Below are 46,918 nucleotides of genomic sequence, written 5' to 3' on the forward strand. Positions count from 1 at the left end.
GCCTAAGGTCGATTTCGTGGGGGAGGGGGGGGGGCGAGATCTAGGCACTCAGGAGAGCACGCTATGGGGATCTGCAGAGAGGGTATCGTTGACGCGATCGGGCAAACCCCGTTGATCCGGCTCAGAGGCTTGAGCGAGGAGAGTGGCTGCGAGATCCTCGGCAAGGCCGAGTGGATGAACCCAGGAGGCTCGGTCAAGGATCGGGCAGCGTGGTCGATGATCCGCCAAGCCGAGCAGAGTGGAGCGCTGTACCCTGGGGGAGCGGTTGTCGAAGGGAGTGCGGGCAACACCGGGATCGGCCTGATGCACGTCTGCGCGGCACGCGGCTACCGCTGCGTGATTGTTATTCCCGAGACGCAGACGCAAGAGAAGATCGACTTGTTGCGCGTGCTCGGTGCCGAGGTCTATACAGTGCCTGCGGCCCCTTACAGCGACCCGCAAAACTTTCAAAAAGTGGCCGCACGCATGGCGGCGGAGATGGACAACGCGATCTGGGTCAACCAGTTCGATAACACCGCCAACCGCGATGCCCACTATGAGACGACGGGGCCGGAGATCTGGCAGCAGACCGAGGGGCGCATCGACGCCTTTGTCAGCGCCGTCGGCACCGGCGGGACGTTGGCCGGGGTCTCGCGCGCTCTCAAGGAACGCAACCCCTCTATTCAAATCGTCTTGGCCGATCCGGTCGGCAGTGCCCTCTATAACTTTGTCCACCACGGTGAGCCCTCTCCGACCGAGGGTCGGTCGATTACTGAGGGGATTGGAAGCAGCCGAGTCACTGCGAATCTGGCGGGCAGCGAGATCGATGATGCGCTCTGTGTGCCCGATTGCGAGACGGTGCCGATGGTCCATCGCCTGCTGCGCGAAGAGGGGCTTTTCGTCGGCAGCTCGACCGGCGTCAACGTGAGTGCGGCGCTGACTCTAGCCCGCCGTCTCGGACCAGGCCATACGATCGTAACGATGCTCTGTGACGGCGGGGCGCGCTACGCTTCCCGGCTCTTTAACCAGGAGTGGCTAGCAGAGAGAGGGCTAGGGCCGGTTTGAGCGGGTACCGCAGCCGGTCGCTTGAAGACCGCGGGCGCAGGATTAGACCGATTGATTGGGCTGGTGCCGGGAGCGTGCTATGCTCAAGCCGGATTGGGCCAGATAAATAGTACGGGAGTCACTCATGCGTCGCATCCTGACCTCTCTAGTGGTGGCGGTATTCGTCGTCGGTATGGGCAGCGCTCACGCGACCGGCGGTCTTTTGGGTCTATCGGGTGGGGTTAACTACTGGTTCCACGGCTCAAGTGGTGACGTCTTCGGCATCGACGAGGATGAGCTTGATCTGGATCGTGATGAGGACGTTCACGTCTGGGTCGAGTGGGACCATATCCTGCCGATGATTCCGAGCGTCCGTTTTGAGCACAGCGACTTGGCTCAGGAGGGGGCAGCAGGGGCTCTGGTCGATCTCAGCCATATGGATCTGACCCTCTTTTGGAGCCCGTTGCCGTTGCCCTACGTGACACTCGATCTCGGCTTTACCGGTCGCTACTTCGAGGGTGAGATTGAGCACGATAATCCCTCAGGACTGGCGGGCTATACCGGCGACTGGGAGAGTGGGTCGTTCTCCGGTTTTGTGCCGATGCTCTTCGCCCGTGCTGTGCTCGATATCCCGATGACGCGCTTTCAAGTGGCGGCCTCGGGCAAGGGGCTGAGCATTGGCGATCATTCGATTACCGACGTCCAGCTCAACGTGGCGTATAAGTGGTGGTATGCCGGGGCGATGGCCGGGTATCGGATGCTGAGCATCGAGCTCGACGAGCTCGACGATGTCACTACCGACATCTCCTTCAGCGGGCCGTACGTCGGCGCCTTCTTGCGTTTCTAGTCGCTGGGCGATCAGTAGTACCCATCCCCCCGATAGAAACCCCCTGTCCTGCCTGAGGCAGGGCAGGGGTGTGGGCGTAGCAATAGCAATAATAAAGCTGGTAAAGCTAGAGCAGCTGAGTGCTGCCGGAGAGATGCGGGTTACGGGCGGATCGCTTACGCCTGCCCGAACCAGCGCTCCAGGTCGTCGGCACCGCCGATTAGACGACCGTCGATAAAGACTTGGGGGACCAGGCCCGAACCGCTTGCCGCACGAACCGCCCGCGTCGTTAAGCCGGCACCCAGCTCAATCTCCTCGTACTCGTAACCGTTCTGCTGCAGCAGACGCTTTGCGCGCATGCAGTGAGGACAGCCGAGTTTGGTAAAGAGTACGACGTTGGCCGGGCGATTGGCCTCAGGGTTGACGTAATTGAGCATAGTATCGGCGTCGGAGACCTCGAAGGGGTCGCCCGGCTTCTCCGGCTCGACGAACATCTTCTCGATGACACCGTCCTTGACCAGCATGGAGTAGCGCCACGAGCGTTTACCGAAGCCGAGGTCGTGCTTATCGACCAGCATCCCCATACCGTCACTAAACTCGCCATTGCCGTCGGGAATCACGGTGATTCGATCGGCCTGCTGATCGCGTTTCCACTCCTCCATGACAAAGGCGTCATTAACCGACAGGCAGACGATGTCATCGACGCCGTTGTCACGGAAAACGGGCGCCAACTCGTTGTAGCGCGGTAGGTGGGTCGATGAACAGGTCGGAGTAAAGGCGCCAGGCAGAGCGAAGAGGATTACCGTCTTGCCCTTGAAGAGTTCGTCGCTGGTGATGTCGCGCCAGTCGCCGTCGCGGCGGGCACGAAAGGTCACTTGCGGGACGGGCTGGCCTTCCATCGGATGAGTCATACAGGTCTCCTCTGTGCGAACGTCCAAAAATGATAATTAGTCTTATTAGTGATCTGGGGAGGCCATTATCTACAGCTGCCGCGAGCCAAACAATCAGGAATTTTTATTGTTTTGTTGTTATTCGCTATGGTTTGTGCGATGAGATGCGCGATGCAGGCGGTGCAATGCGCCCTGGCTTTGCTTATGGCATCGAAGCAAGGGGCGTGCGGCGGATGCTGCGGAACCCGTGCGCCTCTTTGGTTGTCGGTACGGGTAGCCGGTAGTAACGCAAGACCGTGCTTGCAATCATTCGCAGTCAATGGAGTCGGATATGCATAAAAAGACGCTCGCTTCGACGTTCGTACTGATGCTCGCCCTTGGCGGTGGCGCTGCGCAGGCGCAGATGGCCCCCGAGCAGGGCGGTCAGCCCGAGATGGAGGGCGCGCCGGGGATGCAGCAGCAAGATCCGCAAGCCGTCGAACAGCAAATGCAGGCGCAGCAGCGGATGCAGCAGTTGCATCAAGAGCTCGGCCAGTTGCAGCAGCAAACTATGGAGGAGAACCCTGAGCTGCAAGATCGGGCAAACGAGCTCGATGACCGGTTGCTTGATCAGATGGAGTCGGTCGGTTACGACAACGTCCGTGAAGATATTGCCCATCTAGAAGAGACGATTCAGCAACTCGAGGATGGGACTCTGGCCGACGACGCCGATGCCGAGGAGCGGTTGCAGGAGGACCGGCAGCTGCAGATGAGGCTGCAACAGGCCCAGCAAGAGGCGATGCAAGATGAGGAGTTCATGCAGAGCTGGGAGCAGGATCGCCAGGAGCTCGAGCAGGATCTGATCAGCGCGATGGAGGATGTCAGCCCGCGCGCTGGCGAGCTGATCGATGAGCTGCAGCAGCTGCAGGCGCAAATGCACCAAGGGATGGGCCAGATGCAGTAGGCCTGAAAGCCGGCTCCGCTCGGAGGTCCGGGCGGCGGCTGGTTGCTCTCTCACGGGCAGTCGGCCGAAGTGCTCGGCGTAGCGAGAGGGAAGCGCGCAGTGCGGCTCGCTCGCACGGCAGTCGGAGTGGGCGGCCGCTTGCCGTCCGCTCCAGTGTTATCCTAAGTGGCCGCGCCGCTGCCGGTGTGTCCGGTACGGTTGGTAAAACTGCTTAGAGGGAGCCCAATGTGATGGTACGTACGACCGCAATCGCAGTTGTCGGTGCGCTTTTCCTGGTTGCTGCCCCGTTTTATGTCGGACCCGCCTCTGCGGACCCGGCGGAGGGGGTGCCTGGTGCTCAGGACGCCGAGCTGATGCAGGTTCAACAGCGACTTCAGGAATTGCAACAGGAACTCGGTCGGATTCAACAAGAGACGCTGGCCGATAATGAGTCGCTGCAGACCCGTGAGAAAGATCTTGAGGAGCGCGTGATCGCCAAGATGGAGGATCTTGGTTACGATCCGGAGAGTCACATTGCGCGCAGAGAGGAGATCCTTGAGCGCTTCGAGTCGCAAGAGCTCAGTCAATCTGAGCAGCAAGAGCTGGCGCAGGAATTGCAAATTGCTCATATGGCGTTGCAGCGTGCGCAGCAGGAAGTTTGGCAGGACGAGGCGTTCCGCGAGAGTATGGAGCGTGATATGCGGGCGCTGCACGAAGATATGATTGCGGCGATGGAGGAGGCCTATCCTGAGACCGCCGATTTAATGTCCGAGTACCAGGAGCTCTTCTCCAAGCTGCAGGAGCAGATGCACCGTCACGGCGAGCAGCTTCGCTGACCCGCTTCGCTGATCCAGTAGCGAGCGCAAGCCCCTAGCTTCAGCTATGGGGTGAGCGAGCCGAGATGCCTTCGTGATCGGTTATCGGAGCGCCCTCGCGTAGGAGGTGCGGCCTGGCGGGTGGCTGTCGCGGAACCCCACCCCGCCCGAGTCAGGGCGGGGTTTTTCGTGCAAATTGCCGACTACCGATTGCCGGTTGAGTCGACTTCGGCGGTGAGCCACCGTCAGCGGCTCAGCCGCTCTCTATTCAGTCACGCTCAAGGGCGAGGGCAACCCCTTGACCGCCGCCGATGCACATCGTAACGACACCACGACGCACCCCGTCGCGTTGCATCGAGTGCAGCAGCCGGGTGGTCAAGACCGCGCCGGTGGCGCCGATGGCGTGACCGTGGGCGATGGCACCACCCTCGACGTTCACTCGCTCCTCGTCGATGCCGAGATCGCGCGTGACCGCGATCGCAATCGCCGCAAAGGCCTCGTTGATCTCCCAGCGCTCGACATCATCCACCGACCAGCCGGCGCGCTGCAGACACTGCTTGACCGCCGGTACCGGGCCGATCCCGAACATCCCCGGCTCGACACCACCGACCCCGTAGGCGACCAGCCGTGCCATCGGTGTCAGGCCGTGCTGGGCGACCGCTTGCTCGTCGGCCACCAGGACGGCCGCCGCGCCTGAGTTGATCCCCGGTGCGTTACCGGCGGTGACAGTCCCCTCCTTGCGGAAAGCCGGACGCAGTTTCTGTAGGCCCTCCAGGGTGGTGTCGCCTCGGTTGTGCTCGTCGGTATCGAAGCGCTTGGTGCCTTTGCGATCCGGTACGTCGACCGGGGTGATCTCGGCCTCGAAGAGCCCCTTAGCCTGCGCGGCGCTGAAGCGCTGCTGCGAGCGTACGGCCCAGGCGTCTTGCTGTTCACGGGTGATCTGATAGGCGGTCGCGAGATCTTCGGTGTGCCACCCCGAGTGTTGATCGGAGAAGGCGTCGTTGAGCCCGTCGTTGAGCACGGCGTCGAAGATTTGATTGTGGCCCAAGCGGTAGCCGGTCCGCCCCTGCATCAGCAGGTAGGGCGCCCGATCCATGTTCTCCATGCCGCCACCGATGGCTACATCGGCGTAGCCGAGGGCGACCTCTTGATAGGCGTTGGCGATGGCCTGGGCGCCGGAACCGCAGACGCGGTTAACGGTCAGCGCCGGCACGGTCACCGGCACGCCGCCGTTGACAGCCGCCTGACGAGCCGGATTCATCTTGCAGCCGGCTTGGATGACGTTGCCGAGGACTACGCTATCGATCGCCTCCGGATCGATCCCGGAACGCTCCAGGGTGGCGCGGATCGCGGCGGCACCGAGATCGGTCGCCGGTACCTTGCTCAGCGAGCCGTTGAAGGTTCCGAGGGCGGTGCGAGTCGGTGCGCATAGAAAGACGCGGCGCTGAGACATGGATCAATCTCCTTCTGCAGAGTCAGCGTGTTCTCGGGTCGATGCCCTGTCGTTGGATACTGTGTCGTTACCCCTGTTGTTGGATAACTGGATAACGGACGGTCGAGTTTGGATCACGTACCTTCGGCAGTTTAACGGATGCGCGCCGGGACGACGACCGCTGTGAGTCGATCAATATGCACGGGGCCACTGGCACATTTCGACGGCACCGCTTTGCCAGGCGTCCGAAGCCTGAAGCCTGAAGCCTGAAACTTGAGACCCGAGACCCGAACCCCGCACCCTGAACCCCAAAGCTTGGGTCTGTCGAAGCGTGAGGTCCGAGGTCCGAGGTCCGAGGTCCGAGGTCAAGGGCTAAGCGGCGCGAGTGCCGGCTCCGGCTCGTCGTAGATCTTCTCGATGCGGCAATCGAGGCGCCCAGAACCGAGGCGGGCATGGACGAGGGCGCCCGGTGTGGCTTCGTCGGCTCGCCGCAAGATGCAGCCATCAGTGCGCTGGATCACGGCGTAGCCGCGCTCCAGAGTCGCCAGCGGGCTGACTGTATGCAGGGCGCGGGCTGCGGCACTTAAGCGCTGACGGCTGGTGCCGAGGCGCTGTTCGATGCCTCGTCGCAGGCGGGCCTCGAGTTCATCGAGGCGTTGCGCCCGATCGCGCAGGCGCCGCCCCGGGTGCTGTGCCGTGAGCCGCCGGGTCAAGGTCAAGAGGCGCTCTTCGCGGCGCTGCAGCGTGCGGGTGAGGGCGCTGTGTAAGCGGCGTCGGTGTTCGGCCAGGCCGGCCATATAGGCGCCGCGATCGGGGCTGAGCGTCTCGGCAGCGGCCGAGGGGGTTGGGGCGCGCAGATCGGCGGCCAGATCGGAGATGGTCAGATCGACCTCGTGACCGACGGCACTGATGACCGGGAGCGGGCAGGCGCGGATAGCGTGTGCGACGATCTCCTCGTTGAAGGGCCAAAGATCCTCCAGTGAGCCGCCCCCGCGTGTGAGCAGCAGCAGATCGACCTCGCGGCGTCGGCCGGCCAGCTCCAAGGCAGCAGCGATCTGTGCCGCGGCTCCCTCACCCTGGACTGCTACCGGATAGATCAGCACCGGTAAACTCGGAAAGCGGCGTTCAAGCACGCTCAGCACATCGCGGATGGCCGCACCGCTCGGCGAGGTGATCACACCGAGGCGCTGCGGTAGGCGTGGCAGCGGCCGTTTCGCCGCGGCATCGAAGAGGCCGGCGGCGGCTAGGCGTTGCTTGAGCGCTTCAAAGGCACGGCGCAGCGCCCCCTCGCCAGCCTCCTCCAGATGCTCGACAATCAGCTGGAAGTCGCCACGCGCAGGATAGAGGCTGGCTTTGGCGTAGGCGCGGACCAGGTCACCGTCGCGCGGTTGAAATGACAAGCGTAAGCTGCGGCCGCGAAAGAGGGCACAGCGCACCTGAGCGCGCGCATCCTTAAGAGAGAAGTAGAGGTGGCCTGAGGCCGGGCGCGACAGATTCGAGATCTCGCCTTCGATGCAGAGCGTCGGCAGCGCCAACTCCAGCATCTCCCGCACCTCGGTGGTCAGCTGCGAGGGGGTGTAGACCGGCATGGATGCGTCGGCATTAGGCGGAAGCGATCTCTCCATTGCGGTTCTCTCTCTCTGCTTCGCGATCACGGGTGGACGGGGCTATCGATCGGGGGCCATTGGGGGCCATCGGCGGCGTTCGGAGGCCTCTTTTCGCGTTCGCTCCTGGCGTACTCTGCCACACCAGGCGTATACTATCCGGCTATCTAAAAAGTAGCCACACTGCGAAAGCAGCCGAAAGCAATCCTATTCAAAGCAGCCATACGCCGAAAGCAGCCAACTCGGAGTCCGAGGTCGATAGAGATCTATGCGCATTATCCAGGAAGCCCTGACGTTCGACGACGTCCTGCTACTGCCCGCCCACTCGCAGGTGATGCCTCGTGATGCCGACCTGCGCACCGCCCTGACCCGCAACATTGAGCTCAACATCCCGATCGTCTCAGCGGCGATGGACACCGTCACCGAGGCCCGGTTGGCGATCGCCCTAGCCGAGCAGGGAGGGCTCGGGGTCATCCACAAGAACTTAACGGTCGAGGCGCAGGCGGCCGAGGTCTTCCGGGTCAAGAAGTTCGAAAGCGGGATCATCAAGGAGCCGATTACCGTCTCACCGCGCACGAGCATCGGCGAGGTGCTGGCGCTGACGCGGGCGCAGGGGATCTCCGGGGTGCCGGTGGTCGATGGCGAGGATCTGGTCGGCATCGTTACCGGGCGCGATCTGCGCTTCGAGACGCGGGTCGATGAGCCGGTGGCATTGGTGATGACGCCGCAAGAGCGGCTGGTGACCGTGCACGAGGGGGCACCCCGCGAAGAGATCCTCAGCAAGCTCCATCACCACCGCATCGAGAAGGTGCTGGTGGTCGATGAGCAGTTCCGGCTGCGCGGCATGATCACCGTGAAGGATATCCAAAAGAGCCGCGACTACCCGAATGCCTGCAAAGATGAGTACGCGCGGCTGCGCGTCGGTGCCGCGGTCGGGGTCGGGGCCGGCACCGAGGAGCGGGTCGAGGCCCTAGTCGCCGCCGGCGTCGATGTCCTGGTCGTCGATACCGCCCACGGCCACTCGACCGGGGTGCTCGAGCGGGTGCGCTGGGCTAAGCAGCACTATCCGCAGATCGATGTGATCGCCGGAAATATCGCAACAGCTGAGGCCGCCGAGGATCTGCTGCGCGCCGGTGCCGATGCGGTCAAGGTCGGCATCGGACCGGGTTCGATCTGCACCACACGGGTCATCGCCGGGGTTGGGGTGCCGCAGGTAACCGCGATCTCCAATGTCGCTAAGGCGCTCGACGGGACCGGCGTACCCCTGATCGCCGACGGCGGGATTCGCTTCTCCGGTGATGCGGCGAAGGCGCTGGCGAGTGGGGCGCATACGATTATGGTCGGCAGTCTGCTCGCCGGTACCGAGGAGGCTCCAGGCGAGGTCGAGCTCTATCAAGGGCGCTCATACAAGTCGTATCGCGGCATGGGATCGCTCGGGGCGATGGCCGGCAGCCACGGCAGCGCCGATCGCTACTTCCAAGAGGCTGGACAGTCAGCCGATAAGCTCGTCCCCGAGGGGATCGAGGGGCGGGTGCCGTATAAGGGCAGCATGGTAGCGATCGTCAATCAGCTGCTCGGTGGCATCCGCGCCAGCATGGGCTACGTCGGTTGCGCCGATTTGGCACAGATGCGCAGCCAGCCGCAGTTTGTGCGCATCACCGGAGCCGGAATGCGTGAAAGCCACGTCCACGACGTAACGATCACCAAAGAGGCGCCGAACTACCGCGTCGAGTGAGTCTCGCCCCCCTCCGACACAGAGCCTGAAGACCATGTCAACGACCTCAAGCGCGGTGGATATCCACGCCCACCGGATCTTGATCCTCGATTTCGGATCGCAGTATACGCAGCTGATTGCCCGGCGCGTGCGCGAGCACGGCGTCTACTGCGAGATTCGCCCCTACGACGCCGAGCCGGAACGGCTCCGGGCGTTCGCCCCGAGCGGGGTGATCCTCTCCGGCGGGCCGGAGTCGGTGACCGCCGAGCAGGCGCCGCAGATCCCGGCGGTGATCTTCGAGCTCGGGGTGCCGCTGCTCGGTATCTGCTACGGCATGCAGGCGCTCGCCGCTCAGCTCGGCGGAAAGGTTGAGCCCTCCCAGCATAAGGAGTTCGGTTACGCGCAGGTCTGCGTGCGCGGCCATTCGCGCCTCTTGACCAATATCGAAGATCACGCCAGCAGCGATGGCTTCGGCTGGCTCGATGTCTGGATGAGCCACGGCGACCGGGTCATTGAGCCGCCGCCCGGCTTTAAGGTCATCGCAACGACCGCGACCTCGCCGGTTGCCGGTATGGGCGATGATGAGCGCGCCTGGTACGGCGTGCAGTTCCACCCCGAGGTGACGCACACCCCGCAGGGTGGCCGTATCCTTGAGCGCTTTGTGCGCCAGATTTGCGACTGCCCCGGGACGTGGACGGCGACTCAGATCATCGAGGACAGCATCAGCCGCGTGCGTGCTCAGGTCGGTTCGCGCCGGGTGGTGCTGGGCCTCTCCGGCGGGGTCGACTCTTCGGTTACGGCGGCGTTGCTGCAGCGGGCGATCGGAGATCAGCTGACGTGCGTCTTCGTCGACAACGGGTTGCTGCGCGAGGGCGAAGCCGAGCAGGTGATGGCGACCTTCGCCAAGCATATGGGCGTTCACGTCCTCCACGTTGCCGCCGAACAGCGCTTTCTCGACGCCCTCGAGGGGGTCGACGATCCAGAGCAGAAGCGGCGCATCATCGGTCGACTCTTTGTGGAGATCTTCGACGAGGAGGCGGCGAAACTCGACGATGTTGCCTTTCTTGCCCAGGGCACCATTTATCCCGATGTGGTCGAGTCGGCCGGCACCGCCGGCGGCAAGGCGCATGTGATCAAATCGCACCACAACGTCGGCGGATTGCCTGAGACGATGCAGCTCGAGCTCGTCGAGCCGCTGCGCGAGCTGTTCAAGGACGAGGTGCGCCGGGTCGGTCTGGAGCTCGGCTTACCGGCCGACATGATCCATCGTCACCCCTTCCCCGGACCTGGTCTCGGGGTGCGGATTCTCGGCGAGGTGCACAAGCTCTACGCCGACTTGCTGCGCCGGGCCGACGCTATCTTCATCGAGGAGTTGCGCCGCTCCGGCTGGTACGAGCGCACCAGTCAGGCCTTTGCCGTCTTCCTGCCGGTGCGCTCGGTCGGGGTGACCGGCGATGGGCGGCGCTACGAGTACGTCGTCGCCTTGCGCGCAGTGGAGACGGTCGACTTCATGACGGCACGCTGGGCACACTTGCCGTACGAACTGCTCGATCACGTCTCGCGGCGGATCATTAACGAGATCGATGGCATCTCGCGGGTGGTCTACGACATCTCCGGTAAGCCGCCCGCGACCATCGAGTGGGAGTAGCTCATCGCGACATCGATCAGCGCTGGATGGCGCATGCGCTGCGGCTGGCAGAGCGGGCGGCTGCCAGCGGTGAGGTGCCGGTCGGGGCGCTGCTGGTCGATGCTGCTGGCACGGTACTCGGCGAGGGGTACAATCGGCCCATCGCCGCCCACGACCCCAGTGCCCATGCTGAGATTGAGGCGCTGCGGGCCGCCGGCCGCCACGCCCAGGCGTATCGGCTACCAGGGAGCACCCTCTACGTCACCTTAGAGCCGTGCTTTATGTGCGCCGGAGCGATGCTGCATGCGCGTATCGAACGGCTGGTCTTTGGTGCTGCCGATCCAAAGACCGGGGCGTGCGGTGGCCAGTTCGACCTCTTTGCCCTCCCGGGCCATAACCACGCGGTGCGGGTCGAAGGGGGGGTGCTGGCCGCCGAGTGTGGCGACTTGCTGCGTCTCTTCTTTCGGGAGCGGCGGCGCTCGGCAGGCTAGCCGGCCGGCCACGCACCGGTGCGATCTGGCACGATTATGAGCGGATGTGTCGAACTCCGGTGCCTGTTCGAGTCTTGGCTTTTGCTCCTATGCTATCTGCCCTCTGTGTTATCCGCCCCCTGTTGCGGAGTGACTGGTCCGGTCGCCCGTTGAGTCGTTCGGCTCTTCTTGATATGCCCTGCCCACTGCAGCAGCTCTTTGAGTTTGGTGGTGTCGATCGGTTTGGTCAGGTAGGCATCGCAGCCCATGCTCAGGCAGTGGGTTCGACTCTCTTCGAGTGCGTGGGCCGTCAAGGCGGCCAATGGCGTTGTGCTGCCGCTGTTCGGTTCCGCTTCACGCTCTAAGCGGCGAATTTCGGCCGCGGCCTCCGGTCCGTCGAGTTGAGGCATCTGCACATCGAGCAGAACCAAATCGGGGCGCTCGCGCTGCCAAATCGCAACGGCCTCAAGCCCATCGGCAGCCTCCAGAACGCTGCAACCGAACGACTCGAGTAGCTTGCGTGCCAGCAGTGCATTTACCGGTTCATCTTCAGCAACCAACACGCGCAAGCCATCGATTGTGCGATGTTCCTGAGGCAATCCATCCGGCAACGCGTCATCAGCCGCTTCCAAGGTTGCGCAGGTGTTATCGTCGGCCGGCAGGGGCACCGAGAAGAAAAACGTTGAGCCGATCCCGAATTCGCTCTTCAGGCCGAGGGTTCCACCCATGATTTGGACCAGTTCACGACAGATCTTCAACCCCAGGCCGCTCCCTTCGTGGCTCGAAGAACGCGCGTTCGGAGCGCCGCGGATGCCACGGGGCGTTCCGGACTGGCGAGGGGAGAGTGGGCGGGCCTGGGTAAAGGCCTCGAAGATGCGCTCGCGTTCGTCTGCGGGAATCCCCGGTCCGGTGTCGGAGACGGCGACGTACACCCAGTCAGCAGCTTGACGTTGCAGTTCGATATGAACACTCCCGTGCGCGGTGAATTTAATCGCATTGACCGCAAGGTTGAAGATGATCTGGCCAAAACGCGTCGGATCGCTACAGACCCTTTCAGGCAGTGCCTCATCGACGGTCAGGCGGAATTGCAGTCCCTTCTCTTCAGCGCGCGTGCGCAGTATTTCGAACTGTTGCTCCAAGAAGGGGCGTAGGGCAAAGGCCTGCTGCTGCAGAGTCAGGCGTCCTGCCTCCAGGCGTGATAGGTCAAGCAGGGTGTCGATCAGCGCTAGGAGGCGATCGCCGGCCGTGTGGCACAAGTGCAGGTAGCGGCGCTGTGTTTCATCAAGCTCGGTCTGTTCGAGCAGCTCGGTAAAGCCGAGGATGGCGTTGAGCGGGGTGCGCAGGTCGTGGCTGATGGCGGCGAAGAAGGTGTTGCGGTCCTCTTCGGCCTGGCGTCGAGCCTGTTCGGCGGCTTTGCGCTCGGTGATATCGACGCCCACCGACTGAAAGTGGGTGATCTGTTCATCGTCATCGAAAAAGGCCCGAGTGCTCCACTCAATCCAGCGTGTTCTACCGCCGGCATCGATCAGCCGATGCTCCAGGGAGCGTGTGCTCTGTTGAGGCGTAAAGCGGGCTAAATCGATCGTCAGGGGCTCTCGCTCGCTTTCGGGGAGGGTTTCGAGCCACATACGGCCGATGAGGGCATCGATCGTTGAACCGAGCAGATCAGCTAGGGCGCGGTTGGCAAAGACGATGGTGCCGTCGGGTAGGAAGCGCTGGATGAAGTGTGGGTGATCATCAAGGATCTCGAGCATGCGGTCGCGCTCGCGTTCGGTGCGCTGTCGCTCGGTAATATCCTGGAAGGAGACGACCACCCCTTGACGTTTATCGGCCTCATCGCGCAGTGGTGCGGCGTAGACCAGTACCGGGAGCGGGGTGCCGTCGCTGCGCCAGAAGAGATCCTCCCACGCTTCGAGCGGTTTGCCGGTCTTGGCGACTTGGTAGATCGGGCACTCGGTGAGTGGGAAGAACGTGCCGTCGGCTCGTGTATGGTGGGTGCAGCTGTGGGCGTTGAGACCGATCACTTCTTTTTCATCGGTGTAGCCGAGCATATGGCAGGCGGCCGGATTGAGAAAGGTGAGTCGTCCCTCGACGTCGATCCCCATCACACCTTCAGCGAGGCTGTGGAGCAGTTGGTGCTGGAAGCGCTCGGCGTGGATGCGATCGCTGATATCTTCGACCAGGCCGTCGAAGACGATCCGTCCGGTCTCATCGAGGTTTTTCCGCAGCGATAGGCGCACCCAGATGATGCGTCCGCGCAGGGTCCGAAGCTGTAGCTCTAGTCCTGAAATCTCTCCACGTTTGAGTAGCAGCTCGGTGAGTTGTACACGATCTTGAGGATTGACGTAGAGGTCACGCACCGGGCTCGCTAGGAGCTCTTTCTCGGAGTTGGCCTCAAAGAGCCTGAGCATGGCCGGGTTGATCTCTAAAAAACGTCCATTCGGCTCCGGGGTGCTGCGATAGATGCCGACCGGTACAGTGCGAAAGAGATCCCAGTAGACCTCGAGGCGGTGCTGGTAGCGGCGCGTTTCGGTGATGTCGTGAATAATCGAGTATAGATAGGACTTGTTGGCAATCCAGAGCGGTCCTGAGAAGACCTCGACATCGCGAATCTCACCGCTGCGCAGGCGATGGCGAAAGCGGAAATAGAGCCGTTCTTCGGCCTCGGCGCGCGCTATTTCGGCGCGGATCTCGGGCTCCGAGAGGGTGTTGATCTGTTTGATCGACATCGTCTGCAGCTGTTCGCGGGTATAGTCGTAGAAGCGTTCAGCGGCGAGGTTGGCATCAACAATGCGGCCGTTCTGAGGGTCGATGAGCAGTTTCGGGGCGACGTTGCTGTGAAAAGTTTGGCGAAAGAGGTGTTCGGCTTCGATCTGTGGCGTCGGCGGCCCTTTGAGTCTGCTAACATCCTTGAAAAAGGCGAGGGCAACGGGCAGGGCCAGTCCGGTAGTTTTGCCCTCAGCTGCATCGGCTGCATCGGCTGCATCGGCCTTGTCGGCTGCAGTGGCGGAGTTGGTGTCGTCAGCGCCGCCGGTACCGGTGTGACGGGAGGCCTCGGCGTCGATCTCGGCATTGCTGTCGGCTGCGATATCGATAGCGTGGACGGTCAACTCGACCCACAGTGCGGGGTTGCGATCGGCAATTCGGCGCTCGATGACAAAATGGGAGCGTTGCCCGGAAGTGATCTCCGCAAACAGCGCTTTCTCCTCCTCTCGATCGTCGTCATATGCGAGCAGTTCGCAAAAGTGTTGCCCGTACAGTGCTGTGGTGGTGCGTTGCAGTAGCGCACTCAGGGCGGCGTTACACCGCAAAATACGCCCGGTGGCGTCGAGTTCAGCTAATGCACTCGGGTTGCGCTCGAAGAGCAGCGCCGCGTACGAGGTGTTGGCGGAGGGGGTCGTCTTCATGATTAGGAGCTGACGCGCTGTCTGGGCCTGCGGGTAAGGTGACATTATGGAGGAATGCTAGCGTGGATGCTTGCGGCGAAACCGCCATCCGTAAGGCGGAACTGTGGACCAAACGGCGAGTAACGCTCGTTGGTGGGGTGGTCAACCTGCTGCTCGGACTGGGCAAGATTGGAGCAGGGGTCATTGGCCAGTCGCAAGCCTTGATCGTCGATGGCGTCCATTCGTTAACGGATCTCTTCTCCGATGGGGTCGTTCTGCTCGCCGCGACCTACGGCAGCCAAGGCGCCGATCACGACCACCCGTACGGTCATGCCCGCATCGAGACGGTAGCAACGGCCTTTATCGGTGCAGTCCTGCTGTTGGTCGCCGGCGGTTTTCTCTACGATCTGCTGCAGCGTCTTTTCATCAGTCCGGCCGATTTGCTGGTGCCGGGCTGGTTGGCACTGGGTGTAGCGCTGCTCTCGATTCTCGTTAAGGAAGGGCTCTATCGCTACACCCGACGGGCTGCCGAGCGTATCGGATCTAATCTACTGCACGCCAACGCCTGGCACCACCGTTCTGATGCCCTCTCATCGGTTGTCGTGGTCGCCGGCATCGTCGGGGTGCTGCTCGGCTTTCCGTGGTTGGATGCGGTCGGAGCCATGATCGTGGCCCTGATGCTCGGCTACATGGGCGGACAGTTCGTCTGGCAGGCGCTGCGTGAGTTGGTCGATACCGGTCTGCCGCCCGACGAGGTCGAGTATTTGGAGCATCTGATTACCCGGATCGACGGTGTGCATCGGGTGCATGGGTTGCGCAGTCGGCGGATGGCACAGGACGCCTGGGTTGATGTCCATATCCTGGTCGATCCGCGGCTGAGTGTCTCGGAAGGGCACCGGATCGCCGAGGCGGTTCGTGAGTACTTGACCCGGGCTGTCTCAGATGTGGCCGAAGTGCTGGTGCATGTTGAACACGAAGATCCGAGCTGGGAGGCCGTGACGACCCAGTTGCCGCTGCGCCGGCGCGTTGAGCATGACCTGTGGCGGTACTGGGAGGGGGTGGCACTGGCCGAGCGGATCGAGCGGATCGATTTGCACTATATGGAGGGAGCGCTTGAGGTCGAAGTTCACCTGCCGTGGGAGCCGGGGTGCTACGCCGGCTACGCAGATTCGGCGGAGGGGGAGGGTGCGCTTGCTGCGCTCGCCGCAGCGGCGGAGCGCATCGACTACGTCACGCATTGCCGCGTGCACGTCGTGGTGTGCTGATCACTCCGCCGCCAGTCAGGTCTTTTTGCCGGTCGTTTCGTCGGGGCTTTTTGAGACGTCCTAAAGGTTGTCGTCCGCATGCCGATACCTCCTGCAAAGGCGGCGCTGTTGGAGCGCCGGGTGATGCAGGCCTATCGGGCCGGACTAAAGGACGTAGGAGAGAGCACCCATGGCTAAAGAGCAACATCACCAGAATCAGACCCTGGCGGAGCTGGTTTGTGCCAATGCCGGTCAGGCGATTGAGCAGAGCGGCAACGCTGAGCAAACCCTGGAGTCGCTCTTTTTCGCGGCGGTTTGCATGTCTCGCCACTACATGAGTGCCCAGGAGACTGCCGCCTATATGCGACAAATTGCTGATGAACTTGAGAAATCCGCCGAGCGCTTGCCGACGACCCGGCTGCACTGAGGCGCTTATCCTCGGTGCCCCTTTCGCCCCTGGTGCCCCCGATGAATGGGGCGCTCTGGGCGCCGGGCGAGTTCGTCGCCCGGGTCTGCTGAGGGCGGCGATCGCCGCTTTCGCCCTCTATCTCTCTACCCTTCTCTTTGCCGCCGCGTCGCTAGCCGATGAACGGGCGTCGTTGCGGATCACCACACAGCCGGGTGAGGCTCAGATCTACATTGATGGCCGTGAGTACGGACGCTCACCACGCTGGCCTCGTGATGAGCTGACGGTTCGCTTGCCGCCCGGAACCTACCGCGTCGAGGCCAGGATTACGGCCCAGGAGAGTGAACGCGGCGAGGCTCTGCGTGCTGAGCGTGAAGTGCGGTTGCGGGCGGCAAGCGAGCAGACGCTGCACTTGGAGTTGACCAGCGCGACCTCTGCACTTGCCTCTTATCGCGGACACCGTGCGGCCATAACCGTCCTAGCTGTCCTTCCCGATGCCCGTGCCCTGACCGCTGCGCAAGACCGCCGCATACTGCTTTGGGATCTCGAAGAGGGTGGGGTGCTACGCACCTTCAGCGGACACGCGCAGCCGATCACCGCCTTAGTGGCGAGTCGCGACGGTCGACACTTTGTGACCGGCGATGCGGGTGGCCACCTTATGTTTTGGCGCAGCGACCGTGAGCAGCCCGAGCGGCGCTGGGAGCAGCAGGAATCACCGATTGCCGCGCTAGCGTTGAGCCCCGATGGACGGCGACTGCTCGCGGTAACCCAGAGCGGCGACCTACAGCTTTGGGATCTGCGCGCAGGACGGTTGCTGCGAACCTTACGCGAGGGTGGGGGGGATCAGCCCCTGCTTCACGCGGTTGCCTACGCCCCGGACGGCCGGCGCGCTGTCACTGGTGGAGCGGGTGAATCGCCCCTGCAGCTCTGGGATACCCAGTACGGCCGAGCGATCTCAGCCCCGGCGACTGGAGCGTTCGGGGAGGTGCGAAGCGTGGCCTTCGACCCGCGCGGCCGCTCCATCGTAGTCGGGAGTGACGATGGCGCACTGACGCTGTGGGATGTGCGCCGAGGTGAGACGGTTCGCCACTTCGATGGGCACGAGGATACTGTTTTGGCGATTGCGGTAAGCCGCGATGGCCGCTATGCGCTCTCCGGCGCGCGCGATGGCACGGTGAAACTGTGGGCGCTCGATGACAGCGACCCAAAGCGCACCTTCGCCGGACACGCCGGTCCCGTGCGCGCCGTCGCTTTCGATGACGAGCGTGGCGTGGGCCTGTCGGTCGGCGAGGATCAACGCTTGACGCTGTGGCCGCTCGGTTGGGAGGGGCGGTAGGATGGGCGCCAGGGTGAGTAATACCAGGGTGAATGGTGGCGGAGGGCGGTAGTGGAGGAGTAGTGGAGGGCCTGTCGCAGCTGGCCAGCGTGTCGCAGCTGGCAGCGGCAGCGAAAAAAGCTCAGACTCGGCGGACGAACACTGATCAGGAGGGGCCGTGGGACGATTGATTGAGGGGCAGTGGGTCGAGGATGCCTACCGCTATGACGAGCAAGGGCGCTTCCAGCGCGAGGAGAGCCGCTTTCGTGCCTGGATCGAACCGAATAGCACCTTCGCCGCCGAGCCTGATCGTTACCATCTCTACGTGTCGCTCGCCTGTCCGTGGGCACATCGAGTCCTGATCGCCCGCAAGCTGAAGGGCCTAGAGTCGGCCGTTGGCCTCTCCGTGGTCCACCCCCTGATGCGCAACCAGGGCTGGGAGCTGCGCGACGATTTCCCCGGAGCGACCGGTGATCCCATCCTCGGGGCGCGCTACTTGCGCGAGATCTATACCGCGGCCGAGCCGCAAGCGACGACTCGGGTCTCAGTGCCGGTGCTGTGGGATCAGCAGCGGCGCACCGTCGTCAACAACGAATCGCGCGAGCTGCTGCGGATGTTCAACCACGCCCTCGCCCCGATCGCCGAACACGACATCGATCTAGCCCCACCCGATCGGATCGAAGAGGTCGATGCGACGATAGACGCCATCTACGAGCCGATCAATAACGGCGTCTACCGCTGCGGCTTCGCGACCACCCAAGCCGCCTACGACGAGGCGGCCGAAGGGCTCTTCAGCGCCCTGGAGCAGTGGGACGAGGTGCTCGGTAAGCGGCGCTATCTCTGTGGCGATCGCCTTACCGAGGCCGATATCTGCCTCTACACTACCTTGATTCGCTTCGATGCGGTCTACGCGGTCCACTTCAAGTGCTCACAGCGCCCCATCCGCGAGCACCCCCACCTCTACGGCTATCTGCGTGAGCTCTACCAGATGCCCGCCTTCCGCGAGACCACCGACTGGGCGCACATCCGTCACCACTACTACCTAAGTCATCCCTTCCTCAACCCGACAGGGATCATCGCACGTATGCCCGATCTCGGCCTCGACCGGCCGCACGGCCGGGAGGGCTTATCTGCGAAGTGATTCGGTTCTGCGTGATCTGATAGAAGCCACCGGACAGCGCGGGCAGCCGTGCTACGCTTCCCAGCTGGGTTGGATATTGCTGGTGGGACAGAAGGGTTTTGCGGGCCATCGGCGGGTTACAGCGGGCTTTGTGGATCACCTTTTGCCATATTTTGAGCCGCAAACATCGTCGTGGCCCGTGCGTGAGCGACAAACCGCTACCGCCAGGTCGCTGGACTCGGAGCGTTACGATCAGCAGGCTGGGGGTGCGCTGGGGGAAAAAGGATGATACCATCGGCGCCATGCCGGGATGGCGGAACTGGTAGACGCGCTCGACTCAAAATCGAGTGGGCTTCGCCCATGTGGGTTCGAGTCCCACTCCCGGCACCATCTCTTCGTAGCATCTCGTCGCCTCTTGTAGCATATCTCCCTGTTTGGCAAGGTCAGATCGTAGGTGGTCAGCTATCACTGAGCGCCTGTGGATGTTGCGCGTTCGCAGGGTTCGTCGATTAAGTGTCTTAGGGCTTTTGCAGAGCAGAGATATCAGGTCTCCGCTAGGGCTGGCTCGCTCGGCGCGTGATAGACTCCGTTCAGATTGCAGTCGAATTCGGTTCGAGCGAAGGGGGCAGGGGAGGGCATCCCGGAGCGGGGTGATCAGTAGCCGCTTCGCGGAGCAGTATCCGGAGGTTTGTGAGCGGTGCGCATCCATCAAGAGCAGTTCGAGATAGCGACCCGGGGGCGTGGCCCGGTCGAGATCAGCGGCTCCATCAGGGGGCTGCTACAGCCACTACAGATGAGCACGGGCCTGTGCCACCTCTTCTGCCGCCACACCAGCGCATCGCTGACCATCACCGAGAACGCCGATCCGACGGTACTTCACGATCTCGAAGGCTATCTGGAGCGTTCGATCCCCGATGGTGACCCCCGTTACGCCCACTCGATGGAGGGGCCGGACGATATGTCGGCGCATATTCGCAGTGTGCTGACCGGCTCGGGCCTGACCATTCCGTTCAGTCGGGGTGAGCTCTGCTTGGGTACATGGCAGGGCGTCTTTCTCTGGGAGCATCGGACCCGCCGCCATTCACGGACGGTGGTTGTGACCTTCCTGGGGACGTGACTTCATCCCTTCTCGCCTGAAGGGCGGGGTCTCATTCGCGATATAGATGAGCGATAGCAATATCAATGAGCGATGCTGAGGTCTTCCGCGCTAGCGCGCTGACTCGGGTCTACCGCATGGGCGAGGTCGAGGTCCACGCCTTGCGCGGGGTCGATCTGGTGCTCTACGGCGGTGAGTTGGTGGTGCTGCTCGGCCCCTCGGGCAGTGGGAAGTCGACCCTGCTGAATATCCTCGGTGGGCTCGATCGCCCGAGTGCCGGCACGGTGACCGTCCACGGTCACGATCTAACCGCGGCGGGTGAGGGTGAGCTGACCGCCTTTCGCCGCCACTTCGTCGGTTTCGTCTTTCAGTTCTACAATCTCATTCCCAGTCTGACGGCGCGCGAGAACGTCGCCATCGTCACCGAGATCGCCCGCGATCCTATGGCCCCCGAGGCGGCGCTGGAACTCGTCGGCCTGGGCGGGCGGCTCGACCACTTTCCCTCCCAACTCTCCGGCGGTGAGCAGCAGCGCGTCGCCATCGCCCGGGCGATTGCCAAGCGGCCGCAGGTCTTGCTCTGTGACGAGCCGACCGGGGCGCTCGATTCAAAGACCGGGATTACCGTCCTTGAGGTGCTTGAGCGGGTCAATGAAGAGTTTGGCACCACCATCGCCATCATCACCCACAACGCCGACATCGCCTCAATGGCCCACCGCGTCATCCACTTCAAGGATGGTCTGATCGATGCGGTTGAATGCAATACGCAGCGGCGCCGGGCGCGGGAGCTGAGCTGGTGACGCTGGGCCTCTGGCCCCCACGGGCGTTGACGCGCAAACTCTGGCGCGAGCTCTGGACGATGCGCAGCCAGGCCGTAGCGATCGCCGTGGTCATCGCCGGCGGTGTCGGCACGCTGGTGATGTTTCTCACCTCCCTCTACGCCTTAACCGAGACGCGGGCGGCCTTCTATCAGGAGTACCGCTTCGCCGATCTCTTTGTCAGTGCCGAGCGGGCCCCGGTCGGCCTGCTCGCCGAGATCGCGGAGATCCCCGGGGTGCAGCGACTCGCCGATCGGGTCGAGGCAGGCGCAACGCTCGAGCTACCCAGCTTTGATGAGCCGATCACCGGGCAGCTACTCTCGCTGCCGGATGGGGAGAACGCCGTGCTCAACCGCCTGCACGTCAGTGTTGGCCGGTTGCCGGAGGCCGGCAGTGGGCGCGAGGTCGTCGTCAGCGACGGCTTTGCCGAGGCGCATGAGCTGCGCCCCGGCGATCGGCTCAGCGCGGTGATCCGCGGGCGCTATCAGCGGTTCGAGATCGTCGGGGTGGCGACCTCCCCAGAGCACGTCTATCAGATCCGTCCCGGCGACTTGATGCCCGATCATCGGCGCTACGCGACCGTCTGGATGAACCGCGAGGCGTTGGCCGCCGCCTACGACATGGAGGGGGCGTTCAACAGTTTGACCGTGGCGCTGACGCGCGATGCCCGCCCGGGCGAGGTGATCGCCGAGCTCGATCGCCTGCTTGAGCCGTGGGGTGGGCGCGGCGCCCACGATCGCGACTTCCAGACCTCGCATCGGCTGCTCGAGGATGAACTGACGCAGCTGCGCAGTATCGCCGTCCTCATCCCCGGGATCTTCCTCGGGGTGGCCGCCTTTCTCCTCAACGTCGTCGTCGGCCGCCTGATTGCTACCCAGCGTGAGACCATCGGGATCCTGAAGGCCTTCGGCTACTCAAGCGGGGCCATCGCGCTGCACTACCTGCAGCTGGTCTTGCTGATTGTCGCGCTCGGGATTGGCCTCGGGGTCGGGCTCGGGTACGTGCTCGGCGAGCAGTTGGCGCTGCTCTATGCGGAGTTTTTCCGCTTCCCCTTCCTCGACTATCGGCTGCAGCCGCGAACGGTGGCCATCGGTGCGGCGGCAACGACCCTCGCGGCGCTGTTGGGCACGTTGACGGCAGTCCAGCGCGCAGCCCGATTGCCGCCCGCCGAGGCGATGAGCCCGGAGCCGCCGCCGAGCTTCCGCCCGACCCTCTTCGAGCGGCTGTTGGCCTATTGGGGGGTGCAGCGGTGGCTCGGACAGCCGACGCGCATGATCCTGCGCTCGATCGAGCGGCGCCCGGGGCGCAGTCTGATGGCGATCATCGGTATTGCCTTTGCTGTCGGCATCCTGCTCATCAGCCCCTATCAACGCAACGCCCTCGATACCATCGTCGATGCGCAGTTCAGCTTGGTGCAGCGCGACGATGTCAGCGTGACCTTCTATGAGCCGGTCTCACGCCGGGCACTGCACGAGCTCGCCGGGCTGCCAGGGGTGCAGCAGGTGGAGCCGTACCGCCAGGTGGCGGTCGAGCTGATCGCCGGCCACCGCACCCACCGCTTGGCCGTACTCGGCCTTGAGCGCGATGCCAGCCTGCGGCGGTTGCTCGATCAGGAGTTCGCCGAGGTGCCGCTGCCGACTGCCGGGGTGTTGATGACCGACTACCTGGCCGAGATGCTCGAGCTAGAAGTCGGCGATACGCTTGAGGTGCGCCTCCTGGAGGGGCGGCGCGAGACGGTGCAGGTTCCGGTCAGTGGCACCATCGCGGAGTATATCGGCGTCTCGGTCTACATGGAGTTGACGGCCCTGAATCGCCTGCTCGGCGAGGGGGATGCGATCAGCGGGGCGTGGCTGGCGGTCGATGCCGAGCAGCGTCCGGCCCTGCTTAGCGCGCTAGAGCGCCGCCCGCTGGTCTTCGGGGTGATCGAGAGTGAGGCGGCGCTGGAGAACTTTCGCGACTACCTCGACGATACCATGGGCGCGATTTTGGTGCTGACGACGGCGCTGGCGGCGGTGATCGCCTTCGGGGTGATCTACAATAACGCCCGTATCGGTTTAGCAGAACGCTCGCGCGAACTGGCCAGCCTGCGCGTGCTCGGTTTTACCCGCGGCGAGGTCAGTTACATCTTGCTCGGCGAGCAAGCGCTGTTGATCTTGTTGGCGCTGCTGCCGGGGTTCGTGGTCGGGCACTATCTCTACGCCGGGTTGGTGGCGGCGGTCGAATCCGATCTCTATCGGGTGCCACTGCTCCCCTCGCCGGCGGGGATGGCGACCGCCGCGCTGGTGGTGCTCGTGGTCGCGGTGATCTCGGGTGGGGTGGTGCGACGGCGGCTCAATCGGGCCGATCTGGTGGCCGTGCTCAAGGCGCGCGAGTGAGCGAGTAAGCGAGCGAGTGGGTGTGGGTGAGTGGGGCCAAACGGAGGCCTGAAGGGGGTGCAGTGAGACGCTATCTTCTCTATATCGTCAGTGGGGTGCTCGTCGTCGGGCTGCTGGTGATCGCCCTGCGCCCGAACCCGCTGCTGATCGACGCTGAAGGTGTCAGTCGCGGCCCCCTGGAGCGCACCGTGACCGAGGAGGGCGAGACGCGCGTAATCGAGCGCTACCGCATCACCGCCCCGGTCACCGCGCACGCCGCACGCATCACCTTAGAGCCGGGCGATTCGGTCACCGCCGGAGAGGTGTTGCTGCGGCTGGCACCGGTGACGGCCCCGATGCTCGATGCGCGCACGTACTTACAGGCTCAGGCGCGTTGGGCGGCGGCAGTGGCGGCCCTGGAGAGCGCCCGCGAAGAGGCCGCCGCAGCGCGGGCCGCTGCAGAGTCGGCAGCCGATGCCTACGCGCGCAGTCAGGCGCTGAGTACGGAAGCGTGGGTCACCGAACGGGCCCTGGAGGAGGCAGCTGCCGAGCGCCGCCGCACCGCTGCAGCCTACCGCGCCACCCAAGCACGGGTGGCACTGGCACAGGCGCAGCGCGATGAGGCCGCTGCTGCGCTTGCTCCCGTGCGTTTGAGTGAGCCCCCGTCTGGCGGTGGGGCATCGAGCAGTCAGCCACTCAGCAGCGAGTGGTTGAGTGGCGAGTCGTTCAGCCTGGAACTGCGCGCGCCGATTGATGGCGTCGTCTTGCACCGCAGCTTTGAGAGCGCGCAAGTGGTCCAACCCGGAGAGTCGATCCTGGAGATCGCCGATCTCTCTCGCCTCGAGGTGGTGGTCGAGGTGCGCTCAGAGGATGCCGTTGGGATCACACCAGGGATGGCGGTGCGCTTGGAACGCTGGGGCGGCGAGGGGCCGTTGGCCGGCCGCGTCCGGCGGGTCGAACCGGCCGGATTCGAGTACGTCACCGCCCTTGGTGTCGAAGAGCAGCGGGTGCGTATCATCGTCGATCTGGAGACTCCGCGCACAGAGTGGGAGCGCCTCGGTGATGGCTATCGGGTCCAGGCGGTCTTTATCCTTTGGGCAGAGGATGACGTGCTGCGCGTGCCGAGCAGCGCGCTCTTTCGGAAGGGCGAGCAGTGGGGGGTCTTTGTGATCGAGGAGGGGCGGGCGCGGTTGCGCAGCGTCGAGATCGGTCAGCGCGGGGCGCGACTGGCGGCGGTCGTCTCAGGTCTGGAGGCCGGCGAACAGGTGGTGGTTCACCCGCCGCGCGAACTGAGCGACGGCGACCGGGTCGCTCTGCGTTAGGGCAGGAGGTGTCCGGTACGATCGCTACCCTGCTCTAAGGATCGAATCGGCTTGCAGTGGTGATGGACCAGTGGTGATAGACAGGCTCGATTGGCGGCCTCAGCCAGATGGGCGCTAAAGGCAGTTGCACTCGCTGCCACCACCAGCGATGCCGCCCTCAAGCAGGAGCAGTTGTCGTTTCCGTTCAACCCCCCAACGGTAGCCGCCTAGCGCCCCGTCGCGGCGCACGACGCGATGACACGGGACTGCTACGGCGAGCCGATTGGCAGCGCAGGCTTGCGCGACAGCGCGCACCGCGGTAGGGGCGCCGATTCGTTGCGCCAGCTCGACGTAGCTTACGGTGCGGCCCACTGGAATCTGCCGCAGTGCATGCCAAACACGCTCCTGAAAGGCAGTGCCGCGAATGTCGAGGGGCAGGGGCAGTTCGAGTGTGCCCCTGGGCGCTTCGATGAAGGCCGTAAGCGACTCGATAAGAGCCGCAAGATCAAATCCTTCGGCCACCGCGAACGATGCAGGAGACGAAGGATGCCTCTTCGTAAAGAGCGCCTGCAGGCTGGCGGTAAGTCGCTCTGGCGTATCGTCGAAGGCGATGGCGCAGAGGTGGGACTCGGTTGCGGCGACACCGATCCAGCCGAGGCGGCAGCGCGCTACGCCGTAGCGAATGACAGCGGACGCTGAGGTGGTTGCCGGGTGCAGTAGGCGCGTCTGCTCAATCACGCGGTTCCTCTTTGCACACTTGAAAGGCGGCGAGAGCCTCCTCACGACTGCTGCGCAGATCGACGATTGGCTCCGGATAGGTTCGACCGAGGGTGACACCGGCGGTCTTGCGGGCCGTGCTTGAGGCCGTCCACGGCTGCTGCAGATTGCGGTCGCTTAGGGCGGCGAGCTCCGGCACCCAGCGCCGGATATAGTCGCCCCGAGGATCGAAGCGCTCCCCCTGGCGAACCGGATTGAAGATGCGGAAGTAGGGAGCGGCATCGGCACCACAGCCAGCGACCCACTGCCAGCCCATGCTGTTGGCGGCGAGATCCCAGTCGACCAAGGTAGCGCGGAAAAAGGCCTCCCCATGCTGCCACGGCAGGCGCAGGTTTTTGACCAAAAAGGAGCCGACGACCATGCGCAGGCGGTTGTGCAGCCAGCCAGTCTCCCAGAGTTGACGCATCCCGGCATCGACCAACGGGATGCCGGTGCGACCGCCCTGCCAAGCGGCGAGGAGGGCACCGTCGGGATCGGGTCGCCACGGCATGCGGCTAAAGCGACGATCGACCGGCTGCGTGTCCAGATCGGGACACTGCGCCAGCAGGTGGTAGGCGAATTCGCGCCAACCGAGCTCTGCTAGGAAGGACTCGATATCTGCTGTACTACCACTAAGCGACAAGGCGCGATGCCATAGGGCGCGGATGCTCACCTCGCCGAAGTGGAGATGCGGTGAGAGGCGCGAGGTCCCAGGCTGCGCGGGTAGATCCCGGGCTTGCGGGTAGGCGGCGAAAAAATCCCCATCGAGTGCTTCAAACCGTGCCGCAGCCGCCGTGCAGCCAGGCTGCCAGTGCTCAGCTAGTTTTAGGTCCCAGCGCACCTTCGGTAGTAAGCCGAGCTGCTCCGGGTGGAGCGGGTGGAGTGCCTGGCAGCTCTCCGGCAGCGTGGGAGGGGGTGGCAGTGCCGGCGCCGGTTGCGGCAGCGGCGGGGCCAACTGCGCACGCACCTGTCGCCAGTAAGGGGTAAAAACCCGATAGGGTCGGCCGCTGCGGTTGCGAATAGCGGTCGGCTCGGTGAGCAAGGCGTCGTTAACAAGGTGCAGCTCAATGCCGTGTTCGGCGAGGGTGTGGGCCGTTTCACGTTCGCAGCGCTGCGCCCACGGTTCATGGATTACGGTGCCGAATACCCGCTCGGCGCCGCACGCTTGGGCCCAGTGCAGCAGCGTGGCCGTGCTAGGGCCGCTGGCGATAAAGAGTTCGCTGCCGTGACGGCGCAGCGCCTCTTGCAGTGCGACTAGGCTGTGGTGAAGCCACCATTGGCTGGCGGTGCCGGGTCCGAGCGGGGCGTCGCCGACCGCTGCTGCTAATGCTGCTGTCTCCGAGGAGAGCGATGGGTCGTGGGGATCGTCGACATAGAGCGGCAGCACTCGCTCGGCTTGTTCGGCTGCGGCGGCGAGGGCCGGTTGATCAGCGAGGCGCAAGTCGCGCCGCAGCCACACAATAGCGATTCGAGGCATGCCAGTTACCCGCCAGTTACCCGCTAATCACCCACTGATCGCAGCCCCCGACTGCATCACCGCGATAAAGTGACAGGTGGTGCCGGCGGCGACGAAGAGGTGCCAGACAAAGTGGCTATAGCGCAGGCGGTGGTCGAGCGAAAAGAAGATGACACCGACGGTGTAGGCGATCCCGCCGGCAAGCAGCCACATCAAGCTGACACTCGGGAGGGCGGCGGTGAAGGGTTCGAGCGCGATCAAGACCATCCAGCCCATCGCCAGGTAGAGAGAGACACGGAGAATCGGTCGAGTCACCCCGAAGATAATCTTGAGAAGGATACCCAGTGCCGCCAATCCCCAGACAATCCCGAAGAGGGTCCACCCCCACGCGCCGCCGACAACGCCGATGGTAAAGGGCGTGTAGGTCCCGGCGATCAGCAGATAGATCGCCGAGTAGTCGAGCAGACGAAAGAGGTTTTTACTCGCGCCGGGCGGCATGGCGTGGTAGAGCGTCGAGGCCAGATAGAGCATGATCATGGTGGCGCTGAAAACACTCGCCCCGACAATAAAGCGTGCACCGCCCGTACTGGCTGCCTCGATCAGCAAAAAGGGCGTGGCGATCAAAATGATCAGCAAGGCGATCCCATGGCTCAGAGCGTTGGCGATCTCTTCACCGCGGGTCGGGTGTTGTTGGCTGGGAGTGCTCACGAGGGCCGCCCTCCTGATGGTTTGCGATTTGCAGTGCGTCGGCCGTCCGCGCGCTGCTTCGCTAGTGACCTGCTCCCAGTATGATACATCGTCGTGGACAGCACCATGGGGGTAGGCAGGAAGGGGCCGGTGCCGTCTGCAGGCGTGCCAGTGCGACCGCTGGCCGGAAGTATAAAAGCGCCGGCGGGGAGGAGGTTGAGCGGTTTAACAGGTTGTGCTCGCTTAATGCTCATGCGGGTGATGTGGCCACTTCATGCTGTATTGAATAAAAAACTGCCACGCATCAGAATGATGGCTGCCGTCGTGGATGCTCTCTTTGCCAGCTGTTAGATCGGCGTAATTGAGTTGGCTGCGGATCGAAGAGGCGTCGCTCGGTTGATGTGTCAGCGCCAAGGCGTAGCGATACGACGCATCATGATCCGCGAAGGCAGCGAAGCCATTGTCAGCGTTGCCACTATGCCACGCTTGATTGGCGACCAAGCCGAGCGCTTCGGCACGTACTGCAGCACGCCAACGCGGTGCGATGCCGTAGACCGCCTGGACATAGAGACCGTCCTGCTGCCAACTCTCAGTCGCTCCTGTGGCCTGGGTGCCGAGGTAGTCGGCGGTGATGTCGCGGTAGAACCACTCCCCCTGCAAGGTGATCGTACGATGGCCGCGGGCGGTCGCCGTGGGCTGGTAGTGATAGCGGGCATCGACGCCGGCGAACCAACTCGTGCCACTCTCCCAGCGTTGCGCCTCACGCTCTGCGTGAGCGGCCTCCCAGGAGCGTCCATAGCCGCCGGAGAGCCCAAAATGAGCGCTATGCTGCGCCTCTAGCGATGGGGCCCACTGCGCGAAAAGGGTAGCCAGATGTGGCCCTGTTGCCCCGCTGTAGCGTGTCAACGGTCCGTCCTGGTCGCCCTGCAGCGCCTCGGCACCGAATTGCAGATCGCCAATATCCCAGGTCAGTTGCACGCCGATCTCTTGCAAACCGTGGTGGCCAAACAGGTACTCATTGACCCATGGGCGATCGACGAACTCCCAGCTGTGGGCATGGCGCCCATTGATATAGCCGATACCGGAAAGAAGGCGTCCCCCTTTTAGTTGCAGTCCGGCTGGCAGCTGCCGGGTCGTAAAGTAGGCCTCCTCTAGGTCGATGCGCCCCGTATCCTCAACGACGAGCATTGCGAAGGCATCGAAGAAGGGGTCGACCGTCGCCTGAAAGACGAACTCGGTCTCACGCAGCTGAAAACCTTCGGTAAAGCCGTGGGCGTGGCTGCTGTGGCTGTGACCGGCCGTGCGACGCGGCAGGTCGAAGCCTCCCGGGGTGCGGCTGTGTCCAGAGAACTCCGTAGCGTAGACCCCATCGAAGATAACCGTAACCTCGGGGTTAAAACGTGCGCCTGAAGCCAGCTCTCCGGAGCTGCTGTGGCCGGAGCTGCTGTGGCCGGAGCTGCTGTGGCCGTCACCTCCGGCGTCGTGCTCAGAGTGGTGGTGTTCGGAGTGCTGCCCCGAATGGTGCCCCGAATGCTGCTCGGCGAGCGCTCCAGCGCTGTGTTCAGCGCGGTGTTCATCGCCCCGTTCAGTTGCCGTTGCTGCTAGCGGCACAAGGAGTGTTGTCACCGTCGCGCTGAGCAGTAGCCTGGTGAGAAGCGGCAGCACTCTATGGGTGCGCTGTTGACGGCAACAGAGGGGCGATGAAGGAGGGTGCGGGCACGGCATCTATAGAGATCTCCTGGTTCTGCTCAGGGGCGTTCGGCAAACTCAGCAATCCGATCGCTCAGCGCGGTGGGTAGTGGGCGCGGAAGCATCGGCGGGTACGGAACCGGCCGGAACCGGTGGCCAGAACCGGTGACAGGCACGGAACCGCTGGCACGGAACCGCTGCTACAGCCGGACCCGGTGATAGGCACGGAACCTCGGGGCGTACGCCATCAACAGCTCAACAGCAATGATAATGGTTGCTATTATCAAGTCAAACTGCGTTGGCTCCGCGATGGTCAGCCACCGCCGTACGCCCCATCGAAATTCTCATCGGCCGGTAGGTCGATGGCGGCGGCGCTCCCCGCGGCGCTGCTTCGCTTCACGCGGCTCCGCCGCGCGCTGCTTCGGCCCTTGTTGCTTTGTGCCGTGCTGCTTCGCACCGCGCGGCTGGTGGGCCGGCACCAGGTGGCGTTTGCTGGGGCCGATCAAGTCGTCGCGCCCCAGCCGCTGCAGCGCCTCACGCAGCAGCGGCCAGTTTTCCGGGTCGTGGTAGCGCAAAAAGGCCTTATGCAGACGACGTTCTCGGAGACCCTTCGCCGTGGTGACCATGCTGAAGCGCGCTGCTCCATCCCCATCCCTATCTTTACCAGGGGTCGGCAGATGAATCGGCTGCAGTGGGTCGATCCCGGTATGGTACATCGTCGTGGCCAGCGCCATGGGGGCAGGCAGGAAGGCCTGCACCTGGTCGGGGCGAAAGCCGTTGCGTTTGAGCCACAGGGCCAATTCGAGCATATCTTCGGCGCGCGTCCCCGGATGGGCGGCGATGAAGTAGGGGATGAGATACTGCTCCTTACCGGCCTTGCGGCTGTAGTCGTCGAAGAGCGCTTTGAAGCGGTCGTAGGCAGAGATGTCCGGTTTGAGCATCTTCGCCAACGGCCCCGGCTCGGTGTGCTCAGGGGCGATCTTCAAGTAGCCGCCGACGTGGTGGGTCACCAGTTCGCGGACGAAGCCCTTCGAGCGGACGGCTAGATCGTAGCGGATGCCCGAGGCGACGAGTACTCTTTTGATACCCGGGTGGTTGCGGGCCTGACGCAAGAGCTGGATCAGCGGTTCGTGATCGGTCCGCAGCTGGCTGCAGATGCGCGGGTAGAGACACGATTGACGACGGCAGCGGGCTTGGGCCTCGGCGTTGCGACAGCCGAGCCGATACATATTGGCCGAGGGGCCGCCGAGATCGGAGATCACTCCGGTGAAACCGGCGGTGCGCTCGCGGATCGCGTCGAATTCGCGCAAGATCGAAGCGGGTGAGCGCGACTGGATGATGCGCCCCTCGTGCTCGGTGATCGAGCAAAAGGTACAGCCGCCGAAGCAGCCGCGAACGCTGTTGACCGAGAAGCGAATCATCTCCCACGAGGGAAAGTGGGCCTCGCCGTAGCTCGGATGCGGCGCACGCGCATAGGGGAGTTCATAGAGCGCATCGAACTCGGCGGTGCTTAGCGGCAGCGGTGGCGGCGTGACACAGACGGCACGGTCGCCGTGGGGCTGGATCAGCGGGCGCGCATTGTAGGGGTTGGTCTCTTGGCGGATCACCCGTGAGGCGTAGGCGTAGGCGACGGGGTCGTCGCGGACCTGCTCAAAGCTCGGCAGTACGATGGTCGTACCCGACGCGCTGCCGCTGTTCGACGGCGACAGTGCGCGCTGAGCGGGCGTGGTGCGTGCTGCAGCGGTCTGTTCCGACCGCCCAGACTGCCCAGACTGCCCAGAGAACTCAGATGACCCAGGCGGCTCACCTGGCCCCGTTTGCCCTGATGATTGCCCAAGCACAACGGCGGTGCCGCGTAGATCCTGGATGGTGCGTGGCGGCTCGCCGGCGGCGGTGCGATGGGCGACGTCGACGAGCGCACGTTCGGCGTTGCCGTAGAGCAGCAGGTCGGCCTTGGCATCGAGCAGGATCGAGCGGCGGACTCGATCCGACCAGTAGTCGTAGTGGGCCAAACGGCGCAGGCTGGCCTCGATGCCGCCGATGACGATCGGCACCTCCGGGTACGCCTCGCGGGCGCGCTGGCTATACACAATCACAGCCCGATCGGGCCGCCTATTGCCGGCGTCGTCGGGGCTGTAGGCGTCGTTGCGCCGCCGCTTACCGTCGGCGGTATAGCGGTTGACCATCGAATCCATGTTGCCGGCGGTGATGCCGAAGAAGAGCTCCGGACGACCGAGCGCCTGAAAGTCAGCGGCCGAGCGCCAGTCGGGCTGGGCAATGATGCCGACACGAAAGCCTTGCGCCTCAAGCAGACGGCCGACCAAAGCGGCGGCGAAGCTCGGGTGATCGATATAGGCATCGCCGCAGATCAGCACCACATCGCAGCGATCCCAGCCAAGCTCGCCCATCTCGCGCAGCGACATCGGCAGGAAGGGCGCCGGTGCCGTCCGTAGGCGTGCTGCCCAGTGCGGTCGGTAGTCGAAAAGCGCGGGTGTCTCCTTCAGCTCCACTCAAACCTCCGCCAAGGAATCCGCTCCTTCGAGAGCCCCAAAAACCTTAACAACTATTCCCACTATCAATCGGCTATCGAATTGATGGCGGATTTTCAAGATGCCTCAAGCTCGGGAAGAGGCCTTGATCATTCATGGGTCCACAAGCCCGCCACGTAGCGGAGGACAGTGGTCGTCGGCTGGGAGCGCCGGCGTCCTCGCCGGTATGCGTGAGAAGAATGCCGGCGGGGACGCCGGCGCTCCCAGGTAAAGCGCTCGACCACCGCCACGTTTTAGCAGTGTGACTGAGTCCCGGGGAACAGAGGTTGGGCGCTGTTTGGCAAAGTGGACCAAGCGATGATCACCCCCGAACTCGGTGAGCGCTAAAACTTCTCACTGCGCAGGACCGCGACTTCGCTAATGAAGAGGATCATGGCGAAATCGGCGTAGTAGTGGGTCCGCAAGTGCTCAGCGATGGTATCGGCAGTCGCCTCATCACAGACCACTTCGATGCGGATATTGCTGTTCGCCTCCCAAGCAGAGCTGCGCACCCCACGGTGACCCTTGCCGCGGGCATCGGTAACCGTGTAGCCGTGCGCCCCGAGCCGCTCAATATCGGCGACTAAGCGGCTCTCTATGGCCGTTTCACTGACGATTGTCAGCAAGCGCCGTTTGGCATAATCAGTCATCGACTACGCTCCCCAGAGAGCCTCCGCCCATACCGCCAGTTCATAGTAGAGCGGAATCCCGATCAAGACGTTAAACGGAAACGTCACCCCCAGCGCAGCGGCAAGGGAGAGCGTCGGATTGGCCTTCGGGACCGAGATGCGCATTGCCGCCGGCACCGCGATATAGGAGGCACTCGCAGCCAGGACGGCCATCATCGCGCAGCCACCGACCGAGAGCCCGAGCAGCCAGCCTACCGCCAAACCGATCGGTGCCGCCACCATTGGCATGGCCACGCCAAAGAGTATCAAAAAGAGGCCGTGGCGACGCAAACTGCCGAACTGAGCCGCGGTGATCAACCCCATCTCGAGCAGGAAGAGGGCCAAGATGCCGTGGAAGAGATCGAAGAAGAGCGGTTCTATGGCGCTTACCCCTTCGGGGCCGACAGCCCAGCCGATCAGCAGCCCGCCACCGAGGAGTACGATGCTCTTGCCGAGGAAGACCTCATGCGCTACCGCGCCGAGGCGCATGGAGCGCAATCGACCGCGGGCGAGGACGATGCCGACGAGGATCGCTGGGATCTCCAGCACCGCAAGCAGTAGCGGCATGTGGGACTCAAACGGGATGTCGCGAGTCAAGAAGTAAGCAGCGGCCACCGCGTAGGTCGCCACACTGACTGAGCCGTAGTGGGCGGCGATGGAGGCGGCATCGGCCCGGCTGAAGCGCCCCCAGTAGAGGAGCAGGGGAAAGGCGATTAGGGTCAACAGGGCGCCCATGGCGATGACCGCCACGATCTGCGGCAGCAGCTGCAAGAAGGGTTGTTGCGCCAGTTCGATGCCGCCCTTCAGGCCGATCGCCAACAGCAGTAGGATGCTGACAAGCTCGTAGACCGCAGCCGGTAGCCGCAGCTCGGAGCGCAGTACACCGGCGGTGAGGCCGAGTAGAAAGAAGAGCAGAACCGGATCGATGTTCATCGGATTGGGTGCGCAGGGCCTTCTTCTTCTCGGGCGAGTCTTCTCGGTCGGGGAGGGAGCGATCACGCACCGTGCGGGGCACAGCGCTCAATCGCCACTGGATTGTAAGAACTGTTTTCGTGCGATGCAACATTAAACAGCACCGGAATGATCGAGGCCGCCGCCGCGCACCCGCACGGCGCTCTTGCCCGGGGCCGTGCGCGTGATCTCGATTCGGGTGCCGATGCGCTCGGAGAGTTCGTCGATGTGCGAGATCACGCCGACCTTGCGTCCCTGTGATTGGAGCCGGTCGAGCGCGTCCATGGCGATGCGGAGGGTATCGGCATCGAGGCTGCCGAAGCCCTCATCGATAAAGAGCGACTCCAGACGCACGCGCTGCGAGGAGAGTTCGGCCAGGCCGAGGGCGAGGGCGAGTGAGGCGAGAAAGGTCTCGCCGCCGGAGAGCGAGTGAACACCGCGGATCTCGCCGCCCATATCGTCATCGTTGACCAGGATATTCAGGTTATCGCTGCCGCGCTGGAGGCGGTAGCGCGGGGCGAGGCTAGCGAGTTGGGCGTTGGCGTAGGTGAGCAGCACATCGAGTGTCCACTGCTGTGCGTAGCGCTGGAACTTATCTCCATTCGCCGAACCGATCAGCTCATCGAGTTGCTGCCACTGCCGGGTGACCGTCTGTTGCTGGCGCAGTGCTTCGAGCCGCCCGGCGGTGCGCTTCTTACGCTCATCGTCGCTGTTGAGCCGGCTGCGCAGGTCGGCTAACTGCTCGGCGGCGGCCGTCAGCGCTGTATTGGCCTCGGTCAGCGCCGCAGCGACGGCTTCGGCGCCGCGCTGCGAGATCCCTTCGGCACGCCAGCGCTCGAGCTGTTCGGCGTTCTCCTGCTGTCGCATCTCGAGCCGGCTGTGCTCCTGTCTAAGCTGCTCTAAGGCGTCGCGCTGCGGTTGCCACTGCTCCGGCGGGGTGGCGAGCAGTTCCAAAAGCGTATCGAGGTCGTCGGCCGGTAGATCGATGGCGGCATCAGCATGATGCGTGCGGAGCCACTCGGCGAGCTGCTGATGGGCGTGCTGCTGCTCGCGCTCTAGCTTTTCGCGTTCGCGTTGCCAGTGCTGCAGATTGTTCTCGGCGGTCGACAGTGCGGTGCGGGCGGTCGACTCGGCCTGTACGGCCTCATCATGAGCGCGGCGGGCGGCGGCACTGGCCGCGGCGAGCTGCTCTTCGTAGGCGTTGAGGTCGCTGGCGCTGAGGATCTCGTGGCGCTGTCGCCGCTGCGCCTCAAGCTGCTGCGCCAGCTCGTTCTGTGCTGTCCGGTCGTGCTGCTCCTGCTCGGTCAGCTGGCTGAGCTGCCGCTGATGCTCGGCCAGTTGCCGCTCCAGCAGCGGGCGTTGCTGCTCGGCCGACTCGGCCTGTTGGCGCAGTTGCTCGCCCTCTTGCCACTGGGCGAGCAGGTTGGTCACCGTGGCGATGGTCGGGGGCACGGTCGTGCGCAGACGGCGCTGGACAGCAGTGAGGCTCTGTGTCTCGCTCTGCTGTCGATCTTCGAGCTGGATCCGAGCGCGCTCGTTGGCCTCAAGCAGCGGGGCGGCCTGTTGTTCGGTTTTAGCAAGCTGTTCGTTGTGTTGTTCAAGCCTCTTTTCGGCAGCGCCGAGCTCCTTCTGGGCCTCGCGATAGCGCTGACGGGCCGTCTCCAGGGCGCGTTGCTGCTCTTGGAGTGCTATTTGGCGCTCACCGAGAGCCGTCTGCAGCGGCGCAAGCTGCGCTTTCAGACCCTGCAACTCAAGGGTGCCGCGGGCGCCGGCGGCACCGGCTTGATGCAGCAGCTGCAGATACGCAAGCGTTACCTTCTGTCGAAGCCCCTTCTCCTCGGCGTGCAGACGGTCTAAGCGCAGTGCACCCTGTCCGATCTCGGTGTGGGTTGCGGTCTCCTCCTGGAGCAGCGCTTGGCAGTCCGCCTCGGCCTCCTGGCGCTGCCTTTGCAAGGCATCGACCCAGGTGCGGAGCTCATCATCGCTCTGGGCGTGGCCGGGGTGCTCGCGCGAGCCGCAGACCGGACACGGTTCGCCGGCGTGGAGTTGTCGGCGCAGCACCTCGGTGTGGCGATCGACAATATTCGCACTGATCTGCCACGCCTTCTCGGCCTCCTTAAGGCGAGCCTCGGCCGCTGGGCGCAGCGCCTGCAGCTGCGTCAGACGGGCCACGCGGCTTGCCTGCTGGCGGCGCTCAGCGCTCAGCTCGCTGCGTTTGTCGGTGAGCGTGGCAGCGGCCGCTGCGGTGGTATCGAGTTGCCGCTCGAAGCGTTCGAGCTGGCGTTCGTTGGCGCTTAGTGCGCTGCGCTGCTGCTCAATGGCCGCGGCATCGAAGCGCTGTTCGGCAGTGGCGGCCTCATCGCGTGCCGTTCGCTTCTCTTGAACGGCGGCGGCGGCTATCCGCTGCGCCTCTTTCGCCTGGGCGATCTGTGTGCGCGCCGCGGCGGCCTCTTGGGCGTGGGCAGCGAGCGCAGCGGCGGCCTGAGCGCGCTGCTCGCCGGCGTTGACCGCGGCCTCAAGTTCGCGTCCGAGGCTCCTCCACTCGTCAACAGTGGCGCTCGCAGCAGCCAGCTGCGGGTGTTTTTCTTGCCACTCTGGCCAAGCGTCGCGCTGCGCCCGATTCGCCTCTAACGTCCTCTGTGCACTCTGCAGCTGCTCGCTGAGGGTGTTGCGCTGTTCGGTTAAGGCGTCGGCTTGTCGTTCCTGCTCCTGGAGCTGTTCGGTGAGGCGGGCGATCTCTTGATCGATGGCGCGCGCCTGACGGATAACAGGGATCTGTGCCTGCTGAGTCGATTCGGCAGCGGTCAGCCGCTCTTGCTGGGTGGTGAGCTGCTGCTGCGCGGCGGCGTGCGCCTCTTTAGCCTTCTCGTGCTCCGCGGTGAGCTGACCTTGCTGCGCTAAGTGCGCGTTTAGCGCTCGCTCGCTGCGCTGGCGCTCGTGATCGAGCGGGCGGGCCGGTTCAATCGCCTCAAGGCGCCGGATCCACAGTGTTTCGTCGTGGCGTTCGGCGAGCGCTTTACGGCAGGCGGTCAGCTCGTCTGCCAGCTCGCTGCCGCGTTTCTCCAGCGCGCGGCCGCGCTCGTGCCAGTTGGCCTCGCGCTGCAGTTGATCGAACGCTGCTTGCGCCTGCTCGCGGTGCCGCTGTGCCGCAGCGAGCTCGCTCTCCAGCGCTTGCCGCGCCGGTGCCTCAAGGGGGGGATCGAGGGCGAGTTCGCTCTCGAGTCGATCAAGGCGCCGACTCTCTTCGGCGGTGCGCTGGTGGCAGCGCTGCGAGAGGGTGCGGTAGATCTCGGTGCCGGTGAGCGATTCGAGCAGCTCGGCGCGGGCTTTGACATCGGCGCGCAGGAAGGCGGCGAACTCGTTCTGGGCGAGCAGTACGGAGCGGCAAAACTGCTCGTAGGAGAGACCGAGCGTCTGTTCAATCTTCTCGCGAGTCTCGCGGATGCGACCGCTGACCACGCGGCCGTGGGTTCGATCCTCGAGGCTGGCGCTGGCCTGTTGCAGGCGTCCGGTCGGGCGGTTGCGGGCGCGCCGGACCTCCCAGCGTGCCCGCCACTGTCCACCGTCGATGCCGATGTAGTCGACCTCGGCAAAGCCGCTGCCGGCGCCGCGGCGGAGGATGTTGCGCGGATCGTGTGGGCTCAGCGCGCTGTCGGCGGTATCGGGGATCTGCACGCTCTGCTCGGAGGCGCTGCGCAGCCGTGGTGTATCGTGAAAGAGCGCTAGGGCGAGGGCATCGAGCAGGGTGCTCTTGCCGCTGCCGGTCGTCCCGGTAATGGCGAAGAGGCCGGCAGTGGCCAGCGGGGCGGCTTGAAAGTCGATCTCAAAGGGTTCGGCGAGTGCGGCCAGGTTGCTGCCGCGAATGGCCAGCACTCTCATCCTTGTTCCTCCTGCTGCACCTGCTCTTGGAGCTCGCGAAAGAGGGCCCGAAGCTCCTGGCTGGGCTCGTGGCCCCACTGCTCGCGGTAGCGACGGGCAAAGAGCCGATCGGGCTGCTCAAGACGCAGCTCCAGCGCGGCCTCTGCGGTCTCGGTGCCGGCGGTTGCGTCTGCCGTGCTCTCGGCAGCGGTCTGTTCGGCCCCCGCATGAACGTGCTGGGCGCGGCTGGTGGTGATCTTGATCAGCCGCACCGGCTTGCCCTCTAGGGCCGATTCGATCTCCTGTCGCAGGCCCGGTTCGGGGGCGTCGAGCTGCACCCGCACCTCCAGCCACGGCAGGCGAGGCGTAGGGGGATCGTTTGTCGTTGCCCCAGCTGCCCCTGTTGCCCCTGCTGTCCCTGCTGCCTCTGTTGCCCCCGTTTTTTGGGGCGCCTCTGCGGCGTCCGATCCCGCCTCCCCCTCCGGCATCGATGCCGGCAGCGCGCGGAGCGCTTCGAGCACCGTGGCGAGGGGCGCCGGTTGTCGCGGGATGCGCAGCATCTCGACCGGCCGCGGCACCCGCAGCGACTCGACGGCGGCGAGTTGCGCCCCCTCAAGGGTAATTTCGAGGACTTGGTGCGGGTAGTCGGTCTCGGTAAAAGAGAGTGGGAGCGGGCTGCCGCTGTAGCGGATGTGCTCGCAGCCACCGACCCGCTGGGCTCGATGCAGATGGCCGAGGGCGACGTAGGCGATCTCAGATCCGAAGAGAGCGGCATCGACCGCCTCCTCGCCGCCGATCAGCAGACGGCGCTCCGAGTCGACGGAGAGGGCAGCACCGCTGGCGTGCAGATGGCCCATCGCGACGATCGCCTGATCGGCGCTGCGCCGCTCCAAGGCGGCTTCGAGGTGGCGCTGGTAGGTTGCAGCGATGCCGCCGGCGTAGCTTCCGGCGTAGTTTCCGGCGCAGTCTGGTGTGGACGCCTTGCGAGTGAGCAGATCGCCGGGCCGTAAGTACGGGATAGCCAGGCACCAGGCGGCGATGCGGCCGTGGCGGTCGTGGAGCGGGCAGAGCGCGCGCGCTGGCGGCTCGTGCGGCTGCAGCTGGCCGATCACCTGGACGCCGAACTCGGCGAGCAGGCGAGCCGGGGCCTCCAGGCGTCCGGCCGAATCGTGGTTGCCGGCGATGACGACGATCTCAAGCTGCGGCACCTGCCGGCGTGCCTCGGCGAGAAAGCGGTAGAAGAGCTGTTGCGCCTGAGCGGCGGGGTTGGCGTGATCGAAGAGATCGCCGGCGATCAGCAGCGCATCGGGTTGCCGCTCGGCGAGCAGAGCGATGAGCCAGTCGAGAAAGGCGCGGTGCTCCGCGCTGCGCTCGTGACCGTGAAAGAGCTGGCCGAGGTGCCAATCGGCGGTGTGGATCAGTCGCATATTCAATCTCTTGTGAGACGGTTTACCGACTCCGATGGAGCAGGTAGAGAAAGAGCGGCACCCCGAGCATGGCGGTGATGACCCCGACCGGCAACTGCTCAGGGGCGATCGCAGTGCGAGCTACGATGTCGGCCAAGACGAGCAGGGTGCCGCCGGCGAGCGCCGAGGCGGGTAGGATTAGTCGCTGATCGTTGCCCAAGACCAAGCGCAGCATGTGCGGCACGACCAGCCCGACGAAGCCGATACTGCCGGCGGTGGTGACGGCGACGGCGGTCAGTAGGCTCGCCGCCAAGTAGACCCCCCACTCCAGGGGGCGGACCGCCACGCCGAGGGCTTGCGCTTGTAAGGCACCACGGGCGAGGACGTTAAGGCTGCGGCCCAGAGGAGCGGCGGCCACCACCGCAGCCCCCAATACCGCCAGCGCCAGCCACGGGCTGCGCGCGTAGGCCAGATCGCCCATCAACCAGTAGAGCATCCCCGGGAGCTGTTCGCTGGGGCTCACCGCCAGCATGAAGGTGATCACCGCCCCCCAGCCGGCAGCGACTACCACGCCGGTCAGTAGCAGTCGGGTCGGCGTCCAGCTGCCGGTACCGTGTGCCAGACCGAAGACCAGCAGGGTCGAGAAGAGGGCGCCGGCAAAGGCCGCCCCCGAGACCAGCGCCACGCCGAGACCGGCCACCATCGCACTGAGGGCGCCGACTGCGGCCCCCCCGGAGAGGCCGAGCACATAGGGATCGGCGAGCGGGTTGCGCAGCAGTACCTGCATCAGCGCCCCGGCGATCGCCAGCAGACCGCCCACGGCGAAGGCGGCGAGGGCCCGGGGCGCCCGCAGCTCAAAGATCAAGGTCTGGTGAAGCGGCTCTCCGGCGCCGCGGACCACAGCCCACAGCTCAGTCGGGGTGATCGGCACACTGCCGATGGCCACCGCAAGCGTCAGGGCGAGGAGGGCGAAGAGGGCGAGAGTCGCTAACGGGTAGACTAGGCGCAGTACCAAAGAAGACTCCAGCAAAGCTTTCTGAGAGAGGCAGTTCGACTGCCTATAGCTGTTCACAGTTGCGCGCAGCCACTCACAGCTACCCAGAGCCGATTACAAGCTGCTCACGGCTGCTTACCGTGGGAGTGGTGACGGCCCTGGGCGACCGCCGACCTCGTGCGCATCACTGCTCAGCGTACCTCTTCAAGCTGATCGCACAAGATCTCGATGCCGTCGAGCATCCGCGGGGTCGGTCGCTGAATCTTCGACGGCGGCACAAAGAAGAGATGATCGTTCTTGACTGCGCTCAAGTCAGGGTACTTCCGCCACTGCTCCAGCCACTCTTCGCTCGCCTCTCCCATGCCGCCGGCGACGATCGCTTGCGGATCGGCGGCGAGGATCGATTCGACATCGAGTCGCGGGGTCAGGCGCTCAAGCTCGCCGAAGAGGTTGCGACCGCCACAGAGGCGGATCGCCTCGCTGATGATCTGCGTGTCGTTAACGGTGATGATCGGATCGGCCCAGACCTGGTAGAAGACCTCGACCGGTTCGCTCGCGGCGTAGCGGGCCTCGAGTTCGGCTAGCCGCGCGCGCAGGCTCTCAGCCGTCTCCTCGGCTTCCCGCTCACTGTCGAGCAGCGTGCCCAGTCGCTCCAGGGTGGTGGCGATATCGGCGAGTTCGCGTTGCTCGCTGCGATAGACGGTCAGACCAAGCCGCTCTAAGCGTTCGAGCTGACTCGGTGAGTTGCCACTGAGCCAGCCGACGACGAGATCGGGGCGCTGGGCGAGCACGGCCTCGATATCGATGCGGTTGTAGCTGCCGACGCGCGGAAGTTTTTCGGCCTGCGCCGGGTAGTCGGCGTGGCTGACCGCGGCCACTACCCGATCGCCGCCCCCGGCGGCAAAGAGCAGTTCCGTAACGCCGGGGGAGAGCGCAACGACGCGTTGCGCCGGTTCGCTCAGGCAGATCTCTGCCCCGGTGTCGTCTTCGACGCAGCGAGAGGCTGCATGGCTCGGGCTTGTACCGGTTGCGAACCCAACACTGCAGCAGAGCAGTATCGACATTGTAGTCAGAGAGCCGCGTCGGCCGAGTGAGACACAGCCAGATCCAGGGCGGCCAGATCCAGAGCGGTGGCGGTAACGGCGGAAGGCACCCAAGAGCTCGGTGATCGCCTGTGTCGATTGCGTCATCGCATCACTCCTTCGCTAGGTGCAACGGCGGTTGGCTTTGGTCGCGTACATTGCCATATCGGCATGTCGAACGAGTTCTTCAGCGCTCTGTGCATCATCGGGATAGAGACTGATGCCGATACTAGGTGGGCAAAAGAGCGTGAGCCCCATGATCTCGAAGGGTGCTGATAAGGCACTTTCGATCTTCTCGGCAACCGGTCGCACTTCACGTGGGTCGGTCAGCTGAGTTACCACGACCACAAACTCATCGCCGCCGAGACGCGCTGCAATGTCACTGGCGCGTAGACTGCCGCGCAGGCGATCAGCCACTTCAATCAGTAGTTGGTCACCGACCTGGTGGCCGTGAAGATCGTTCACTGCTTTGAACCGATCGAGATCGAGAAAGAGTACCGCTAGGCGCCTTGCCTCACGCTGTGAAATAGCGAGTGCTTGCTTGAGTTGTTCTTGTAAGGCGTAGCGGTTAGGCAGGTTGGTCAGTGCATCGTGGTGGGCAAGATGCTGGAGTTGAGCCTCGGCGCGGCGGCGCTCTTCAATCTCGACTCCTAGCTGGGCGTTGGCCTCGCGCAATTCCCGCGTGCGTGCCTCGACGCGACTCTCAAGTACCGCTTGAGCGTGGGTCAGTTGTTTTGCCATCTTGTTGAAAGCCTTGGCGAATTGTTGAAACTCCAGGGGGCCGCTAGGCTGCGCTCGGTGCTTATAGTGGCCTGCTGCGATGGCATCAGTGGCCGCAGTCAGGCGGCGTATGGATAAGACGAGGCTACGACCAAATACAAACCCCATCACCGCAGTTAGCAGCAGGATGATCCCTAGCGCGGCACCGGTCAGTAACCGCAACTGGAACGCCGGAGCAAAGGCTTCAGCAGTGTCGACCTTGACCGCCATGCCCCAGCGCAGCGCTGGGATATAGCGCCAGGCGGCAACGACCACGTGCCCCATCTGATCGTAGGTTAGCCCGTGTCCAGTATTACCGGCTAACGCCTGTTGCAAAGGAGGGGTGAGTTTGGTTAGGGGGACACGGTGGTGGTCGGCCGTCTGTGAGAGGCGCTGCAAAGACGCTGTATAGAGTACGGCATCATGACTGTCGCGTTGCGCCATGACGATTTCACCGCTAGCGCCTAAGCTGGTGTGACTGTTGAGGACCGGATCGAGCAGCAAGAGGTCGAGTTGTAGTGCCACGGCCCCAAGCAATTGCCCCTCCTCAATAACCGGGGTGATTAAAAAGGCGGCCAGTCCGCCGTCTGCTAACGGGCAGGGGCCGAAGGCTGTCAAGTAGGGGGTGAGCAGACGCTTGCTATAAGAAAAACCTTTTGCCAGTTCGGTTTCCTGAAACCGCTCAGAGAGTAGGCTAGTATGCGGCTGTACCTTGCCTGAGACACTAAAGGTCACAAGTCCTACTTTGTCTATTAGCAACAGGTCGCGGTAACCAGGTTTTTGCATAAAGAATTCGATAAAGTATTCAAGTTTATCAATTTGTTCGTGTTCGTTTGGTGGGGCGGTAAGAGTGTTGCGAACCAGTTGCGATTTGCTGATTAGCACAGCATCGTATATGCGTTCCTGCATATAAGAGTCGAGTTCACGTGCTTTGTGATCGGCCAAGATACTCACAGTTGTGACCACGTTTCGCTTTAGTGAGCGTTCAGAGGTGGTTAGGATGTAGCCGGTTAAGAGGAGCGTTGGCAGTAAAACCAGTAGGATGAAGCCGACGAGAAAGTAGGTGCTGATGCTGCTGCAGGCTCGCTTCGCGCGGTAGTGGTCCGCTTTGGGCTGTGGTTTTAACGGAGTGGAGCGCCCACTTTTGGGGTTGTTTGTCATGGCGCTGATTGTTCCCCAAACGATAGTAAATCGCATCCCCTGCTGCAAATTATTTGAATGCAGCGGATTTTTGCTGTTGCCTTGGACGAGCCTCGTTGTCCCGGTTGAACCGGTCCGTTTGCAGCAAACGGCCTCTCTCGCATGAGGCAGGCCGGCGTCCGGTGGTTATTCTGGGCGTATGGATGTTCTTAATAGGATAGGACAAAAAAATCGAACTTTTTGCAGCTCGCAGCTTAGCTGCAGTGGGTTCGGGGGTTGCCGTGAGGCGTGGTGGTGTTGGTGTGCCGCCGACACTCCTGCGGTAAGACTGTGGTGATGCGGCCTACAGGTTGTGAACCCAGCGTAGTACCGCCTCCTGGAGTTGCCTGCCACTGCCTCGGTGGGCGGTCGGGTAATTGACCAGAAGCACTACGATGACGTCTTCGTTGCTGCGGTTGCGGACGTAGCCGGCTACTGCCGAGACCTGGTTCAGATGGCCCGTCTTCAAGTGCATGCGTCCGGTCTCGGGACCGTTGCGGAAGCGTCGGTGCAGCGTGCCGTCCATGCCGGCGAGGGCCAGCGAGGAGACGAACTCGGGGCGCCACGGGCTCTCCCACCCAGCTTGCAGCACTTGGGCCAGTTGCGCCGGTGTCATGCGGGCAGTGCGGCTGAGCCCCGAGCCGTTGTCGACGATCATACCTCTGACATCGACGCCGAGGCCGGCGAGTACCTGGTAGATCGCCTCTCGCGACTCTTCGAGTGTCGCCGGCGGACCGTTGCGTTCGGCGGCCAGCGTCAGCGCTAAGTGGCGTGCCGCCACGTTCAGGCTCCATTTGTTGGCAACCCGGATGAGCTTGCTCAGCGGGCGGGACTCGTTGACAAGCAGTGGCAACAGCATCGCCTCATCGGCCGAGTCGGCGGGGGCACCGTAGCGGACCTCTCCCAGTAGCTCGCCGCCCCACTGTTCCCAGTGCAGCCGAAAGAGCTTACGGTTGTAAGACTCCGGAGAAATCGCGGTGCGCAGCAGAACATTGTCGCCACAGTTAACCGGATAATCGCCGGCGAGGATCACCCGCGGCGGGGCGCTGCTGTTGTCGACCGCATAGTGGAGACCTTGCAGCCAGCCGTTACACGAGCCGTGGACAGCACGCAGCTGATTGACGATCTCTAGGCCGGGCAGCGGCGGGTCGGGCTCGATGCGAATCTGCTGGCTGACCGGATCGGGGATGATGTGAAAGCGCACGGCGTTGGCGTTGACATGAAGCGCATGCGGCGGCTGATTGTAGGCACGCAGGGGCTGCCCATCGAAGGCGCCGGGATCCTCCCGCGGCAGATCGAAGAAGCGGGTATCCAGCAAGACGTCGCCTTCGATGCGCTGCAACCCAGTGCGGCGCAGCGCCCCCAGCATACGCCAGTGCTCCTCGCTGACCATGCCGGGATCGCCGGTGCCGCGCAGCACCAAATCGCCCTTCAGTACGCCGTCGCGCACCGGTGCCGTGGCATAGATGGTCGTCTTCCAGGTATAGGTAGGACCCAGTTCGGCGAGTGCGGCGAGGGTGGTCGCCAGCTTCATCGTAGAGGCCGGATTGAAGGGGCGATGGGCGTTGAGCTGGGCCAGCGGCTCCGGGTCGCCCACCCGCTGTACCCACAGGCCGACAACATCGGGGGGGAGATTCTGGGCACGCATCGCCGCCGCAATCGGCTCCGGCAGACGATCACCGGAGGCGCCTGCTGGGGCAGCCAACAGTAGCAACAGGAGCGGCAGCAGGAGCGGCAATGCAATGCGCAGCGGGATTGGCAAATGTGCCCGCCGTGCAGCACCGCACAAGGGTCTGGGTGAGGAGAGAGGCAGCGCTACACTCGGCATCGGAAGGTATCTGCTTCTACTGACGGCCCGTGAGTAAGCGATCGCCCGATCGACGACCGCCTTCCGTGCAGTCTATCAAATTGCTGCTAGGGCAGTGCGGTTACGTGTCCTCTTTGACGTCCGGGGCCATGGATAGCGGCAGGATGCTGTCACGAACCTGCTGAGTATACCCGCTCATGCTGCTCTCGCTTCGCTAGTTAAGCTCGGTTATCTTAGTCCATCCGTTATTTAAGGGAGGGGCGCTTTGCTTAAATAAGCACTGGACGCCATCATGAACTATGAGCGACTTCGCCCCCAACCAACGCCTGGGCCGCATGGTGGAAACACCCGTTGCGGGAGAGATGGTGCGCGCTTTCGTGCCACCTCCGCTGCCGCCCGTGCCGACAATCGACGTGCTGGCGCTTCTGGACCGGCTCAGCCTTGCCGAGCGCGCCCTTGGACGGTTGGACGGCATCACGATGCTGCTGCCGCGTCAGGAGCTGTTTCTCTATATGTATGTCCGCAAGGAGGCGGTGCTTTCCTCACAGATCGAAGGAACGCAATCGACACTCTCCGATCTGCTGCGCTTCGAGACCGAAGCAGAGGCCGGTCAGCCGATTGACGATATCCGCGAGGTATCGAATTACGTCGATGCCATGGTGTATGGGTTGGAACGGCTGCAGGAACTGCCGCTGTCCCTGCGATTGATCCGCGAGATGCATGCGCGCCTGTTGCAAAGCGGGCGTGGCGGCACCAAGGATCCCGGCGAATTTCGACGGTCGCAGAACTGGATCGGTGGCACACGCCCCGGCAATGCGCTCTACGTGCCACCGCCGGTCACCGAGTTGGACAACTGCCTGGCCGCTCTGGAACGCTTCATACACGAGGACCAGTCGCGCCTTCCGGCTCTCATCAAGGCCGGCCTGTTGCACGTCCAGTTCGAAACCATCCATCCGTTCCTCGACGGCAATGGCCGTATCGGCCGCTTGCTGGTGACGCTGTATCTTTGCGCGAATGGCGTGCTGCGAAAGCCGCTTCTCTATCTCAGCCTGTTTCTCAAAACACATCGCGCGGACTACTATCGCCTGCTACAGGAAGTGCGCGAACACGGGCATTGGGAAGCCTGGCTCGACTTCTTTCTTGCCGGCGTGGCCGAAACGGCGAACCAAGCATTCGACGCCGCTACGCGGATTGTCGACCTGTTCAAGGTGGATCGCGAGCGTATCACGGACAAAAGCGACCGCGCCGGTTCGTCACTACGCATCCTTGAGCTGTTCCAGCGGCACCCATTTCTGACCGCGAACCAACTGGTTGAGCACACTGGCCTGTCGGCACCGACGGTCAACGCGGCGCTCGCCGACCTCGAACGCATCGGAATCCTTGAGGAGATCACAGGCCGAAAGCGAGGGCGCGTTTTCAGCTATCGTGCTTATCTGAAAATTCTTAGCGAGGGCACGGATCCGCTGCCTAGAACCACCTGAAGAGAGGTGGCCAGTGTTATGCGGATCAAGTTTGTCGAGATCTCGAATGAGGTCGCTCGGGCGCATGCCGTGGCCGGCTCGACCGGCGCTGCGAAGGCCTCGACCAGAGCGTCGCGAGCTATTCTTCCTTCCCCCGAGGGCTCTGCTCTTGGCGATGGTTAGCGGCTGTGCCTTGGTTGTGCGAAGGTGCCGCAGCCGTGCGAGACTCGGCAGTGGACGCAGACGGAGGGTCAGACGTCTCGCCGGGGTTCGATGCGCGCCGCTCGGCGACACTCCGACGAAAGCCAATCACGAAGCCGATCACAAAGCCCACCACCACAAGAAGAGCCGCGCCGATAGCGGCGTAGATCAGAAAATCCATAGGCACCCCCTGAAAACTCCAGCCATAGCTAAACCGTCCTCTGAGTTAGCGCACCAAGGGTGGGGCGCGCGAGAGCAGGTCGCCGCCTGCGCTGTTTCGTTCGGCCAGAGGGCGAAAAAGAGGCGTTGCAGTCTTCGACCGTATTTATGATAGTACATAGTGGGAGAGCCGTGGTGGCTCTGCACACTTTCTTCGGGTTTTTTTGATAAAAATAAAAACAACATGCATGCCAAATGCTGATTGCACCCCTGGCATTTTGCCCTGCCCTGCCCGGTTATCGGTTGGCTAGCTGATCGTTAATGGCTGTCGCCGGGATGCGCGTATTGGTCGCCGAGGACGATCCGACCAACACCTTGTTGATCCGGGCGCTACTTGAGCGCTGCGGTGCTCAGCCGACCGTGGCGGAGCACGGCCAGGCGGCGCTGGAGCTTTGGCAGCAAGCCGAGCACGAGTTCGATCTGATCCTGCTCGATATGCAGATGCCGATCCTTGATGGGGCGGCGACCGACCGCGCTGTGCGCGCGGCCGAAGCCGAGCAGGGGCGTCACCGGCGGACCCCCATCGCGATGCTCTCTGCCCATGTCACTACCGAAGCGCGCGAGCAATGTTTGCAAAGCGGCGCCGATACCTATATGACGAAGCCTATTCGCCTCGATGCGCTCGCCGAGCTCCTGCGCTGGGCGAGGCGGGAGCTAGACTCTAGTCTTGCAAAAAATGCGCGATAGTGTACTCTTGACTCATGGAGAACACCATGAGTACAGGCAAGGCGGCGAAGCGGCTGGGTGTTTCGGTCAAGACCCTGCAGCGCTGGGACCGCGAGGGGCGCCTCGTTCCAGCGGCACGAACTGACAGCAATCGTCGTCTTTACACTGAGGCCCAATTGCGGGAGTTCATCG

Annotated in this window: 35 protein-coding genes and 1 tRNA gene; 19 read left to right on the plus strand and 17 right to left on the minus strand. The window is 63.7% G+C overall.

What is annotated here, in order from left to right:
- Positions 1-63 precede the first annotated feature (63 nt).
- Both CKO15_RS07555 and CKO15_RS07560 read left to right on the plus strand, forming a co-directional pair.
- Entirely contained in the window at positions 64-1,044 is a 981-nt protein-coding gene (locus CKO15_RS07555; protein WP_200194353.1) for a cysteine synthase A, read from the plus strand.
- A 124-nt stretch (positions 1,045-1,168) separates the two neighbouring features.
- Positions 1,169-1,870 carry a TIGR04219 family outer membrane beta-barrel protein gene (locus tag CKO15_RS07560; RefSeq protein ID WP_200194359.1) on the plus strand — a complete coding sequence of 234 codons (702 nt, stop codon included), beginning with the start codon at positions 1,169-1,171 and terminating at the stop codon, positions 1,868-1,870.
- 155 nt (positions 1,871-2,025) lie between these two features.
- Here the strand turns inward: CKO15_RS07560 and CKO15_RS07565 are convergent, their stop codons facing one another.
- Positions 2,026-2,760, minus strand: a complete 735-nt coding sequence (locus CKO15_RS07565; protein ID WP_200194363.1) for a glutathione peroxidase — start codon at positions 2,758-2,760, stop codon at positions 2,026-2,028.
- Positions 2,761-3,070: 310 nt separating this feature from the next.
- Between CKO15_RS07565 and CKO15_RS07570 the strand changes: the two genes are divergently transcribed.
- Together CKO15_RS07570 and CKO15_RS07575 are read left to right on the plus strand one after the other, a co-directional pair.
- Entirely contained in the window at positions 3,071-3,682 is a 612-nt protein-coding gene (locus CKO15_RS07570; protein ID WP_200194370.1) for a hypothetical protein, read from the plus strand.
- Between the two features lie 230 nt (positions 3,683-3,912).
- On the plus strand, positions 3,913-4,497 hold the full coding sequence (locus CKO15_RS07575) for a hypothetical protein (RefSeq protein ID WP_200194377.1): 585 nt from the start codon (positions 3,913-3,915) through the stop codon (positions 4,495-4,497).
- 247 nt (positions 4,498-4,744) lie between these two features.
- Here CKO15_RS07575 and CKO15_RS07580 read toward each other — a convergent pair whose 3' ends face one another.
- A complete protein-coding gene (locus CKO15_RS07580) occupies positions 4,745-5,929 on the minus strand; it encodes a thiolase family protein (RefSeq protein ID WP_200194382.1) in 1,185 nt (394 codons plus the stop codon).
- 344 nt (positions 5,930-6,273) lie between these two features.
- On the minus strand, positions 6,274-7,533 hold the full coding sequence (gene xseA, locus CKO15_RS07585; protein ID WP_200194388.1) for an exodeoxyribonuclease VII large subunit: 1,260 nt from the start codon (positions 7,531-7,533) through the stop codon (positions 6,274-6,276).
- Between the two features lie 247 nt (positions 7,534-7,780).
- Here xseA and guaB point away from each other — a divergent pair, with 247 nt between their 5' ends.
- From guaB to tadA, 3 genes are read left to right on the plus strand one after another with little or no spacing between them, the layout of a single operon-like run.
- Positions 7,781-9,247: an IMP dehydrogenase gene (guaB, locus tag CKO15_RS07590; RefSeq protein ID WP_200194403.1), complete on the plus strand. Its 1,467-nt coding sequence runs from the start codon at positions 7,781-7,783 to the stop codon at positions 9,245-9,247.
- A 34-nt stretch (positions 9,248-9,281) separates the two neighbouring features.
- The gene (guaA, locus tag CKO15_RS07595; protein WP_200194410.1) at positions 9,282-10,874 is read left to right on the plus strand and encodes a glutamine-hydrolyzing GMP synthase; all 1,593 of its coding nucleotides are present in this window, start codon (positions 9,282-9,284) and stop codon (positions 10,872-10,874) included.
- On the plus strand, positions 10,865-11,344 hold the full coding sequence (gene tadA / locus CKO15_RS07600) for a tRNA adenosine(34) deaminase TadA (RefSeq protein WP_338036019.1): 480 nt from the start codon (positions 10,865-10,867) through the stop codon (positions 11,342-11,344). Before guaA ends, tadA begins: the two co-directional genes overlap by 10 nt.
- A gap of 92 nt (positions 11,345-11,436) precedes the next feature.
- On the opposite strand, the gene CKO15_RS07605 is transcribed toward tadA, so the two are convergent.
- Entirely contained in the window at positions 11,437-14,730 is a 3,294-nt protein-coding gene (locus tag CKO15_RS07605; protein WP_200194416.1) for a PAS domain S-box protein, read from the minus strand.
- A gap of 62 nt (positions 14,731-14,792) precedes the next feature.
- On the opposite strand from CKO15_RS07605, the gene CKO15_RS07610 reads away from it, so the two are divergent.
- The 9 genes from CKO15_RS07610 (at position 14,793) to CKO15_RS07650 (ending at position 24,381) form a co-directional block, all read left to right on the plus strand.
- Positions 14,793-15,974: a cation diffusion facilitator family transporter gene (locus tag CKO15_RS07610; RefSeq protein ID WP_338036020.1), complete on the plus strand. Its 1,182-nt coding sequence runs from the start codon at positions 14,793-14,795 to the stop codon at positions 15,972-15,974.
- Positions 15,975-16,143: 169 nt separating this feature from the next.
- A complete protein-coding gene (locus CKO15_RS07615; RefSeq protein ID WP_200194421.1) occupies positions 16,144-16,380 on the plus strand; it encodes a hypothetical protein in 237 nt (78 codons plus the stop codon).
- A complete protein-coding gene (locus CKO15_RS07620) occupies positions 16,331-17,695 on the plus strand; it encodes a WD40 repeat domain-containing protein (protein ID WP_200194426.1) in 1,365 nt (454 codons plus the stop codon). Before CKO15_RS07615 ends, CKO15_RS07620 begins: the two co-directional genes overlap by 50 nt.
- 157 nt (positions 17,696-17,852) lie before the next feature.
- Positions 17,853-18,815: a glutathione S-transferase C-terminal domain-containing protein gene (locus tag CKO15_RS07625; RefSeq protein ID WP_200194432.1), complete on the plus strand. Its 963-nt coding sequence runs from the start codon at positions 17,853-17,855 to the stop codon at positions 18,813-18,815.
- Positions 18,816-19,098: 283 nt separating this feature from the next.
- A tRNA-Leu gene (locus CKO15_RS07630) sits at positions 19,099-19,184 on the plus strand.
- 307 nt (positions 19,185-19,491) lie between these two features.
- Positions 19,492-19,911 (plus strand): secondary thiamine-phosphate synthase enzyme YjbQ, encoded by a 420-nt coding sequence (locus CKO15_RS07635; protein ID WP_200194438.1) that lies wholly within the window; start codon positions 19,492-19,494, stop codon positions 19,909-19,911.
- A 65-nt stretch (positions 19,912-19,976) separates the two neighbouring features.
- Positions 19,977-20,687 (plus strand): ABC transporter ATP-binding protein, encoded by a 711-nt coding sequence (locus CKO15_RS07640; protein ID WP_200194445.1) that lies wholly within the window; start codon positions 19,977-19,979, stop codon positions 20,685-20,687.
- Positions 20,684-23,080, plus strand: coding sequence for an ABC transporter permease (locus tag CKO15_RS07645; protein ID WP_338036021.1), 2,397 nt, complete (start codon positions 20,684-20,686; stop codon positions 23,078-23,080). Before CKO15_RS07640 ends, CKO15_RS07645 begins: the two co-directional genes overlap by 4 nt.
- Before the next feature lie 62 nt (positions 23,081-23,142).
- Positions 23,143-24,381, plus strand: a complete 1,239-nt coding sequence (locus CKO15_RS07650) for a permuted SH3 domain-containing protein (RefSeq protein WP_200194458.1) — start codon at positions 23,143-23,145, stop codon at positions 24,379-24,381.
- A gap of 114 nt (positions 24,382-24,495) precedes the next feature.
- Here CKO15_RS07650 and CKO15_RS14520 read toward each other — a convergent pair whose 3' ends face one another.
- From CKO15_RS14520 to dacB, 13 genes are all read right to left on the minus strand, one after another.
- Complete coding sequence (locus CKO15_RS14520) at positions 24,496-25,098, minus strand: methylated-DNA--[protein]-cysteine S-methyltransferase (protein WP_338036022.1); 603 nt, start codon at positions 25,096-25,098, stop codon at positions 24,496-24,498.
- Positions 25,091-26,593 carry a cryptochrome/photolyase family protein gene (locus CKO15_RS07660; RefSeq protein ID WP_200194464.1) on the minus strand — a complete coding sequence of 501 codons (1,503 nt, stop codon included), beginning with the start codon at positions 26,591-26,593 and terminating at the stop codon, positions 25,091-25,093. Before CKO15_RS07660 ends, CKO15_RS14520 begins: the two co-directional genes overlap by 8 nt.
- A gap of 27 nt (positions 26,594-26,620) precedes the next feature.
- A complete protein-coding gene (gene trhA / locus CKO15_RS07665) occupies positions 26,621-27,280 on the minus strand; it encodes a PAQR family membrane homeostasis protein TrhA (RefSeq protein ID WP_200194471.1) in 660 nt (219 codons plus the stop codon).
- Positions 27,281-27,502: 222 nt separating this feature from the next.
- Entirely contained in the window at positions 27,503-28,885 is a 1,383-nt protein-coding gene (locus CKO15_RS07670; protein ID WP_200194477.1) for a porin family protein, read from the minus strand.
- 407 nt (positions 28,886-29,292) lie between these two features.
- Positions 29,293-31,458: a YgiQ family radical SAM protein gene (locus CKO15_RS07675; RefSeq protein ID WP_338036023.1), complete on the minus strand. Its 2,166-nt coding sequence runs from the start codon at positions 31,456-31,458 to the stop codon at positions 29,293-29,295.
- A gap of 362 nt (positions 31,459-31,820) precedes the next feature.
- Positions 31,821-32,126, minus strand: a complete 306-nt coding sequence (locus tag CKO15_RS07680; RefSeq protein ID WP_200194483.1) for a P-II family nitrogen regulator — start codon at positions 32,124-32,126, stop codon at positions 31,821-31,823.
- A 3-nt stretch (positions 32,127-32,129) separates the two neighbouring features.
- Positions 32,130-33,077 carry a sodium-dependent bicarbonate transport family permease gene (locus CKO15_RS07685; RefSeq protein WP_200194489.1) on the minus strand — a complete coding sequence of 316 codons (948 nt, stop codon included), beginning with the start codon at positions 33,075-33,077 and terminating at the stop codon, positions 32,130-32,132.
- A gap of 132 nt (positions 33,078-33,209) precedes the next feature.
- Positions 33,210-36,974 (minus strand): AAA family ATPase, encoded by a 3,765-nt coding sequence (locus CKO15_RS07690; protein ID WP_200194496.1) that lies wholly within the window; start codon positions 36,972-36,974, stop codon positions 33,210-33,212.
- On the minus strand, positions 36,971-38,380 hold the full coding sequence (locus tag CKO15_RS07695) for an exonuclease SbcCD subunit D C-terminal domain-containing protein (RefSeq protein WP_200194511.1): 1,410 nt from the start codon (positions 38,378-38,380) through the stop codon (positions 36,971-36,973). The genes CKO15_RS07690 and CKO15_RS07695 overlap by 4 nt, the downstream gene beginning before the upstream one ends.
- A 22-nt stretch (positions 38,381-38,402) precedes the next feature.
- Positions 38,403-39,368, minus strand: coding sequence for a FecCD family ABC transporter permease (locus tag CKO15_RS07700; RefSeq protein WP_420842127.1), 966 nt, complete (start codon positions 39,366-39,368; stop codon positions 38,403-38,405).
- A 176-nt stretch (positions 39,369-39,544) separates the two neighbouring features.
- On the minus strand, positions 39,545-40,543 hold the full coding sequence (locus CKO15_RS07705) for a cobalamin-binding protein (protein WP_242464645.1): 999 nt from the start codon (positions 40,541-40,543) through the stop codon (positions 39,545-39,547).
- Between the two features lie 15 nt (positions 40,544-40,558).
- Positions 40,559-42,355 carry a sensor domain-containing diguanylate cyclase gene (locus CKO15_RS07710; RefSeq protein ID WP_200194530.1) on the minus strand — a complete coding sequence of 599 codons (1,797 nt, stop codon included), beginning with the start codon at positions 42,353-42,355 and terminating at the stop codon, positions 40,559-40,561.
- A gap of 322 nt (positions 42,356-42,677) precedes the next feature.
- Positions 42,678-44,090, minus strand: a complete 1,413-nt coding sequence (dacB, locus tag CKO15_RS07715) for a D-alanyl-D-alanine carboxypeptidase/D-alanyl-D-alanine endopeptidase (RefSeq protein WP_420842128.1) — start codon at positions 44,088-44,090, stop codon at positions 42,678-42,680.
- A gap of 389 nt (positions 44,091-44,479) precedes the next feature.
- Here dacB and CKO15_RS07720 point away from each other — a divergent pair, with 389 nt between their 5' ends.
- From CKO15_RS07720 to CKO15_RS07730, 3 genes are all read left to right on the plus strand, one after another.
- Positions 44,480-45,661, plus strand: coding sequence for a Fic family protein (locus CKO15_RS07720; protein WP_200194552.1), 1,182 nt, complete (start codon positions 44,480-44,482; stop codon positions 45,659-45,661).
- A gap of 660 nt (positions 45,662-46,321) precedes the next feature.
- Complete coding sequence (locus CKO15_RS07725) at positions 46,322-46,747, plus strand: response regulator (RefSeq protein ID WP_200194558.1); 426 nt, start codon at positions 46,322-46,324, stop codon at positions 46,745-46,747.
- A gap of 26 nt (positions 46,748-46,773) precedes the next feature.
- Positions 46,774-46,918: MerR family transcriptional regulator (locus CKO15_RS07730; RefSeq protein WP_200193033.1), on the plus strand; the 145-nt coding region annotated here is incomplete at its 3' end.

It is taken from the genome of Halorhodospira abdelmalekii (assembly GCF_016583625.1).
GTDB classification, from domain to species: domain Bacteria; phylum Pseudomonadota; class Gammaproteobacteria; order Nitrococcales; family Halorhodospiraceae; genus Halorhodospira; species Halorhodospira abdelmalekii.

Bases quoted from the DNA above. Each gene is read 5' to 3' on its own strand.
- CKO15_RS07555 (WP_200194353.1), top strand. From the start codon at position 64: ATGGGGATCTGCAGAGAGGGTATCGTTGACGCGATCGGGCAAACCCCG.
- CKO15_RS07560 (WP_200194359.1), top strand. From the start codon at position 1,169: ATGCGTCGCATCCTGACCTCTCTAGTGGTGGCGGTATTCGTCGTCGGT.
- CKO15_RS07565 (WP_200194363.1), bottom strand. From the start codon at position 2,760: ATGACTCATCCGATGGAAGGCCAGCCCGTCCCGCAAGTGACCTTTCGT.
- CKO15_RS07570 (WP_200194370.1), top strand. From the start codon at position 3,071: ATGCATAAAAAGACGCTCGCTTCGACGTTCGTACTGATGCTCGCCCTT.
- CKO15_RS07575 (WP_200194377.1), top strand. From the start codon at position 3,913: ATGGTACGTACGACCGCAATCGCAGTTGTCGGTGCGCTTTTCCTGGTT.
- CKO15_RS07580 (WP_200194382.1), bottom strand. From the start codon at position 5,929: ATGTCTCAGCGCCGCGTCTTTCTATGCGCACCGACTCGCACCGCCCTC.
- xseA (WP_200194388.1), bottom strand. From the start codon at position 7,533: ATGGAGAGATCGCTTCCGCCTAATGCCGACGCATCCATGCCGGTCTAC.
- guaB (WP_200194403.1), top strand. From the start codon at position 7,781: ATGCGCATTATCCAGGAAGCCCTGACGTTCGACGACGTCCTGCTACTG.
- guaA (WP_200194410.1), top strand. From the start codon at position 9,282: ATGTCAACGACCTCAAGCGCGGTGGATATCCACGCCCACCGGATCTTG.
- CKO15_RS07605 (WP_200194416.1), bottom strand. From the start codon at position 14,730: ATGAAGACGACCCCCTCCGCCAACACCTCGTACGCGGCGCTGCTCTTC.
- CKO15_RS07615 (WP_200194421.1), top strand. From the start codon at position 16,144: ATGGCTAAAGAGCAACATCACCAGAATCAGACCCTGGCGGAGCTGGTT.
- CKO15_RS07620 (WP_200194426.1), top strand. From the start codon at position 16,331: ATGAACTTGAGAAATCCGCCGAGCGCTTGCCGACGACCCGGCTGCACT.
- CKO15_RS07640 (WP_200194445.1), top strand. From the start codon at position 19,977: ATGAGCGATGCTGAGGTCTTCCGCGCTAGCGCGCTGACTCGGGTCTAC.
- CKO15_RS07660 (WP_200194464.1), bottom strand. From the start codon at position 26,593: ATGCCTCGAATCGCTATTGTGTGGCTGCGGCGCGACTTGCGCCTCGCT.
- CKO15_RS07680 (WP_200194483.1), bottom strand. From the start codon at position 32,126: ATGACTGATTATGCCAAACGGCGCTTGCTGACAATCGTCAGTGAAACG.
- CKO15_RS07685 (WP_200194489.1), bottom strand. From the start codon at position 33,077: ATGAACATCGATCCGGTTCTGCTCTTCTTTCTACTCGGCCTCACCGCC.
- CKO15_RS07690 (WP_200194496.1), bottom strand. From the start codon at position 36,974: ATGAGAGTGCTGGCCATTCGCGGCAGCAACCTGGCCGCACTCGCCGAA.
- CKO15_RS07695 (WP_200194511.1), bottom strand. From the start codon at position 38,380: ATGCGACTGATCCACACCGCCGATTGGCACCTCGGCCAGCTCTTTCAC.
- CKO15_RS07705 (WP_242464645.1), bottom strand. From the start codon at position 40,543: ATGACGCAATCGACACAGGCGATCACCGAGCTCTTGGGTGCCTTCCGC.
- CKO15_RS07710 (WP_200194530.1), bottom strand. From the start codon at position 42,355: ATGACAAACAACCCCAAAAGTGGGCGCTCCACTCCGTTAAAACCACAG.
- CKO15_RS07720 (WP_200194552.1), top strand. From the start codon at position 44,480: ATGAGCGACTTCGCCCCCAACCAACGCCTGGGCCGCATGGTGGAAACA.
- CKO15_RS07725 (WP_200194558.1), top strand. From the start codon at position 46,322: ATGGCTGTCGCCGGGATGCGCGTATTGGTCGCCGAGGACGATCCGACC.